Below are 57,486 nucleotides of genomic sequence, written 5' to 3'. Positions count from 1 at the left end.
GTCGCTCTGGGGGACGCCGGGCAGTATCTGATGTCCCTGTGCTTCTGCCCGGACTGCCGGGCCGGGTACGGCGAGCGGGGCCTGGACGCCGACGAGCTGGCCGTCGCCGTACGGGCCGCCCTGGAACCGCTGTGGCAGGGGGCGGCCGACGACGAGGGCTGGGCGGGTGTGGAGAAGCTCCTCGGGGAGGGTACGGCGGCGGCCACGCGCGCGTGGCGCGACGACACCGCCCGCACCCTCCAGGAGCAGGCCGTCGCCGCCGTCCGCGCGGCCGCCCCCGGCGACTTCCGGATCCTGCTGCACGCCGACCCGGTGACCTACCACTGCGGTGCCGACGCCGGGGTCGATCCGGCGCACATCCTGTCCGTCGCGGACGGTGTGGTCGTGCCGTGCGCGGACGGCCCCGGCCTGCTGACGCCGTTCACGGAGACCGGGAAGGACGCGGTGATCGCCGCCAACTTCACCATCGTCTCCGGCATGGGCGGGCGCCCCGGCACGCTCGCGGCGGACGCGGCACGCGCGCGTGAGTGCGGGGCCACGGAGATACGGCTGTATCACGCCGGGTTGGCGTCGGACGCGGACCTGGAGGCCGTACGGGAGGCCCTGAGCGGCAGCAGGGCCAGCAGCTGACCCAGGCCGAGGACCACCAGCAGCGCCCGCAGATCCACCAGCTCGACCAGACCCGCCCCCACGGCAAGCCCCACCGCGTTCGGCGCGAAGACCAGGGTGCCGGCCGTGGCGGCGACCCGCCCCCGCAGCCGGTCCGGCGTCTCACGCTGTACGGCGGTCAGCGCGGCGATCAGCACACAGGGCAGCCCCGCCCCGGTCGCCGCGCCGCACACCACGGCGACCGCGTCCGACGGAACGGCCCGCAGGGCCACCGCGGCGGCGCTCAGCGCGATGCCGTACCCGGCGAACCGGCGCTCGCCCAGCCGCCGCAACGCAGGCCCGGAGACCAGCCCGACCGCGACCGACCCGGCGCCCTGCGCGGCATAGAGCACACCGCTGAAGGCGGGGGAGTGGCCGAGCCCCTCGACGACGGCGTAGACCATCGCCCCGTTGAGGCCGGCGAACAGCATCGTCGTACCGCCGGCCAGGACCAGGGGACGCAGGCGGGGGTGCCCCCACAGGAACCGGGCACCTTCGACGCCTTCCCTCCGCCACGCGCGCGTGGCGCGCGAGCGCGGCTTCTCCCGAACGCGCACGCGCGCGTAGAGCACGGCCGCGCCGAGGAAGCTGACCGCGTCCACCAGCGCGACCGCCTGCCCGCCGTATGCCGCGTACACGCCGGCGCCGGCCAGCGGGGCCACCAGCTTCATGCCCTCCACGGCCGACATGCGCAGGCCGTTGAAGTCACCGAGCAGCTCCGGGCTCACGGAGGCCGCGACGAGCGCCGACTTGGCGGCCTCGTGCACCACGGAGGCAGTGCCGTACGCGGCCAGCACGGTGAACAGCAGCCACAGGTCGGCGGGCGAGTCCACCGTGAGGAGGGTCAGCAACAGGCCCGCCAGGACCAGGTTCAGGGCGACCAGCAGCGGCTTGCGGCGGGTCCGGTCGGCGAACGTGCCCAGCGCGGGTCCGGCCACCGTCGGCGCCCACAGCGCGAGCATGCACAGCGCCGCGAGCCCGTCCGAACCGGTGAGGTCCTTCACCCACACCCCGGAGGCCAGCCACAGCGCCGACGTGCCGAACCCCGACACCGCCACGGCACCCAGATACAGCCGCGCAGCACGGTCGCGCAGCACAGTCATGGTCGTCGTCATGCCTGCTCATCGTGGGTCTAAGGAGGGGCGGCGGGGATCGGGCAGATGCCCTACATCGGCGGCCCTGGAGCGGTGATCAGAACGTGCTCATGGTGTGGGAACGCCGTGGCCTGGAAGTCCCGGTGGGAGGTCACGCGCGCGCAGGATGTCTTCGGCGGCTGAGATCACGACATTCGCGGAGTTGCAGCGGCATACGCGGTGACCTGCGCCTCGCCGCCCGGCCGTCCGTCACGACACCGGGACCTACGGGCTGCGGGCCGAGTGCCAGAGCCGCGTCCTCGCCTGCTCCGGCGACACCGGACCCTGCGCCGCGCTCACCGAACTCGCCACGGGAGCCGACCTGTTCCTGTGCGGGCCGGACAACGACCGGCATCGCGAAGGCGAACAGGGGCGTCTGACGCCGGAGGACGCCGGACGGACGGCCCGTGCGGCGGGGTGCGGGAGCTGCTCGTCACCCATTGCCGTCTGATGGGCAGCCTCAACTTCCTTTGCCGGAAGCATTGACGAAACACAGCGCCCCTCCTACCTTCAACGCGTCGTACTTCGTACGTCATATATGAGACGCGATACGCGAGATCGCATATCCGAGAGGCGCGCATGACCTCTGTGCCCACGCCGATCCCCTCCCGCACGCAATATGTGCTGGAGGAGATCAAACGCCGCATCCTCACCGGGCAGTTGACGCCCGGTCAGGCCCTGGTCGAGACAGAGCTGGCCGCGCAGTTCGGGGTGTCGAAGACCCCGGTGCGGGAGGCGCTGAAGACCCTGGCCGGGACCGGGCTCGTGGTGATGAGCCAGTACAAGGGCGTCACGGTGCGCATGGTGGACGCGGACATGGCGCGTGAGGTCTACGACGTGCGGCTGCTGCTGGAGCCCGAGGCGTTGAAGCGGGCGGTCCGGCGCGGCGCCTCCCTCGATGCCGCGCGTGCCGCGCTGACCCGCGCCGACGCGGCCGGCGACACCGCCGAACGCTCCCTCGCCAATCGGGAGTTCCACCGCGCCCTGTACCTGCCGTGCGGCAATCCGCTGCTCGGCCGGATGCTCGACGAGGTCCGCGACCAGGCCGCCCTGGTCTCCGCCGTCGCCTGGGCGGCCTCGCCCTCCTGGGAGCGGGAGGCCGGTGAGCACCGGGAGATCCTGCGGCTGGCCCTTGAGGGCGACGCGGACGGTGCGGCGAGCGCCCTCCACGCGCATATCGCGTCGTTCGTGCGGCGGGCCTTCCCCGGGGCCCATGAAGAGATCCAGGCAGCGCACCAGGACGAGGAAGGCGAGTAATGAGCAGCGTGACGTTCGAGGCCCAGCGGGCGGCCCTGGCAGACGTGGTGGCGATCCCGGTGACCCCGTTCGCCGAGGACGGCAGCGTCGACCAGGACACCCACCGGGCCCTGCTGCGCCGGCTGCTCGACGGCGGTATCGGTATCGTCACGCCCAACGGGAACACCGGGGAGTTCTACGCCCTCACGCCCCAAGAGCGGCAGCTCGTCACCGAGTTGACCCTCGACGAGGCCGGCGAGCGGGCCACCGTCCTGGTCGGCGTCGGGCACGACGTCCCCACCGCGGCCGCCTCCGCCCGGCACGCCCGCGAACTCGGCGCCCAGATGGTGATGGTCCACCAGCCCGTCCACCCGTACGTCTCCCAGGGCGGCTGGGTCGACTACCACCGTGCCGTCGCCGAGTCCGTGCCCGAGCTGGGCGTCGTCCCGTACATCCGCAACGCCCAGCTCAGCGGCTTCCGCCTCGCCGAACTCGCCGACGCCTGCCCGAACGTCATCGGTGTGAAGTACGCCGTCCCGGACGCCGCGAAGTTCGCCGCCTTCGCCCGCGACGCCGGCCTGGAACGCTTCGTCTGGGTCGCCGGTCTCGCCGAGCCGTACGCGCCCTCCTACTTCTCCGCGGGCGCCACCGGCTTCACCTCAGGACTCGTGAACGTCGCCCCCGCCGTTTCGCTGAACATGATCGAAGCGCTTCGATCCGGCGACTACCCGGCCGCCATGAAGGTCTGGGAGCAGATCCGCCGCTTCGAGGAACTCCGCGCCGCGAACGGCTCCGCGAACAACGTCACCATCGTCAAGGAGGCCCTCGCCTCCCTCGGCCTGTGCCGCCGCGAGGTCCGCCCGCCGAGCAAACCGCTGCCCGAGGACGAACGCGCCGAGGTCGCCGCGATAGCCGCGGGGTGGTCCATATGACCGCCAGGAAACGCCCGGAGGAACTCCGAAGCCACCAGTGGTTCGGCGCCGAGGGCCAGTTGCGCACCTGGTCGCACAACGCCCGCATGCGCCAGCTGGGATACGAGGCCGAGGAGTACCGGGGCCGTCCGGTCATCGCGGTCCTCAACACCTGGTCCGACATCAACCCCTGCCACGTCCATCTGCGCGAGCGCGCCGAGGCGGTCAAGCGGGGGGTGTGGCAGGCCGGTGGCTTCCCGCTGGAGTTCCCGGTCTCCACGCTCTCGGAGACCTATCAGAAGCCGACTCCGATGCTCTACCGCAACCTGCTCGCGATGGAGACGGAGGAGTTGCTGCGGTCGTATCCGATCGACGCGGCGGTGCTGCTCGGGGGCTGCGACAAGTCGACGCCGGCGCTGCTCATGGGCGCGGTCACGGCCGATGTGCCGTCGATCTTCGTTCCCGCGGGTCCCATGCTGCCGGGGCACTGGCGCGGGGAGACCCTGGGGTCCGGCACCGACATGTGGAAGTACTGGGACGAGCACCGCGCGGGCAACCTGACGGACTGCGAACTGCGGGAACTCCAGGGCGGACTGGCCCGGTCACCGGGTCACTGCATGACCATGGGGACCGCCTCCACGATGACCGCGGCGGCGGAAGCTCTCGGCATGACGCTGCCGGGCGCCTCATCGATCCCGGCCGTCGACTCCGGGCACGAGCGGATGGCCGCCGCCTCCGGGCGCCGCGCCGTGGAGCTCGCCTGGACGGGGCGGGGGCCGTCGGCCATCCTCACCCGCGAGGCCTTCGAGGACGCGGTGACGACCGTCCTGGGTCTCGGCGGCTCCACCAACGCCGTGATCCATCTGATCGCCATGGCGGGACGGGCGGGCGTCAAGCTCACCCTCGACGACTTCGACCGGGTCGCGCGTACCGTGCCGGTACTGGCCAACGTACGGCCCGGCGGACGGACGTACCTCATGGAGGACTTCCACTTCGCCGGCGGCCTGCCCGGATTCCTCTCCCGGATCCCGGACCTGCTCCACCTCGACCGGCCGACGGTCTCGTACGACACCCTGCGGGAACAACTGGAAGGCGCCCAGGTACACAACGACGACGTCATCCGCCCGCGCGGCAACCCGGTCGCGAGCGAGGGCGGGGTGGCCGTACTGCGCGGCAACCTCTGCCCGGACGGCGCCGTCATCAAGCACATCTCCGCCGAGCCGCACCTGCTCAAGCACACCGGCCCCGCGGTCGTCTTCGACGACTACCGGACGATGCAGCGGACCATCAACGACCCGGCCCTGAACATCACCGCCGACAGCGTGCTGGTGCTGCGGGGCGCCGGGCCCAAGGGCGGTCCGGGCATGCCGGAGTACGGGATGCTGCCCCTGCCCGACCATCTGCTCAAGCAGGGCGTACGGGACATGGTGCGGATCTCCGACGCCCGGATGAGCGGCACGAGTTACGGCGCGTGCGTGCTGCACGTGGCGCCGGAGTCGTACATCGGGGGACCGCTGGCGCTGGTGCGCACGGGCGACTCGATCACCCTGGACGTCGAGGCAAGAAGGCTCCAACTCAACGTGGACGACGAGGAGTTGGCGCGGCGCAAAGCGGAGTGGACGCCGCCGCCGGTGCGATACGAGCGCGGATACGGCGCGCTCTACAACGAACAGATCACCCAGGCGGACACCGGCTGCGACTTCGAGTTCCTCGCCCGGCCGGGCAAGGTGCAGGACCCGTACGCGGGCTGAACCACCCTCGACCGGGCTCCACTTGGTCGAGATCCCGAACGTTGATCGGCAAGCGCTTCACCCGCACGAGAAGCAAGCGCTCCACTCGCAGAGAAGCAAGGGCTCCACCCGCACGAGAAATACGTAACCGAACGGAGAACAGTCATGGCCCAAGCCGCAGCCGTGGCGAAACCGCCCGCGCCACCGAGGCGGCGCCGTGCCTCCGCCACCCCGCGCAAGCTGCCGTACCTGCTGATCGCCCCGGCCGCCCTGCTGATGCTGGGCTTCATCGCCTACCCGGTGCTCAGTGTCTTCTACTACAGCCTGCAGGACTACAACCCCACCAAACCCTGGCGGAACGGCTACGCGGGCTTCGACAACTTCGTCCACGCCTTCACCGAGGACCCGCTGTTCTGGGACACCCTGGTCTTCAGCGCGCAGTGGGTGGTCGTCGAGGTCGGACTGCAGCTGCTGTTCGGGCTGGCACTGGCGCTGATCGTCAACCAGACCTTTGTCGGGCGGGGGCTGGGCCGCGCGCTGGTGTTCTCGCCGTGGGCCGTCTCCGGCGTACTGACCTCCGCGATCTGGGTGCTGCTCTACAACTCCCAGACGGGCATCACCCGTTACCTCGCCGACATGGGCATCGGCTCCTACGGCACCAGCTGGCTGTCGGACCCCTCCACCGTGTTCCCGGCCGCGATCGTCGCCGACCTGTGGCGCGGCGTGCCCTTCTTCGCGATCCTCATCCTCGCCGACCTCCAGTCCGTCTCGAAGGACCTGTACGAGGCGGCCGAGGTCGACGGGGCGAGCCGGCTGAAGCAGTTCTGGCACATCACGCTGCCCCATCTGAAGGACGCGATCATCCTGTCCACACTGCTGCGCGCGGTGTGGGAGTTCAACAACGTCGACCTGCTCTACACGCTGACCGGCGGCGGACCGGCCGGGGAGACGACGACACTCCCGCTCTACATCGCCAACACCAGCGTCGACGCCCACAACTTCGGCTACGCGTCGGCCCTGACCACGGTCGCGTTCGTGATCCTGCTCTTCTGCTCGACGGTCTATCTGCGGCTGAGCAAGTTCGGAGGTGAGGACAAGTGAGCACCCTCAAGGAGGTCGGCGCGGTCGCCCCGGCCGCCCGCCGCCCGGCCCCCGAGCCGCAGCGTCCGGCGAAGAAGGGCCGCGCCTGGGACGAGGCCCCACGCTGGCAGATCTACCTCCCGCTGGGGATCTATCTGCTCTTCACGCTGATCCCCTTCTACTGGATCCTGCTCTTCGCGCTCCGCCCGGCCGGTTCCACCTCGCTGGTGCCCTGGCCGATGACCTTCGACCACTTCGAGAAGGTGTGGACGGACCGGTCGTTCGGCACCTACTTCCAGAACAGCGTCCTCGTGGGCGTCGCGACGCTGGTGATGACGACGCTCATCGCGCTGGCCGGCGGCTACGCCCTCGCCCGGTTCAACTTCAAGATCAAGCGGGCCTTCATGCTGGGGCTGCTGTGCTCCCAGTTCGTGCCGGGCGCGCTGCTGCTGGTGCCGCTGTTCGAGATCTTCGCCGAGCTGCAGCTGATCAACTCGCTGGGCAGCGTCATCCTCGCGGAGACGGTCTTCCAGCTACCGCTGTCGATGATCCTGATCAGCAACTTCATCAAGAACGTGCCGTACTCCCTGGAGGAGGCCGCCTGGGTCGACGGCTGCAACAGGATGACCGCCTTCCGGATCGTCGTCCTGCCGCTGCTGCGCCCCGGTCTGATCGCCGTCGGCTCCTTCGCCTTCGTGCACTCCTGGAACCACTTCCTGTTCGCCCTGATGTTCCTCAACAACCAGGACAGGCAGACCATCCCCGTCGGCCTCAACACCCTGATGAGCGCGGACAGCGTCGATCTGGGCGCGCTCGCCGCGGGCGGCATCATCGCCGCCGTACCCGTGATCGTGGTCTTCGCCTTCATCCAGAAGTGGCTGATCACCGGCTTCAGCGCGGGGGCGGTGAAGGGATGAGGCTCCGTCAGATCGCCGCTGCGGCAAGCGTGTTGGGAGTACTCTGCGTCCCCGCGCACGCGGAGGCCCGTGACATCAGCCGCGACACCCTGGCCCCGAACGACGGCTGGGCGGCCCATGGCACCGGCACCACCGGAGGCTCGGCCGCCGACGACGCCCATGTCTTCACCGTCACCGACCGCGCCGAACTGGTCCGCGCCCTCGACGGCGGCAGCGACACCCCGAAGATCATCCAGATCGCCGGGACGATCGACGCCAACACCGACGACGACGGCGACCACCTGGACTGCTCGGACTACGCCACGGACGGCTACGACCTGAGGAAGTACCTCGCCGCCTACGACCCCCGCACCTGGGGCGCCGCGAAGCCGTCGGGCCCGCAGGAGGAGGCCCGCCAGGCATCCGCCGCCCAGCAGGCCGAACGGGTCGTCCTGAACGTCGGCTCCAACACCACCATCGTCGGCCTCGGCGACGACGCCGTCCTCAAGGGCGCCAGCCTCCAGATCAAGAACGAGCGCAACGTCATCGTCCGCAACCTCGAACTCCGTGACGCCTACGACTGCTTCCCCGTCTGGCAGCCCAACACCGGCGGCCTCGGCGACTGGAAGACGGCGTACGACAACCTGTGGCTGTCCGGCGCCACCCACGTCTGGATCGACCACATCACCGCGAGCGACAAGGGCCACGCCGACGCGCAGGAGCCCACCTACTTCGCCCGCAACTACCTCCGCCACGACGGCCTGCTGGACATCACAGGCGGTTCCGACCTGGTCACCGTCTCCTGGAGCCGGTTCGCCGACCACGACAAGGCGATGCTGATCGGCAGCGGCGACTCGGCGACGGGCGATCGCGGCAAGCTCCGGGTGACCCTGCACCACAACGAGTTCGAGTCCGTCGTGCAACGCGCCCCGCGCGCCCGCTTCGGGCAGGTGCACGTCTACAACAACCGGTACCTCGTGGAGGACGACTACCGCTACTCGCTCGGCATCTCCACCGAGTCGGCCGTCTACGCCGAGAACAACGCCTTCCACACCCCCGGCCATATCGAGGTCGCCGACCTCGTCAAGAGCTGGAACGGCTCGGCCCTGCACCAGACCGGCACCCTCTTCAACGGCTATCCGGTCGATCTGCTGGCGATCTACAACGCCTACAACTCCGGCAGCGAGCGCGATCTCACGGCCGACGTCGGCTGGACACCTACCCTGCACACAAAGATCGACAGCGCCGAGCGGGCCGACCGAGAGGTGGCGCGCGGCGCGGGCGCAGGGAGGCTGCCATGAGCACAGACATCGTCCTGGCGGGAGCGCGGGGCCACGGCCGCTGGCACCTCGACAACATCCGCCGCCTTCAGGACAAGGGCATCGTCCGCCTGGCGGGCATCTGCGAGCTGACCCCGCTGGCCGCCGCCGAGCTCCCCGACGGCCTCGGCACGCCCGAGCAGTCCGCTGACTTCGGCGCCCTCCTCGACTCCACCGGCGCGCGGATCGCGGTGATCTGCACACCGATCCCGACCCACACCGACCTCGCCCTGGCGGCCGCCGAGCGGGGAGTGCACCTGCTGCTGGAGAAGCCGCCGGCGCCGTCGTACGCCGAGTTCCGGCGGATGGCCGACGGGGTCGCCCGCGCGGGCGTCGCCTGCCAGATCGGGTTCCAGTCGCTGGGCTCGCACGCCGTGCCGGTGATCCGCGAGCTGATCGCCGAGGGGGCGATCGGGGAGCCGGCCGGCATCGGCGGGGCGGGCGCCTGGGCGCGCGCCGAGGCGTACTACCGGCGTGCGCCGTGGGCGGGCAAGCGGCGGCTGAACGGTGTCGATGTGATCGACGGTGCGCTGACCAACCCGCTCGCGCACGCCGTCGCCACCGCCCTCGCGCTGAACGGCACGACCCGCGCCGAGGACGTCACCGGCATCGAGACCGAGCTGCTGCGCGCCAACGACATCGAGTCCGACGACACCTCCTGCGTCCGCGTCACCAGCACAGCGGGCCGCCCGGTCACCGTCGCCGCGACGCTGTGCGCCGAGGATCCCGACGAGCCGTACGTCCTCGTGCACGGCAGCCGGGGCCGGATCACCTTCTGGTACAAGCAGGACCGCGTGCTGCTCCAGCGCGCCGACCACGGTCCCGAGGAGACCGAGTACGGCCGTACGGACCTGCTGGAGAACCTCGTCGACCACGTCACCACCGGGGCCGGGCTGCTGGTCACGCCGGACTCGACGGGCGCCTTCATGAAGGTCGTTGAAGCGATTCGACTGGCCCCCGACCCGGCCCCGCTGCCGGAGGAGGCCTGGCACTTCCTGCCCGACGAGGGCCGACGGGTGGTCCCCGGCGTCGACGGACTCGTCGCAGCCGCCGCCGACACCCTCTCCCTCTACTCCGAGCTGGGCGCCCCCTGGGCGTTCCCGCAAGCGCGCCCGAAAGAGGTGAGCACCTGATGACGACCACCGACTCCGCGGTCCTGCGCGTCGCGGGCCGCCCGGTCGCCCGCTACACGACGCGGCCAGAGCTGGCCCCCCGGCTCTCCCCACGCCCCTATCTGCACCCCGTCACCACCCTGGCCGGCACGGCGGTCACCGAGCTGAGCCCCGCCGACCACACACACCACCTCGGCGTCGGTGTCGCCGTTCCCGACGTCGAGGGGCACAACTTCTGGGGCGGGCGCACCTACGTCCGCGACCGGGGCCCCACCGAGCTGGACAACCACGGAGCCCAGCGGCACACCGCGTTCCAGCTCCGCGACCCCGACGGCTTCGTGGAGGAACTGCGCTGGGTGGCCGCGGGCACCGAGCTGCTGCGCGAGCGCCGTACCGTGGCGGCCACCGAACTCACCGACGCCGCCTGGGCGTTGGACCTCACTTTCTCGCTCACCAACATCACGTCCGCCCCGCTGTCGATCGGCAGCCCGGCCACCAACGGCCGCCCCGGCGCGGCCTACGGCGGCTTCTTCTGGCGGGCGCGCAAGGAGTCCGCGGCGCCGGACGTGTTCACCATCGACCGCGAGGGCGAGCAGGAGGTCCACGGCACCCGCGCCCCCTGGGTCGCTCTCGCGGGTTCGACCTGGACCCTGGTCTTCGCCGGGGCCACCGAACAGACCCGCCGGGACCAGTGGTTCGTGCGCGCCACGGAGTACCCCGGCGTCGGCTCCTCCCTGGCCGCCGAGGAGCGGCTGCCGATCCCGCCCGGCGAGACCGCCGTCCGCCGGATCGTCACCGTCGTCGCCGACGGCCGGATCAGCCGGCTCGAAGCGGCGTCCCTGGTCCGCAAGGCGGTGAGCCCATGACGACCGACACCTACCGCAACCCGGTCCTGAACGCCGACTGGTCCGACCCGGACGTGGTCCGCGTGGGCGACGACTTCTACCTCACCGCCTCCAGCTTCGGCCGCGCACCCGGACTGCCCCTGCTCCACTCCCGCGACCTGGTCAACTGGACCCTGGTCGGCCACGCGCTCGGCAGCCTGGAGCCGGCGGCCGAGTTCACGTCCCCGCGCCATGACTGCGGGGTCTGGGCACCCGCCCTCCGCCACCACGACGACCGCTTCTGGATCTTCTGGGGCGACCCCGACCAGGGCATCCACCAGATCAACGCCCCCGAGATCCGCGGCCCCTGGACCCAGCCCCACCTCCTCAAGGCGGGCAAGGGCCTGATCGACCCCTGCCCCCTCTGGGACGACGAGACCGGCGAGGCCTACCTGGTCCACGCCTGGGCAAAGTCCCGCTCCGGCATCAAGAACCGCCTTACCGGCCATCGAATGCACCCTGACGGGACGTCACTCCTCGACGAGGGCAAGGTGATCGTCGACGGAGACCGCATCCCCGGCTGGTTCACCCTGGAAGGCCCCAAGCTCTACCGGCACGACGGCTGGTTCTGGATCCTCGCCCCCGCCGGGGGAGTGGAGACCGGCTGGCAGGGCGCCTTCCGCTCCCAGGGCTTCTTCGGGCCGTACGAGGAGCGGATCGTCCTGGAGCAGAAGGACACCGACGTCAACGGGCCGCACCAGGGCGGCTGGGTGCGCACCCCCTCCGGCGAGGACTGGTTCCTGCACTTCCAGCAGCGCGGTGCGTACGGCCGGGTCGTCCACCTCCAGCCGATGCGGTGGGGCACGGACGGCTGGCCGGTGCTCGGCGACGAGGGCGCCCCCGTCGCCGTACACGCCAGACCGGACCTGCCACCCCAGCCGCCGACCGCGCCCGCCACCGACGACGACTTCCCCGGCGGACGCTTCGGCCGCCAGTGGAGCTGGACCGCCAACCCCGGGGAGGGCTGGGCCACGCAGCACTCCGGCGACGGCCTCCGGCTGGCCTGTGTCCGTTCGGCGGACGCGCACGACCTGCGGAAACTGCCGAACATCCTCACCCAGCGGCTGCCCGGTACTCCCTCGGCGGCCGAGGTGGAACTGCACTTGGACGGTGCGGAGCCGGGGGCGCGGGCCGGGCTCGCCGTCCTCGGTGACGCGTTCGGCTGGATCGGGCTCCAGCGGGCGGCCGACGGGACGGTCCACCTCGTGCACCGGTTCGCCGAGGCCGTCGCGGAGGCGGAGCGGGACGCCGGCCACCCGCGCCTCGCCCCGGATGGCCGGGCCCTTCTGCGCGTCGAGATCGGTGCGGGCGCCCGCTGCCGCTTCCACTACGACACCGGCGACGGCTGGGAGCCCTCCGGCCAGGTCTTCGCCGCCACCCCATGGCGCTGGGTCGGCGCGCTGCTCGGTCTGTTCGCATCCGCGCCCGCCGGTCAGGGACACGCCGGCGCCGCCACCTTCACGCACTTCCAGATCAGCCCTCTGTAAAACCCGCCTGCCAGATCAGCCCTCTGTAAGCCGCTTGAGCCGTATGCCAGTTGGGAGCCGCAAGAAGATGCACTTCCGTAGCAAGCGCTTGCCCGATGCGGGCAGAGCCCTCGCCGCCGTCGCGGGCCTGGTGGCCGCGCTGGGACTGGGCACGGTCGGGGACGCGGATGCCGCCGCGCCCGCCGCACCCCGGTTCTCCGACACCCCCCATGGCTTCGCCTCCCTCGCCGGCGGCACCACCGGAGGCGCGGGCGGCAAGGTCGTCACCGTCACCGACCAGGCCTCGCTGGCCAGGTACGCGGCGGCGCCCGAGCCGTACATCATCCGGGTATCGGGGTCGATCGACGTCGCGCCCTTCGGTTCGGACATCGTGGTCGGCTCCAACAAGACGATCACCGGCGTCGGCGACACCGGCGAGATCGTCCACGGGGAGCTGCACCTCGCCCCGGGCACGAGCAACGTCATCATCCGCAATCTGACGATCCGCGACTCGTACGTCGAGGGTGACTGGGACGGCAAGACCACCGACTTCGACGCCATCCAGATGGACACCGCCGACCATGTGTGGATCGATCACAACCGCTTCGAGCACATGGGCGACGGGCTGCTCGACATCCGCAAGGACAGTCAGTACATCACCGTCTCCTACAACCAGTTCGCGAACCACAACAAGGCGGTCGGGATCGGCTGGACGGACAACGTCCAGACCCAGATCACCATGGACCACAACTGGTTCTCCGGGACGAAGCAGCGCAATCCGTCGGCCGACAACTGCGCTTACGCCCACCTGTACAACAACTACTTCTCGGACCAGGTCGACGACGGCGACCCGGTGTGGACGTACGGCAGTTGGTCGCGCGGCCGGACCAGGATGGTCATCGAGAACAGCTACTACGACGGTGTCCAGCACCCCTACCAGGCCGACGCCACCGCGGAACTGGTGCAGCGCGGGTCGATCCTGAAGAACACGACCGGGCGGACCGACGCATGGGGCACGGCCTTCGATCCGCGGGAGTTCTACGACTACCGGCCGGACCCGGCCGCCGCCGTGCCCGCGCTGGTGAAGCAGTTCTCCGGGCCGCAGCAGCGCGTCGGCACGACCCTGCACGTTCCGGCCGACTACCCGACCGTGCAGGCCGCGGTGGACGCCGTGCCGGACGGCAACGCCAGTACGGTGACGATCTCGGTCGCGCCGGGGACGTACCGCGAGAAGGTGGTCATCCCCGCGACCAAGCCGAACATCGTGCTGGAGGGGACCGGACAGGACCGGTCGGACACCGTCATCGTCTACGACACCCCGGCGGCGTACGGGGGTTCCACGGGCAGCGCCACGGTACGGATCGCCGCGAACGACGTCACCGCCCGCAATCTCACCTTCAGCAACGACTTCGACGAGGCCGCGCACGAGCTGAACGGTGAGCAGGCCCTCGCCATGAAGACGACCGGCGACCGGATCGTCTTCGAGGACACCGCCTTCCTGGGGAACCAGGACACGCTGATGACCGACAGTCCCAGGCTGGACGTGATCAGCCGGGTCTATGTCCGCGACTCGTACATCGAGGGCGATGTCGACTTCATCTACGGGCGGGCCACGACGGTCGTCGAGCGGTCGGTCATCAGGGCGCTGAGCCGGGGCTCCGACACCAACAACGGCTACATCACGGCCGCTTCGACCTGGACGGGCAACCCGTACGGGTTCTTGATCACCGACTCGAAGGTGGTCAGCGACGCGCCGGACGGGACGTTCCATCTGGGGCGGCCCTGGCATCCGGGCGGGGAACCCGCCGCGGTCGCCCAGGTGCTGATCCGGAACACCGAGCTGCCCGCCGCGATCAAGTCCTCGCCGTGGACCGACATGAGCGGGTTCTCGTGGAAGGACGCGCGGTTCGCCGAGTACCGGAACTCCGGGCCCGGGGCCGCCGTGAGCGCGGACCGGCCGCAGATGGGTGACGCGGAGGCGGGCTCGTACACCGTCGCCGACTACCTCAAGGGCACCGACGACTGGGCGCCGTACGCCCGTCGCTGACCCCCGCACAACTTCATATCTCCGCTGGAACCAGACGAAGAGAGCCGACCAATGAAGATCAGCATCCGCAGAAGCAGGCGCGCTGCCACCGCCGTCGCCCTGGGGTCCGTACTCGCGCTGACCGCCACCGCCTGCGGTGACGACGGCAGCGGGTCCAGTGGCGAAGAGGGCAGCGGCACGGGAAAGATCGTCTTCTGGGACAACAACGGCGGTGTGCGCACCGACATCTGGAAGGAGATCATCGCCGACTTCGAGAAGGCCAACCCCGACATCGACGTCGAGTACGTCGGCATCGCCTCCACCGAGTACCAGTCGAAGGTCGACACCGCCATCCAGGCCGGCGGCCTGCCCGACGTCGGAGGTGTCGGCGCCTCCATGCTCGCCGGCTTCTCCGCGCAGGACGCGCTGGAGCCGCTGGACGACCGGCTCTCCGGGTCCTCCCTGAACGGCAAGCTCAACGACGACATGGTCGAGTCCCTGAAGGCCGCCGGGGGCGGGGACGGCACGCTGTACTCGGTCCCGACCTCCGCGAACAACGGGGTGCTGTACTACCGGACCGACCTGTTCGAGCAGGCGGGGCTCGACGAGCCGGCCACCTGGGACCAGTTCTACGAGGCCGCGGACAAGCTGACCGACGCCGAGAACAACGAGTTCGGATACACCATCCGCGGCGGCGCCGGGTCCATCGCGCAGGCGCTGGACGCGATGTACGGACAGAGCGGGATCACCTCGTTCTGGAACGGCGACGAGACCACCGTCAACGACCCGAAGAACGTCGAGGCGCTGGAGAAGTACGCGGCGCTCTACAAGAAGGACACCCCGTCCGCCGACCTGAACAACGACTTCACCAAGATGGTCGCGCAGTGGGACTCCGGCACGATCGGGATGCTCAACCACAACCTCGGGTCGTACCAGGACCATGTGAAGGCGCTCGGGACCGACAAGTTCCGCGGCATTCCGCAGCCGACCGGGGCGGACGGCAAGCGGGTCCAGGTGTCCAACCCGGTGGACGGGCTCGGGATGTTCAAGAGCTCGGAGAACAAGGAAGCCGCCTGGAAGTTCATCGAGTTCGCCTCCTCGCACGAGTCGAACTCGAAGTTCAACGAGTCCGCCGGGCAGGTGCCCGCGAACACCGAGGCCGCGCAGGACCCGTGGGTCGCGCAGGCCGAGCCCACGAAGCTGGCCTCGGACGCGCTGTCCGACGGCTCCACCACCATCGTCCAGCTGCCGTACTACCTGCCCGACTGGAACACGATCTCCAAGGCCGACAACGAGCCGAACTTCCAGAAGGTGCTGCTGGGCGACATGAGTGCCAAGGACTTCCTGGACACGATGGCCGACCAGCTCAACGAGGCCCAGGCCGAATGGACGGAACAGAACGGCTGAGGCTCGCTTCGGCTGCCGCGCGGCCGGCCGCGGGTTCGCCGTGGTCGGCCGCGCCCCACGCGGCTCAGCCGCACATCGATACAGTCCCGCACTTCTGAGGGCAGAAAGGCCGACCTGAATTGCCACTCACTCGGAGACAAGCCACCGCAGCGGCCCTTGCCGCCGTTCCGCTCGCTTTCGGCGCGGCCGGCCACGCGCGGGCCGCGGAGCGCCGTAGCCGCACTCTCTACATCGCCGGTGATTCCACCGCCGCCCAGAAGTCCGCCCGCCTCGCTCCCGAGACCGGGTGGGGCATGGCACTCCCCTTCTTCCTGCACAAGGACCGGCCCGTCGCCAATCACGCGGTGAACGGGCGGAGTTCGAAGTCCTTCGTCGACGAAGGGCGGCTCGATGCCATTCTCGGCGTCATTCAGCCGGGTGACTTCCTGCTGGTCCAGTTCGCGCACAACGACGAGAAGGCCGAGGACCCGACCCGGTACACCGAGCCCTGGACGACCTTCCAGGACTATCTGCGGCTGTACATCGACGGTGCCCGCGCCCGCGGTGCGCGGCCCGTGCTGGCCACGCCCGTCGAGCGGCGGCGGTTCGACGCCGAGGGCAACGCCGTGACCAGTCACGGCGAGTATCCGGCGGCCATGCGGGCGCTCGCCGTCGAGGAGGACGTGGCGCTGCTGGACATCGAGGCGCTGTCGCTCGCGCTGTGGCAGCGGCTCGGGGTCGAGGAGACCAAGAAGTACTTCAACTGGACCGCGACCGAGCAGGACAATACGCACTTCAATCCGCCGGGTGCCATCGAGGTGGCACGTCTGGTCGCCGGCGAGCTGCTGCACCGGCGGGTACTGGCACGCCGGGACGTGTGCCGGCTCGACGCCGAGATCCCGGAGTCGTGGATCACCTGGCCGTAGGCGGCCACCGCCTGACAACCCCCTCCCCGCAGTCGAACTCCACTCAGTCGAACTCCACTCAGTCGAACTCCACTCAGTCGAAAGAGAGCCGCACAGTGAACACACAGGATTGGCATGATCATGTCATAGGAAAGGGTCTGGCCGTAGCCGGCTGCACCGCCCTCGTCCTGACGCTGACCAGTGCGGTCGCCCAGGCCCAGCCCCGGGACGCGGCCCGGCAGACCCTCGCGGCCGGCGACGGCTGGGGCTCCCACGGCACCGGCACCACCGGAGGCGCGACCGCCGACGCCGAGCATGTCTACACGGTCACCACCTGGGCGGAGTTCAAGCAGGCGCTCGCCGACGGCGGCGACGCGCCCAAGATCATCAAGGTCAAGGGCACGATCGACGCCGTCTCCGAGGGCTGCGAGGCCTTCGTCACCGGGGGCTACGACCTCCAGCAGTACCTCAAGGACTACGACCCGGCCGTCTACGGCAACGACAAGGTCGCCATGGGCCCGCAGGAGGACGCGCGGGTCGCTTCCATGGCCAACCAGGACTCGGCCATCAAGGCCTACGTCCCCAGCAACACCACCATCATCGGCGTCGGCGAGGACGCCGCCATCCTCGGCGGCAGCCTCCAGATCAAGGACGTCTCCAACGTCATCCTGCGCAACCTCACCATCGAGGCCCCGCTCGACTGCTTCCCCAAGTGGGACCCGACCGACGACGACAACACCGGCAACTGGAACTCCGAGTACGACACCGTGGTCGTCTACGGCAGCGATCACGTGTGGATCGACCACAACACCCTCACCGACGGGCGCTACCCCGACAGCGAGCGGCCGGTCTACTTCGGCAAGGTCTTCCAGCAGCACGACGGGCTGACGGACATCGTGCGCGGCTCGAACTACGTGACCGTGTCCTGGAACTCCTACGAGGACCACGACAAGAACATGCTGATCGGAAACGGCGACGGCCTCGCCACCACCGACGGCGGCAAGCTCAAGGTCACCCTGCACCACAACCGCTTCGACGGCATCCTGCAGCGCTCCCCGCGCGTGCGGTTCGGACAGGTCGACGTCTACAACAACCACTACGTGGTGAGCGCGGACCAGAAGTTCGACTACGTCTGGGGCGTCGGCATCTCCTCGCAGCTGTACGCCACCGACAACGCGTTCTCCCTCGCCGAAGGCGTCAGCGTCGGCAAGGTGCTGAAGAAGTGGAACGAGTCGCCGCTGACCGCCGAGAACAACTACGTCAACGGCCGGCTGACCGACCTCATCGCCGTGCACAACGCGGAGATCCCCGGCGAGACCCTCCAGTCCGGCGCCGGCTGGACCCCGGCCCTGCGCACCAAGGTCGACCCGGCACGCGCCGTTCCCGCGATCGTCGATCACCGCGCGGGCGCCGGCCGGCTGCGCTGACCCCGGGCGAACGGGCCGGGGCGGGGCCGCACCCGCTCCGGCCCCGCCCCTCCACTCACCCGAGCACTCACCCGAGCCGTACCGCGAAGGAGCACCCGCATGCCCTCGCACTTCCCCATGTCCCGCCGCGGATTCCTCACGGCATCCGCCGCGGCGGGCGCCGCCCTCGGTCTCGCCTCCGCCCCCGCGCGGGCAGCCGGCGGACCGCGACCGTTCGGCCGATACGGTTCGCCGGCCGCGCGCCTCACCCCGCAGACCCTGTACGTCGACCCGCACGGCCGCGGCGATGTCACCTCCGTCCGCGACGCCGTGACCGCGGCGAGCGGCAGCGGCCGGACGCTGGTCCTCGCATCCGGCACCTACCGGGAGACGGTCGCCGTCGACGTCACCCGGACGGAAGCGACCTGGATCGGCGCCTCGGAGAACCCCCGCGATGTCGTGATCGTGTACGACAACTCGGCCGGCACCCCCAAGCCCGGCGGTGGCACCTACGGCACCAGTGGATCCGCCACCACGACCGTGCAGGCCGACGGCTTCACCGCCCGCTGGATCACCTTCGCCAACGACTGGCTGCGCGCAGACCACCCCGGCGTCTCGGGCACCCAGGCCGTCGCCATCAAGGTCCAGGGCGACCGCTCCGCCTTCCACCACTGCCGCTTCCTCGGCCATCAGGACACCCTGTACGCCGACTCCTCGGCCCTCGGCGTCTTCGCCCGGCAGTACTACTCCCACTGCTATGCCGAGGGCGACGTCGACTTCGTCTTCGGCCGGGCCACCGCCGTCTACGCGCACTGCCACTTCCGGACGCTCACCAGGACCGACCTGGCCGCCGCCCCGTACGGGTTCGTCTTCGCGCCCTCGACGGCGGTGGCCAACCCGCTCGGCTACCTGGTGACGAGCAGCCGTATCAGCAGCGAGGCCCCCGACGGCTACTACAAGCTGGCCCGCCCCTGGGTGCCCAGCTCCGACACCACCGCCCGGCCGTCGCTCGTCGTGCGGGACACCTGGCTCGGCCGCGGCATCGACGCGGCCGAGCCCTACACCAACATGTCGAACGGCTATCCCTGGCAGAACCAGCGGTTCGCCGAGTACCGCAACACCGGCCCCGGCGCCGCGATCACCGTCCCCGAGAACCGGCCCCAACTCACCGACGAACAGGCCGAGTCGGCGACACGCGAGGCATACCTCGGCGACTGGACGCCGTGGAAGGGGCGGTGACATGCGCCGACGTACTCTGCTCGGCGGCATCGCGGGCGGCCTGGCGGCTGTCGGCACCTCCCCCGCCTTCGCCCGGGACCGCGGGGTCCTCCATGTCCGGGCCGGGGGCTCGGTCCAGGCCGCCGTGGACGCGGTGGACGGGCCCGGGTGGACGATCGTCGTGCATCCGGGGACGTACCGCGAGGTCGTCGACATCCCTGCCGGACTCACCGGGTTGACGGTGCGCGGCGCCACCCGCGACCCCCGCGACGCCGTCATCGTCTTCGACAACGCCAATGGGACGCCCAAGCCGGACGGTTCGGGGACGTACGGCACCGCGGGTTCCGCCACCTTCACCTCCGCCGCCCCCGGCCTGACCGTCCGTGACCTCACGCTCGCCAACGACTGGCTGCGTGCCGACCACCCCGACATCACCGGGACCCAGGCCGTCGCGGCCTATGTGACGGGCGACCGTTCACGGTTCGAGAACGTCCGCCTCCTCGCCCACCAGGACACCCTCTTCGCCGACACGAGCGCGCTCACCGCCTTCGACCGGCAGTACTTCCGCCGCTGCTACATCGAGGGCGACGTCGACTTCGTCTTCGGCCGGGCCACCGCCGTCTTCGAGGAGTGCCACTTCCGCACCCTCCAGCGGGACGTCGGCTTCACCCCCAAGGGCATGGTCTTCGCGCCCTCCACCGCCCGCGCCAACCCCTACGGCATCCTCGCCGTCCGCTCCCGCATCACGTCCGGCGCCGAGGACGCGGCGTACAAGCTGGCGCGGCCGTGGGTGCCGACGTACGAGACGACCGCCCGGCCCTCGCTGGTGGTCCGGAACACCTGGATCGGACCGGGGATCGACCCGGTCACGCCCTACACCGACATGCGAGAGGCCTACCCCTGGCAGACCATGCGCTTCAGGGAGTACGCCAACTCCGGCCCCGGCGCGGTGGTTTCCGTCCCGGAGAACCGGCCTCTGCTGACCGCGCAGGAGGCCGCCACGCACACCCGGCGGACCTATCTGCGGGACTGGGCGCCGTACGAGCGCCCATGAATCCGGTGGGGGCACCGGGTTCGACCCCGTTCGCTGAATGCCCCCGCGTGAATCCCCCCATAGCACGACGAAAGGACCCGCACTCCATGTCTCGTCGTATCGCCCTCCTCGCCGCGGCGGCCCTCGCCGCCGGCTCCGGCCTCGCCGTCCTGCCCACCCAGGCCCAGGCCGCGACCGTGGTCGTCAGCAACTCCACCGACCTGTCCAACGCCCTCAGGAACGCCACCCCCGGCACGGTCATCCAGGTCCGCGGGGGCACCTACTACCCGACGGCCACCCTTGAGTCCACGGCCAACGGCACCTCGGCCTCGCGGATCACGCTCACCGCGTACGGCTCGGAGACCGTCAGGATCGACGGGTCGAACCTGCCCGACGGCGACTGGATCTTCAAGCTCACCGCGGACTACTGGAGCGTCTCCGACATCACCTTTCAGAACTCCCCGGACAGCGCGGTCGTCTGCCAGTCCTGCACCGGCAGCGACTGGAACAACATCAAGACCATCAACGGCGGCGACTCCGGCTTCACGCTCACCGGCGACGGGACGGTGAACAACACCGTCAGGAACATCGACTCCTACGGCCACTACGACGCCGCCAGTCACGGCGAGAACGCCGACGGGATCGCCGTGAAGTACGGCTCCGGCACCGGCAACCTGATCACCGGCGCCCGCCTGTACAACAACTCGGATGACGGTATCGACTTCTGGTCCTTCTCCTCGCCGGTCACCGTCGAGCACACCTGGGCCTTCGGCAACGGCGAGAACCGGTGGAGCGACTCGTCGTTCGCCGGGGACGGAAACGGTTACAAGCTGGGTGGTGACGGCGAGGTCGTCGCGCACGTCGTGAACAACTCGGCCGCCTGGGACAACGCCGGAAACGGTTTCACCGAGAACTCCAACACCGGCGCGATCGTCATCAACCGGACGACGGCGTACTCCAACGGCAAGTGGGGTTACTACTTCGCCACGGGCGCGGGGAGGCTGGGCCGGAACCTGGCCGTGAGCAATGGCAGCGGACTGGTGAGCAGGGGATCGTCCGTGGTGTCCTCCGGCAACAACTGGGACTCCGGGATCTCGACGCCCGCCTTCCGTTCCACGAACGCGTCGACGACGTACAACGCCCGCCAGTCCGACGGCTCGCTGCCCGTGACCACGTTCCTGACCACGGGCAGCACCACCATCGGCGCGACGATGGACTGAACCGGCTGCTACCGGCGTACCGGCCTGATCGACTCCAGGGTCGGCACCACGGGCTTGATCGTGCCGTCGGCCGCGAACTCCAGGCGGTCGACGGTCGTCTCGCGGTGGGTACCGTCGCCGCCCGCCTTGCCCGGGCCGTTGAGTGCGAACCGGTGGTAGACGATGTACCACTCGTCGGTGCCGGGCGTGTTCACCACCGAGTGGTGGCCGGTGCCGAGGATGCCGTACTCCGGCCGCTTCTGCAGGATCGTCCCCTTCTTGGTCCACGGGCCGAGCGGGGACGGTCCGGTCGCGTAGGCGACGTGGTAGTTCTCGCTGCGGGTGTCGTCCTCGGACCACATGAAGTAGTACGTGCCGTTCCGCTTGATCACGAAGGAGCCCTCGCGGAAGTTCGGCTGGGTGATGTCCTTCACCTGCGAGGCGTCGAACGACACCATGTCGTCGTTCAGCGGGGCGACGTAGGCGCGGCCGTTGCCCCAGTAGAGGTACGACGTGCCGTCGTCGTCCGTGTAGACGGAGGGGTCGATCATCTGGCCCCGGTACGAACCGCCCTTGGCCACCAGCGGCTTGCCCAGCGCGTCCTTGAACGGGCCGGCGGGGGAGTCCGCCACCGCCACGCCGATCTGCTGCTCGGCGCAGAAGTAGAAGTAGTACGTGCCGTCCTTCTCGGCGATCGCGGGCGCCCAGGCGTTCCGGTCGGCCCAGGAGACATCAGGGCCCAGATCGAGGATGACGCCGTGGTCCTTCCAGTGGACCAGGTCCTTCGACGAGTAGGCCTTGAACTGCGTACCGCTCCAGCCCGGGAAGCCGTCCGTCGTCGGGTAGATCCAGTAACGGCCGTTCATATAGCGGATGTCGGGGTCCGCGTACAGCCCCGGCAGGACCGGACTGCGGGTCGGTACCGCCTCCACGGTCCAGGTTCTCGTCGTTCCGTCCGCCGCCGTCACCGTGTAGGTCTGCGGCTTGCGGAAGTCGCGGCGGGTGCCGGACCGGGGGGTGATCGTCGCGCCCGCGCCGATGGCGAACCGGGGCGCCAAGTGCCGTAGATCCGCGGCGGGTTCCATGGGCAGCACGACCTTGCCCGTCGCCTCGGTGACGACCGCGTAGCCCTTCTGGCCCTTCGCCGTCGCGTCCACGACCGACGTCGGGGTGACCGGGTAGGCGGACAGCAGGCGGTCGTACTCGGCCTGCGTCACCGGGATGACCGTGCCGTGGCGGGGGCTCGCGGGGAGCTGGTAGTTCGTCGACATCGTCCACTCGCCCGAGTCGAGGTCGGTGGTCTCGAAGGGGACGTAGCCCCGGCCGCCGTACTCGTCGATGAACAGGTACCACTTGTCCTCGGTGTTCGACTTGAACACCGTCGGGCCCTCACCGCGGTCGATCGAGCCGCTGCCGATGCAGTCCGACACGAAGTCGTACGAGGTGTCCGTCAGCGTGGTCGACTTCTCGGCGGTGATGAACTTCGAGCAGGGGCTGGAGGAGGTGGGGTCCCGCTCGTCCTTGGTGTAGCGGTAGTAGGTGTCCTCGTGCTGCACGACGGTCGAGTCGATGACCGAGTAGCCGGGGTCGTCCCAGACCTTCGGCTCGCTGAAGGTGCGGAAGTCCTTCGTGGTCGCGTACATCATCTTGTTGTACGTCGAGCCCGTGTGGTCGGGGTCGTCGTCGGCGTACAGCTTGGACGCCCAGAAGACGACGTACGCGTCCAGCGTCTCGTCCCAGTAGGCCTCCGGCGCCCAGGTGTTGCCCGCGTTGTCGGGGGACACCTCCACCAGGCGCTGGTCGGTCCAGTTCACCAGGTCGGTGGACTCCCAGACCATGATGGACCGGCTGCCGTGCCGCTGGACGTGATCCCAACTGCCGCTGGAGTTCTGGTACATGCGCAGGTCGGTGGCGATCAGATAGAACTTGTCACCCTCGGGGGAGCGGATCACGAACGGGTCGCGCAACCCCTTCTCGCCGATGGTGGAGGTGAGGACCGGCTTGCCCGCGTTCAGCTCCCGCCAGTGCAGCGCGTCGTTGCCGCGGCTGAGGGCGTAGCGGATCTGCTCGCCGTCGGCGGTGCCCTCGCCGGTGAAGTAGGCGAAGAGATAGCCGGCGTACTTGGACTGGTTCACGGGCGGTGCTCCTGATTGCGCGGTGCCGGGTGGTGCGGCGACTAAGGCGAGGAGGAAGGCGAGACAGGCGACGAGCACGGCTCTGGGGCGCATGGGCAGTCCTGTAGGAGTGTGGGCGATTCTGTTGGGTGATGCGGCGCCTTGGGAGTTTTACCAGTGGGAAACAACACGTCAATCGGTAGGCGTGAGATGGCGGGCGCCGAAAGTTTCGGTCGCTTTCGGCCGGGACCCGGCAACCTGCTCCGGCCGCGGCGGCGACTGCATCGCGTCCCCCACCCCCTAGGAAAGGAACGCCCAGTGCGGCACAGCACCGGACGCCACCGCAGGACGCGCACCCTCTCGATCGCGGCGGCGGTGGCCGTCTCCGCCGGCGCCGGCGGCGTCTACCTCGGACTGTCGGACGGCGGCGCCCAGGCGGCCACGACGACCGTCACCGTGTCCACCACCGCCCAGTTGGAGTCGGCCGTGGCCCGCGCCGCCGCCGGCACCGTCATCGAGGTGCGCGCCGGCACGTACTATCCGACGGCCACCCTCAAGTCCACGGCCAACGGCACCGGTTCCGACCGCATCACGCTGCGGGCGTACGGCAGCGAGAAGGTGAAGATCGACGGCTCCAGGCTGCCCGACGGCTCCTGGCTGGCCGGGATCTACGGCGACCACTGGACCGTGCAGAACCTCACCTTCCAGAACTCCCCGGCGCAGGGTCTCGTCGTCACGTCGTCCGTGGGCGGCGTCTTCAAGAACCTGGTCACCGCGGACAACGGCGACTCCGGGTTCACCCTGCGCGGTGACGGCACGACCGGCAACCTCGTGCAGAACCTGGACAGTCACGGCAACTACGACCCCGCCGGGCACGGCCAGAACGCCGACGGCATCGCGGTGAAGTTCGGCTCGGGCACGGGCAACAAGATCACGGGCGCCCGCCTCTACAACAACTCCGATGACGGCCTCGACCTGTGGCAGTTCTCCTCGCCGGTCACCATCGAGCACACCTGGGCCTTCGGCAACGGCAAGAACCGGTGGGGCGACTCGGCGTTCGAGGGCAACGGCAACGGGTTCAAGCTGGGCGGCGGCGGTGCCGTGGTCGCGCATGCCGTCAACAACAACGCGGCCTGGGACAACACGCTGCACGGGTTCACCGAGAACTCCAACACCGGTGCGATCACGCTGAACCGCAACACCGCCAACGCCAACGCCCGGGCCGGGTTCTACTTCGCCACCGGCAAGGCGCGGCTCGCGCGGAATCTGGCGGTGGGCAACAAGGGCGGGCTGTCGAAGGTGGGGACCAGGACGGTGAACGCCGCGAACAACTGGGACAGCGGGGTGAGTACGCCGGGCTTCAGGTCGACGGACGCGGCCACGGCCTACGGGGCGCGTAAGGCGGATGGCTCGCTGCCTGCGACGACTTTCCTGACGACGGGTTCCACGACTATCGGGGCGACCATGAACTGAGCGCCTGGACTGAGCGCCCCTGAAGGGCGCGAAACGCCCCCGCCGGTCGTCACCGGCGGGGGCGTTCCTGTTGCCGGCCGAGGGGGGCTCGGGCCGGCGCTGCTGACCGAGGGGGGCTCAGATCAGCAGGTCCATGAGAACACTGGTACGTGATGTCAGACGCGCAGAATCGGTAATGCGTTGCCCCCGGACACATACCCAGTCGCCACGGGTGCGTAAAGGGTTGCCGCGTCATCGAAAGTTTTCTACGAATCGCCCTCGGACGCCGGCTCGTCGCCCTCGTGCGGTGCGAAGTCGCCTGCCACGGACAGCAGTCGGCCCCCCGCGGTGCCCGTCACCGCGTAGCTGTCGTCGCCCGCGTCGCGTCCGCCGCGCTCATGGTCGTACTGCCCGGCGAACACCCACTCGCCCTTCGGGACCGTACGGCCCTCCTTGAGGACCCAGGTGTAGACGAGGAAGCCGTCCTGCTCGCCGACGGTGAAGGTGAAGTCCTGCTCGGGCAGCGAACGCCAGGCACCGGTGGAACTCACCCCACCGGTCTGCTTGACCTTCAACCGCACCGTCAGCGCGGTGAGTTGCCGGTCGGCCTTGAAGGTCACATTGCTCTGCGCCCAGAAGTCGTTGCTGTGCGGGTCGACCGAGCCGTCCGACCAGAGCGGGCCGTCCTCCTCGCCGTTCGCGGGCGCGAGGGTGGACGCGGATGCGGATGCGGATGCGGACGGTGACGCGGGGGCGCTCGGTGTCCTGGACTTCGGCGGCGCGCTGGGCGTCGGGTCGACCGGCGGGAGGGGAACGCGGCTCGTCGCGTCCGGCGACGGTGTGGGTGTCGGAGAGACGGCGACCGTCTGCTGCGGGGAGGACTGCTCCTTCACGGCGGACGCGACCGCGTAACCGCCGATGGCCAGCACGCTGGCGACCGCGGCGGTGGCGCTGACGACCCGCACCCAGCCGAACACCGGCGGGCGGGTGGCCCGGTGGTCGGGCCGGGTCTGCTCGGTCATGCCGCGCTCGACGCGGGCCAGGATGCGCGCGCGGTCGGGCTCGTGCTGTCCGGCCGCCTCGTGCAGCCGGGCGCGCAACTCGTCGTGCACGTCCCGCCGCATGCTCATCGGTTCCTCCCTCCGGCGTCACCGGTGCGTGCCATCGCCACGTGCACCCTCTGCGGAGCCCCCTGCGTGCCGAGCAGTCTTTGCAGCTCGGCCATGCCCTTCGAGGTCTGGCTCTTCACCGTACCCACCGAGACGCCCAGGGCGAGCGCCGTGTCCTTCTCCGAGAGGTCGAACGCATGCCGCAGCACCACACAGGCCCGTTTGCGGAACGGGAGCCGGCGCAGCGCCTCCTGGACATCGACCACGCCCGCGATGTCCGGGTTCTCGGTGTTCTCCTCGCGCTGTGACCAGAACAGGGCGATCCGCCGCCGCTCGCGCACCGCGCTGCGGATCCGGGTACGGGCGAGATTGGTGACGACCCCGCGGGCGTAGGCCACCGGATGGTCGGCGGCGCGCACCCGGTCCCAGCGGTGCCACAGCGCCAGCAGCGCATCCGCCGCCAGATCGTCGGCGGCGTCCGGCTCACCGGTCAGCAGATGGGCCAGACGCGACAGTTCGGCGTAATGACGCTCGAAGAAGGCATGGAACTCCACGGAGGCGGCGTCGTCGACGACTGTGCCCACGGGTGACCTCTCCTGGCTCTGCGCGGCATGTGTATGACGTGTGATCGTCCGGAGATCGTCCGGTCGAGATCCGGAAGCGTAGCAGTGATCGAACATATGAGTCGTACGAGACTTCGAACGCGGTGTGGCGGGTCGCACATGAGCGGCCTGATTCCGTAACACGGAGAAAACCTGAAACAGGTTCATCGAGGGAACAATCCAGCCAGCACCCGCATCGATCATTCAGGCAACAAGGAGACCGTGCCCATGTCCGATCCACAGAAGGTGGCCGACCGGCCAAGTCCCGCGCCGTCCGCGGCGAGCAACGTCGACCGGTTCTTCAAGATCTCCGAACGGGGCTCCACCTTCGGCCGTGAGATACGCGGCGGCTTCGCCACGTTCTTCACCATGGCCTACATCCTTGTCCTGAACCCCATCATCCTCGGCAGCGCCAAGGACAAGTTCGGCGACCAGCTCGACCCCGTCCAACTCACCACCGCCACCGCCCTGGTGGCCGCGGTGATGACGATCATCATGGGCATCGGCGGCAACCTTCCGCTCGCCCTCGCCGCCGGCCTCGGCCTCAACGCCGTCGTCGCCTTCCAGATCGCCCCGCTGATGAGCTGGGACGACGCGATGGGCCTGATCGTCCTGGAGGGCCTGCTGATCTGCGTGCTGGTGGTGACCGGCCTGCGCGAGGCCGTGATGCACGCCATCCCGCAGCCGCTGAAGCAGGCGATCAGCGTCGGTATCGGCCTGTTCATCGCGTTCATCGGCTTTGTCGACGCCGGCTTCGTCAGCCGTATCCCCGACGCCGCGGGCACCACCGTGCCGGTTCAGCTCGGCGGCACCGGCACACTCACCGGCTGGCCGATCCTCGTCTTCTGCCTCGGGGTGCTGCTCACCATCGCGCTGCTGGCCCGGAAGGTGAAGGGCGCGATCCTGATCAGCATCGTCGCCATGACGATCGTCGCGCTCATCATCAACTCGATCGCCGACGTCGCGTCCTGGGGGCTGACCACGCCCGAGTGGCCCGACGAGATCGTCGACACCCCCGACTTCGGACTCATCGGCCACTTCAGCCTGTTCGGCGCGTTCGGTGAGACCACGGCCATCACGGTCGTCCTGCTGATCTTCACGCTGATCCTGTCGGACTTCTTCGACACCATGGGCACGGTCGTCGGCGTCAGCGCGGAGGCGGGCCTCCTCGACGAGCAGGGCAAGGTGCCGAACCTCGGCCGGGTCCTGCTCATCGACGGAGCGGCGGCGGTCGCGGGCGGTGCGGCGTCCTCGTCCTCCGCGACCTCGTACATCGAGTCGGCGGCCGGCGTCGGCGAGGGGTCGCGCACGGGCTTCTCGAACCTGGTGACGGGTGGCCTCTTCGCCCTGGCGCTGTTCCTCACCCCGTTGCTGACCATCGTCCCGCTCCAGGCCGCCGCGCCGGCCCTCGTCGCCGTGGGCTTCCTGATGATGACCCAGGTCAAGCACATCGACTGGGACAAGTACGAGATCGCGATCCCGGCGTTTCTCACCATCGCCGTGATGCCCTTCACCTACTCGATCACCAACGGCATCGGGGCGGGGTTCCTGGCGTATGTGGTGCTCAAGTCGGTGCTGGGGAAGGCGAAGGACGTCCACTGGCTGCTGTGGGGGGCGTCGGCGTTGTTCCTGGTGTACTTCGCCATCGACCCCATCGAGCAGGTTCTCGGCGTGTAGTGAGGCAGGTTCTCGGCGTGTAGTGAGGTAGTGGCGCGTGACCGGCCACGGGTCTGCCGTGGCCGGTCACGCCCCTACGTCGGTCACTTGGTCGCTGCTTCCATCATCGCCTTGGCCACCGGGGCCGCCAGGCCGTTGCCGCTCACTTCGGACCGTGCCGCGTTCGACTGCTCGACGATCACCGCGACGGCGACCTCCTTGCCGGTCGAGTCGGACTTCGCGTACGACGTGAACCATGCGTACGGCGTCTGGCTGTTGTTCTCGCCGTGCTGGGCCGTACCGGTCTTGCCGCCCACCGTCGCGCCCGGTATCTGGGCGTTCGTGCCGGTGCCCTCGGAGACGACGGTCTCCATCGCGGACTGCAACTGCTCGGCCGTGTCGGAGCTGACGATCCGGGTGGTGTCCGTCTCCGCGTCGTAGTTCTCCAGCGCGTCGCCGCCACTGTCGGTGGTCTGGGAGACCATATGCGGGGTGACCATCTCACCGCCGTTGGCTATGGCGGCGGACACCATGGCCATCTGCAACGGCGTGGCCGTGACGTCGAACTGGCCGATGCCCGTCAGGCCGGTCTGCGCGTCGTCCATCCCGGACGGGTAGACGCTCGGATAGGCCCGCACCGGCACGTCCTGCGTCTCGTCGTTGAAGCCGAACTTCTCGGCCATCGCCTTCACCCGGTCCTGGCCGAGGTCGACGGCCATCTTCGCGAAGACGTTGTTGCAGGAGTACTGCAGCGCGGTACGGATGGTGGCGTTCTCGCAGGGCGCGGACGCGTTCTCGTTGTCCAGGGCACTCGTCGAGCCCGGCAGCGTGTACGGGTCGGGGCTGTCCGTCCTGTCGTCGACCGACGCGTACAGCCCGTCCTCCAGCGCGGCAGCCGCGACGACCAGCTTGAAGGTGGAGCCCGGCGGCAGCGGCTGGCGCAGCGCACGGTTGGTGAGCGGCTTGTCGGGGTCGTCGTTGAGCTGCTTCCAGGCATCCCCGGCGGTGTCCGCGTCGGTCAGCGCTGTCGGGTCGTACGACGGGGTCGACACGACCGCGAGGATCTGGCCGGTCGTCGGATCGATCGCGACGGCCCCGCCCTTCTTGTCGCCGAGCGCCTCGTACGCCGCCCGCTGCACGTCCGGGTCGATCGTCGTGACCACGTTGCCCGGTTCGGCGCGGGTGCCGGTGACCGTGTCCATCATGGTCTTCAGCTGGGTGTCCGTGCCGTTGAGCAGGTCCTGGTAGATGCCCTCCAGCTGCGTGGGCGCGTAACTCTGCGAGGCGTAGCCCGTCACCGCGGCGTACAACTCGCCCTCGGTGTACGTGCGCTTGTACGCGAGGTCGCTGCCCTCTGTCCGTGCGGAGCCGGTGATCGACTCACCGGCCACGATGATGTTCCCGAGCGGCGACGAGTACGTCTCGATCGCATTCCGCCGGTTCTTGCTGTCGTCCGCGAGTGCCTGGCCGTCGTAGAACTGCACCCAGGTCGCCCTGACCAGCAGAGCGAGCACCAGGAGCAGCGCGAAGACCGAGGCACGCCTGATCGTCTTGTTCATCCCGCCAAGAAGACGATCGAGGGGTTGCGGAACGTTCCACTCCGCAGGCTTTTCTCATCGAGTGTTCATAAATCGAGTGTTCATAAAGCCGGGCCTGGCGTGGTGTCGGCACGCTCAGCCCTCCAGCGTCAGCACGACCTCGTCGATCTCCTCGCCCCGCGCCTGAGCGAACCCCCGCTCCTCGGCCGTCACCCGGAAGCCGCACTTCTCCAGCACCCGCCGTGACCCCTCGTTGTCCGCCGCCGCCCGTGCGTACAGCGGGCGTTCGGGCACCTCGGTCAGCAGCCTCCGCAGCGCCGCCGTGGCGATGCCCTGCCCCCAGTAGGCCCGGTCCACCCAGTACGTCACCTCGCGCTCGCCCGGCTCGCCGTAGACCGCCGAATGCCCGACCACGTCACCGTCCGCCAGGATCGTCCGCAGGACGACGTCCGGCGAGGACCGTGTCCGCTTCCAGTGCGCGTCGAAGGCGTCCCGGTCGGCCGGGTCCTTCGGGGTGAAGGCCGCCATGTGCAGGGCCTCCGGGTCGTTCAGCTGCCGGTAGAAGACCGGCAGGTCGCTGTCGTGCACCTCGCGGAGTTCCACGTCCATGTCCATGCCGTCAGAGCCTACGAGTGGCCAGCGTCAGCCGGTCCCGCGCGTCGAACAGCGCGTCCTTCACCATCTGCTCGTGGGCGGGCGTCAGCCGCGCCACCGGTACCGAGCAGCTGATCGCGTCCCGGGCCGGGGTGCGGTACGGGATCGCGACGCCGAAGCAGCGCAGCCCCAGCGTGTTCTCCTCGCGGTCGACGGCGAAGCCCTGCTCGCGGACCTGGTGCAGCTCCTCGATGAGCTTCTCGCGGTCGGTGATCGTGTTCTCGGTGAGGGCGGGCAGCGTCTCCGGGAGCATCTTGCGGACCTGCTCGTCCGTGAAGGTGCTCAGCAGCGCCTTGCCGAGGGAGGTCGAGTGGGCCGGGAGGCGGCGGCCGACGCGGGTGAAGGGGCGCAGGTAGTGCTGGGACTGCCGGGTGGCCAGGTAGACGACGTTCGTGCCGTCCAGACGGGCCAGGTGGATCGTCTCCGTCGTGTCGTCCGAGAGACGGTCCAGCGTCGGCCGGGCCGCCGCGACCACCTCGTCCCCGTCGATGTACGACGTGCCGACGAGCAGCGCCCGTACGCCGATCCCGTACCGCGTGCCTGTCGCGTCCGTCTCCACCCAGCCCAGCTCGACCAGCGTGCGCAACAACATGTAGAGGCTGGACTTGGGGTATCCGACGGCCTCCTGGACCGCCGCGAGGGAGTGCATTCCGGGGCGTCCGGCGAAGTATTCGAGCAGTTCAACCGTCCTCACCGCGGACTTGACCTGCGCTCCGCCCCCCGTCTCGCCTGCCGACATCGCCCTTGACCCCTTCGTTCGACGGGAAATAGTCTCCGACAGCATATTCATCATCAGAGACGGCGTTCAGTATATCGAACGGGCCTGGTGAATGACCCCGTACTGCGGCATTACATGTGTGGAGGGACCCGCGGTGGCAGCAGCACCAGTCTGGAGTGTCGACCCCCGAACCGGGAAGCAGCGGGAACAGGTTGCGGTGGAGGCCACAGCCCAGGAGGTGGACGCCGCCGTCCGCGCCGCGCACGACGCGCGCGGCGCCCTGGCCGACCGCACGGTCCGCTCGGCCTTCCTGCGGACCGCCGCCGACCGGCTGGAGGCGGCCAAGGACCAGCTCGTCGAGGCCGCCGACGCCGAGACCGCGCTCGGCCCGGTCCGGCTGACCGGTGAACTCGCCCGCACCTGCTACCAGTTGCGTGCGTTCGCCGGCATCGTCGACGAGGGCGCCTTCCTCGACGTCGTCATCAACCACCCCGACGCCACCGCGACCCCGCCGATCCCGGACCTGCGCCGCTACAAGGTGCCCCTCGGTGTCGTCGCCGTCTACTCGGCGTCCAACTTCCCCTTCGCCTTCTCGGTCGCCGGCGGAGACACCGCCAGCGCGCTGGCCGCGGGCTGCCCGGTGGTCGTCAAGGCCCACCCCGACCACCCGGCCCTGTCCGAGCTGGTCGCGGCCGTGCTGCGGGCCGCCGCCGCGGCGCACGGCATCCCCGCGGGCGTCGTCGGCCTCGTCCACGGCTTCGAGGCGGGCATCGAGCTGATCAGGCACCCGCAGGTCGCCGCGGCCGGATTCACCGGCTCGGTACGAGGCGGGCGGGCCCTCTTCGACGCGGCAGCCGCACGGCCCGTCCCGATCCCCTTCCACGGCGAGCTGGGTTCGCTGAACCCCGTGCTCATCACCGAGGCCGCCGCCGCCGAGCGCGCGGAGGCCATCGGCGCCGGGCTGGCCGGTTCGATGACGATGGGCGTCGGACAGTTCTGTGTGAAGCCCGGACTCGTGCTGGCACCGCAGGGCGCTGCGGGCGACCAGTTGCTCAAGTCGCTGACGGACGCGGTCAGCGACACCGAGGCCGGGGTGCTGCTCGACCACCGGATGCGTGACAACTTCGTCGCCGGGGTCGCCGAGCGGGCCGGACTGCCCGATGTCGACTCGCCGGTGACGCCGGGTGCGGGCGGTGAGCACACCGTCAGCGCGGGGTTCCTCACGGTGCCTGCTGAGAAGCTGACCAGCGAGGGGGCGTACGACCTGCTGCTGGAGGAGTGCTTCGGGCCGGTCACGGTGGTGGCCCGCTATGCGGACGAGGCCGAGGCGAAGAACGTGCTGTCCCGGCTGCCGGGGAACCTGACGGCGACGGTTCATCTGTCGTCTCAGGAGGCGGCGGGGGAGGGGCGTGGCCCCGAGCTGCTGGCCGATCTGACGCCGCTGGCCGGCCGGGTCCTGGTCAACGGGTGGCCCACGGGGGTTGCGGTGGCGCCCGCGCAGCATCACGGCGGGCCGTACCCGGCGACCACGTCGACGTCGACCTCCGTGGGCGGTACGGCGATCGAGCGGTGGTTGCGGCCGGTTGTCTATCAGGGGGCGCCCGAGGCGCTGCTTCCCGCGGAGCTTCGGGACGGGAACCCGCTGGGGTTGCCGCGGCGGTTCAACGGCAGCTTGGAGCGGTAGCGCTCTGCGGGATTCGCCGTAGGGGTGCGGGTTGTCCGCGCAGTGCCGGTTGTGTCGGGCTGGTCGCGCAGTTCCCCGCGCCCCTTAAAGTTGGTCCGGTCACCCTGAGAGACTTCGGCAATGGACGTGGAACTTCCCGAACTTCCTTTCCCCCTCCGTACCTACGGACCCGACGGGCACTGGGCCTACGAGGACGGGTTTCTCAGCGGGTGGGCCGGGCCCCGGCAGGATCGGTTCGTACCGCCCACCGGGGAAGCGCTCGACCCCGCCTCCGACGCGCCTCGCCTGCTGGGTGCGCCCGTCGGGGACTTCCAGCTCATCGCCAGGGTCACCGTCGGGTTCGCCGCCGCCTTCGACGCGGGGGTGCTGTACGTCCATGTCGGGGAGCGGGCCTGGGCGAAGCTGTGTCTGGAGTACTCGCCGGATGTGGCCACTGTGTGCACGGTGGTCACGCGGGGGCACTCCGATGACGCCAACTCCTTCACCGTGGAGGGCAGTTCGGTCTGGCTGCGGCTGAGCCGGACCGGCCGTTCCTTCGCCTTCCACGCCTCCCGTGACGGCGAGCACTGGACCTTCGTGCGCCTGTTCACGCTGGGCGCCGCGGAGGAGACGGGCTCCGCCCTGGTCGGCTTCATGACGCAGTCGCCGATGGGGGAGGGGTGTGTGGTCACCTTCGACCACATCGAGTTCAGGCCGGACTGGCCGAAGGACCTGAGGGACGGCAGCTGAGTCAGCCGTCCCGGAACCGCGGCGGTGGCAAGCGCGTCCTCGGTGGCATGATCAGGGAGCGGCTGACCGGAAACCGAGTGATCCGTACCGTCCTGCCCACCGAGGCGGACACCGTCGCCGCGCTGCACGCGCGGGCCCGGGCGACGTACTACCCGGACGGTGTCCCGGACGACGGCACCGACTGGGCCGCCGCCTGGCGGGGCGTGATCGTGCGGCCGGACGCCCATGTGCTGTGCGCCGTCGAGGACGGCCGTATCGCAGGTGTCGCGTCGTTCCGCACCGCCGAGGGCGACCCCGTGGAATCGGTCAGGCTGTTCCAGTTCCATGTCGACCCCGAGCGCTGGGGCACCGGCGTCGGTACGGCCCTGCACACGGCCTGCGTCGAGCAGTGGCGGGTCGACGGCAAGAGCACCGCGGTGCTTGACGTGCATGCCGACAACCAGCGGGCCCGGGTCTTCTACGGCCGCCGGGGCTGGGTCGCGGAGCCGTTCGACGGGAGCAGTCACCTGCGGCTGCGGCTCATGATCTGCGGGGAATGAAAACGGCGGGGAATGAAAACGGCCGCTTGAACGTTCACGCACCCCGGCGGAGGCAGTCTCCGTTCCCGTACGACCTGGAGAGAGCCGAGACATGCGCGTCGAGATCTGGAGCGACATCGCCTGCCCCTGGTGCTACGTCGGCAAGGCCCGTTTCGAGAAGGCGCTCGCGGCCTTCCCGCACCGGGACGAGGTCGAGGTGGTGCACCGGTCCTTCGAACTGGACCCCGGCCGGGCGAAGGGCGACACCCAGCCCGTGATCACGATGCTGACCAGGAAGTACGGCATGAGCGAGGCCCAGGTGCAGGCCGGTGAGGACAACCTCGGTGCGCAGGCCGCCGCCGAGGGACTCGACTACCGCACCCGCGACCGTGACCACGGCAACACCTTCGACCTGCACCGGCTGCTCCACTTCGCCAAGGAGCAGGGCCGGCAGGACGAGCTGATCCAGATCTTCTACCGGGCGAACTTCGCCGAGGAGCGCTCCCTCTTCGCCGAGGGCGACGAACGGCTGGTGGAGCTGGCCGTGGAGGCCGGACTCGACGCGGGCGACGTCCGCAAGATCCTCAGCGACCCGGACGCCTACGCCGACGACGTCCGCGCCGACGAGCGCGAGGCGGCCGAGCTGGGTGCGAACGGCGTGCCCTTCTTCGTCCTCGACCGCACGTACGGCGTCTCCGGCGCCCAGCCCGCCGAGGTCTTCGCCCAGGCGCTGACCCAGGCGTGGGGCGAGCGGCCGTCGCTCAAGCTCGTCGCTGACGGCGACGTCTGCGGTCCCGACGGATGCGCGGTGCCCCAGCCCTGACATCGGCACTGAACTCGCAGGCCGGGGGCGATATATAAGCGTTCCTTCGGGGAACCACGAAAAACGCACAATGGACTACCACTTCATCAGGGCCCAGAGTGGACCCATGGAGATCTTCGAGAGCCTGGTCCGTTCTGAGTTCGCCCCGACGACCACCTACCTCAACACCGCGAGTACCGGGCTGATGCCGGCCCGGACGGTGGCCGCCATGCGGACCGCCGTGGAGGCCTCGGCGGCCGGGCGGCCGACCGACATGTTCGCCGACGTGGAGGCCGCCCGCGCCTCCTTCGCGCGCCTGACCCGGGTACCGGGCAGCCGGGTCGCGGCGGGGGCCTCGGTCGCCGTCTACACGGGCCTGGTCGCCGCCTCCCTGCCCGAGGGCGCCGAAGTCCTCACCGCCGAGGCCGAGTTCAGCTCCACCGTGACCCCGTTCCACATCCGCGGCGACCTCAAGGTGCGTACGGTGCCGCTGGAGCGGATCGCCGACTCCGTGCGGCCCGGTACGGCGCTGGTGGCCGTCAGCGCCGCCCAGTCGGCCGACGGCCGGATCGCCGACCTGCCCGCGATCCGCGCGGCCGCGCACGAGCACGGGGCGCGTACGTACATCGACGCGTCCCAGGCCGCCGGCTGGCTGGACTTCGACGCGGGCGCCTACGACTACGTCTCCACCGTCGCCTTCAAGTGGCTCTTCTGCCCGCGCGGCGTCTCCTTCCTGGTCGTCCCGGAGGACCTCGGCGCGCTCACCCCGGTCTTCGCCGGCTGGATCGCGGGCGAGGAGCCCTGGGACAGCTGCTACGGCCCGGTCGAGGAACTCGCCCACTCCGCACGGCGGTTCGACGAGAGCCCGGCACTGTTCTCCTACGCCGGCGCCCGCCACTCCCTCGCCCTGCTGGAGGAGATCGGCCTGGATGCCGTACGCGCCCACGACCTGGCCCTCGCCGACCGATTCCGCACCGGTCTCGCCACCCTCGGGCACGAACCCGTCCCGGCCCCCGGGTCACCGATCGTGTCCGTGCCCGGCCTCGGCCACCGCCAGCCCGAGCTGGGCAGCGCCGGAATCGAGGTCTCCAACCGCGCGGGCAACCTCCGCGCGGCCTTCCATCTGTACAACACGACCACCGACGTGGACCGCCTGCTGGACGCCCTGTCTTCGTGAACCACTGGCGCGGGCCCGCCGAGGACGCTAGGAAAGGCACCAGGGGTGGTGGTGCCGTGAAGTCCACGGGCAATACGTCCGTCGAGCTGCCCGCAGACGCGGAGCTGCACCGGCGGCTGGTCTACGGGGACGAGTCAGCGCTGGCCGAGGCGTACACGGCGTACGGCGGGCTGGTGCGGCGCGTCGCCCTGCGGGTCACCCGCAGTCCGGCCGCCGCCGAGGACGTGGCGCAGGAGGTCTTCGCCCAGCTGTGGAGCAGGCCGTACGCCTTCGACGCGCGCCGCGGCACCTTGCGCACCTGGCTGTCCATGCTGTCCCACCGGCGGGCCGTGGACTGGGTGCGCAGCGAGGCCCGGCACCGCAGGGACGCCCGCGCCGACGACTCCGCGCTGCACGCCATCCCCGACGCCGGGCCCGGCCCCGATGAGACGGTCGTCGACCGGGAACGCTCCCTGCTGCTGCACTCCGCGCTCGCCGAACTCCCGCAGCAGCAACGCGAGGTCGTGCATCTCGCCTACTTCGCCGGCCGCACCTACCGACAGGCCGCGGTGGAGCTGGGGATACCCGAGGGCACGGCCAAGACCCGGCTGCGCACCGCCCTGCGCACCTTGGCGGAAACTTTGGCCGACCCGCCGGATCCGGCGCTCGAAAGGGGCGCATGATGGCGAGAGAGGTAAACGCAAACGAGCAGGCACGGGGAGGAGGCGCGCGATGACCGACGATCACGAGGCGGTACGCGACCTGCTTGTCGCCCGGAGCTTCGGCGCGCTCGACCCGGCCGACGAGCAGACGGTCCGGACGCACCTGGCCGGGTGCGCGGGCTGCGCGGCTCAGGCGGCACGGCTGCGGGAGGCGGTACGACTCCTGGACGGGCCGCCGCTGAACGCTCCCGCGCAGCCGGCCGACAGTGCGCTCTCCCTCGCCCTGCGTACCCGCCCGGCCGCCGCCCGGGCCGCCGGGCACGCCGCCCCCTACGCTGCCGCCGTCGCCGGACTGAAGGCTCTGCTGCCCGAGCTGGAGGGCCGGTGGTCCACACCGGTGGTGCACGACTGGGACGCCCATGCCACCGTCGCCCACCTCCTCGCCGCCGACGAGCACCTGGCAGGCCGGCTGGGCATCGCGCCACGCGTGCCGCCCTCGCGGATCGAGGAGGGCACGCCCTGGGAGGAGGCCTGGAACCGCCGTACCGCCGATGTCATCGCCCACGAGCACGGCCGTACGCCCCAGGAGACCGCGGCCGACTGGGCCGCGCAGGCGGACGCGCTGCTCGCTACGGACGAGGCCCGCGACGCCGAACTCGCCGCACGGGCCGTGACGTTGATGGGGATGCGGCTGCCTGTCGCCGATCACTTCCTGGTGCGCGCCTTCGAGGCGTGGGTCCACACCGACGACATCGGCCGCGCCATCGGCCTGGCGGTCCCGCCGCCGCCCCAGGAGCACTTGGGGCAACTGGTCCGCCTCGCCGTCCGTGTCCTCAGCCTGTCCCTCGGACCCGCCGCGCCCCCGGTGCTGTTCTCGGTCACCGGGGGCGCGGAGTGGGTGCTGGGCTCCGATGCCGAGCCCGTACGGGCCGAACTCATCCTCGATCCCGTCGACTTCTGCCTGCTCGTCGGCGGGCGGTACGCCCCGGAGGCGGTGCCGAGGCGGACGACGGGCGACGCGGCCGCCGTACGGAACGTACTGGAGCGGGCCGCGTCGCTGTCGTGGCTGTGAGGGGTCGTGACTGTGAGGGTCACTTCACCGGAGTGAAGTCCCGCGCACCAATGCTGCATTCCCCGGGGGACAACCCCCGGACCCCCGGCCGGGCTCGACTTAGCGGACGGGAGCGAAATCCCTTGCTCCGATGAACGTCGGCCGCCGGATCGGCGCCGCGAACGGCTCGACCGCCGTGTTCTCCACGCTGTTGAACACGATGAACACGTTGCTGCGCGGGAACGGCGTGATGTTGTCGCCCGACCCGTGCATGCAGTTGCAGTCGAACCAGGTCGCCGAACCCGCCCGGCCGGTGAACAGCTTGATGCCGTACTGGCCGGCCAGCGAGGTCAGCGCCTCGTCGGACGGCGTGCCCGCGTCCTGCATCTGGAGGGACTGCTTGTAGTTGTCCTTCGGGGTGGCCCCCGCACACCCGAGGAACGTGCGGTGCGACCCCGGCATGATCATGAGGCCGCCGTTGGTGTCGTAGTTCTCGGTCAGCGCGATCGAGACGGACACCGTACGCATGTTCGGCAGACCGTCCTCGGCGTGCCAGGTCTCGAAGTCGGAGTGCCAGTAGAAGCCGCTGGCCCCGAAGCCCGGCTTGACGTTGATCCGCGACTGATGGACGTACACGTCCGAGCCCAGGATCTGCCGCGCCCGTCCGACGACCCGCTCGTCCCGCACCAGCGCGGCGAACACCTCGCTGATCCGGTGCACTTCGAAGACCGACCGGATCTCCTGCGACTTGGCCTCGACGATGGACCGCTCGTCGGCACGGATCGCCGGGTCGGTGACGAGCCGTTCCAGCTCCTCCCGGTAGACGGGGACTTCGTCCTCGGCGATGATCTGGTCGAGGGCGAAGAAGCCGTCCCGGTCGAACGCCTGGAGGTCGGCCGCCGAGAAGGGGCCCGGCGTGCCGGGCGCGGACCAGACGACCGGGTCCTGGCGGGGTACGGCCACTTCGGCGGTGCCCCGGGTGGGGTACAGGTCCGTGATCGTGGTCATGGTCATGGGATGTCAGCCCTCCTCGGTGAGAAGCGGGTACACGCCGTTCTCGTCGTGGTCCTCCCGGCCGGTCACGGGCGGGTTGAAGACGCAGATGCAGCGGAAGTCCTCCTTGATCCGCATCGTGTGCCGCTCGTGGCCGTCGAGGAGGTACATGGTCCCGGGCGTGATGGTGTACTTCCGCCCGGTCTCGTCGTCGGTCAGCTCGGCCTCGCCCTGCACGCAGACGACGGCCTCGATGTGGTTCGCGTACCACATCGACGTCTCCGTACCCGCGTACAGGATCGTCTCGTGCAGGGAGAATCCGACCTTCTCCCTGGCGAGGACGATGCGCTTGCTCTCCCAGGTGCCGGACGCGGATTTCACATGCCGGTCGGTGCCTTCGATGTCCTTGAACGAACGGACGATCACGGTGCTGAACAGCTCCTTGACTTGGATGGTTCGGTTCACGCGGTTTCGCGTACGGCACGAGCGACGACGCGCAGGCCCTCGTCGAGCTCCTCGGGGGTGATGGTGAGGGCGGGCAGCAGCTTGACGACCTCGCTCTCGGGGCCGGACGTCTCGATGAGCAGCCCGAGTTCGAAGGCGCGCTTCGCGACCCGGTCGGCACGGTCCTTGTCGTGGAACTCCATGCCCCACACCAGTCCGCGGCCCCGGTACTCCTTCATGTCGGCCAGGTTCTCCTCGGTGACGGAGATCAGCGCCTGCTCGATCTGCTCACCGCGGGCCCGGGTCTGCTTCTCCATCACGGATCCGTCGGCCCAGTACGCCTCCAGGGCCGAGGTGGCCGTGACGAAGGCGGGATTGTTGCCGCGGAAGGTGCCGTTGTGCTCGCCCGGCTCCCAGATGTCCAGCTCGGGCTTGAACAGGCACAGCGACATCGGCAGGCCGTAGCCGCTGATGGACTTGGACACGGTCACGATGTCGGGCGTGATGCCCGCCTCCTCGAAGGAGAAGAACGCGCCGGTCCGTCCGCAGCCCATCTGGATGTCGTCGACGATGAGCAGCATGTCCTGGCGCTCGCACAGGTCGGCCAGCGCCCGCAGCCACTCCGGGCGGGCCACATTGATGCCGCCCTCCCCCTGCACGGTCTCCACGATCACGGCGGCGGGCTTGTTGAGCCCGGAGCCCTGGTCCTCCAGGAGCCGCTCGAACCACAGGAAGTCCTCGACCGTGCCGTCGAAGTAGTTGTCGAACGGCATCGGCGTCCCGTGCACCAGCGGGATGCCCGCGCCGGCCCGCTTGAAGGCGTTGCCGGTGACGGCGAGCGACCCCAGCGACATGCCGTGGAAGGCGTTGGTGAACGACACGATCGCCTCGCGCCCCTTCACCTTCCGCGCCAGCTTCAGCGCGGACTCGACGGCGTTGGTGCCGGTCGGGCCCGGGAACATGACCTTGTACGGCAGGTCACGCGGGCGCAGGACGAGGTCCTGGAAGGTCTGCAGGAAGGTGCGCTTGGCGGTGGTCGACATGTCGAGCCCGTGCGTGACGCCGTCCCGCTCCAGGTAGTCGATCAAGGCCCGTTTCAGCACGGGGTTGTTGTGTCCGTAGTTCAGTGATCCGGCGCCGGCGAAGAAGTCCAGGTACTCGTGGCCGTCCTCGTCGTACATACGGCTGCCCTGCGCGCGGTCGAAGACGGTGGGCCAGCCGCGGCAGTAGCTGCGTACCTCGGACTCCAGGGTTTCGAAGACACTGAGGTCGGGCTGGGTGATGGTCACGACGAATCGCTCCTCGAAGCGTAAGTGTGTGCGGGTGGGTCAGAGAGACAGGGGGCCGATGCGGTACAGGACTTCGGGATCGTGCGGACCGTCGGGGAACTGCCCTGCCTCGAACAGGACTTCACGCTCGACGCGCGCACCGTGGCGTTCGGCGTACGAGGTGAAGAGCCGCTCGGACGCGGTGTTTCCCGGCGTGATGGTGGTCTCGACGTCGGTCAGCGGGCGCTCGGCCGCGACGCGCGCGGTGAGCCCGTCCAGCAGCCGGGCGGCCAGCCCCTGTCCCCGGTGCGCGGAGTCGACGGCCACCTGCCACACCAGCAGGGTCCGCGGACGCTCGGGCCGCACATACCCGGTGACGAAGCCGACGGGCCTTCCGCCGGCGGCGCGCGCCACGGCCGACGTGGCGGCGAAGTCACGGCACCACAGCAGATAGCTGTACGAGGAGTTGAGGTCGAGCTTCCCCGAGTCTCTGGCGATTCGCCAGAGCGCGGCGCCGTCCGACACCGCCGGACGGTCGATGTGCAGGTCTGCGTGCAAGTCTGCTTGTGCGGCAGTCATGCGAATTAAATTTACCGAGGGAAAATCCGAATTGCATGGTCGGGCAGGGTTACGCGTCGGCCGCCCGTGTGTTATCGCGCGGGCGTGAGCGGGCACATTTGGGCGAGAAGTATGTGGCGATTTGCACTGAACATAAAGGACAAATCTTCGGCGATGTGTAACGCGTCACAATCGTGCAACCTTCGCGAGATCTGCCCGAAACGCACCGGTTGGCGTTCGCGAAATCTTTGCGTTTAGGTCGAAGGAAAGCGGGCAGAAGGATACGGGAAGCTGCGCTCGATTGAATTCCCGAATTGCAGTCCGATAATCCCGGAATTCAATGCCGAATTCAGACTCCGGTCACTCCGTCGATCCGCTCCCGCAGCAGGTCCGCATGGCCGTTGTGCCGGGCGTACTCCTCGATCATGTGGATGAGCACCCACCGCAGACTGACTTCGAGCCCGGCCATCGGCTCGTCGACCACCCGCCCGGTGTCGTCGAGCGACCGCCCGGCGGTCAGCTCCTCACTCCGGGCGACCTCCCGCCGCCACACCGTGAGGGCCTCGTCCAGCCCGCGACCGGGGTCCAGGACGTACCCGGTCTCCTCCCCGAACACCGGCGGCACGTCCAGCCCGGCGAACACCCGCTGGAACCAGTTCCGTTCGACCTCGGCGAGATGCTGCACGAGCCCGAGGAGCGTGAGCGAGGACGGCTCGACGGACGCCAGCCGCACCTGAGTGTCGTCCAGTCCCGCGCACTTCAGCTGGAGAGTGGCCCGGTGAAACGCCAACCAGCTCTGCAGCATGGGGAGTTCGTCGCCGGTCAAGAGGGGGATGGGGCGACCGTCGGGAAGGGTGAGGGGTGTGTTGGAGGTCATGGGGCGAGCATGGCACGGGACACGGGCACGGGGCACGGCGCCGGTGATGGGCTAAGTCCGGGCAGCGGCTTGATTAGGGTTCCGTACATGAGTGATGAGGGTGCGGTGCTGCACGTGAAGGGGCGGGTCCTCGTCGGGCCCGACGACGTCCGCGACGAACTCTGGGTGATCGGCGGGCGGATCTCGTACGACCGTCCCGCCGGCGCCCGTGACCTCCGTACCGTCGAGGGCTGGGCCCTGCCCGGCCTGGTCGACGCCCACTGCCATGTCGGCCTCGGCCCGCACGGCCCGGTCGACGCGGACGTGACCGAGAAGCAGGCGCTGACCGACCGGGAGGCGGGCACCCTGCTCCTGCGCGACGCGGGCTCGCCCTCGGACACCCGCTGGATCGACGACCGCGAGGACCTGCCGAAGATCATCCGGGCGGGCCGGCACATCGCCCGCACCCGCCGCTACATCCGCAACTTCGCCTACGAGATCGAACCGGACGACCTGGTCGGGTACGTCGCCCAGGAGGCGCGGCGCGGTGACGGCTGGGTCAAGCTGGTCGGCGACTGGATCGACCGCGACCTCGGCGATCTGTCGGCCTGCTGGCCACGCGAGGCCGTCGAGGCGGCGATCGCTCAGGCCCACCGGCTCGGCGCCCGCGTGACGGCCCACTGCTTCGCCGAGGACTCCCTCCGCGACCTGGTCGAGTCCGGCATCGACTGCATCGAGCACGCCACGGGCCTCACGGACGACCTGATCCCCCTCTTCGCCGAACGGGCCGTCGCCGTCGTCCCCACTCTCGTCAACATCGCCACCTTCCCCCAACTCGCCGCCGGCGGCGAGGCCCGCTACCCCCGCTGGTCCGCCCACATGCACCGCCTCTACGAACGCCGCTACGACACGGTCCGCTCCGCCTACGACGCCGGTATCCCGGTGTACGTCGGCACGGACGCGGGCGGCTCCCTGGCGCACGGGCTGGTGGCGGGGGAGGTGGCGGAACTGGTCACCGCCGGGATCCCGCCCGTCGAGGCCGTGTCGGCGACGGCGTGGGGCGCGCGGCGCTGGCTGGGCCGTCCCGGCCTGGACGAGGGGGCTCCGGCGGACCTCGTGGTGTACGAGTCCGACCCGCGGGCCGACGTACGGGTGCTGGCGGCGCCTCGACGGGTGGTGCTGAACGGGCGGATCGTCGGCTAGAAGACCGCTGAAATGCTCAGGGACCGGCCACTGCCCGGCGCAGGGCGTGGAGGAAGGAGTCGGCCGTGCCCCGGTCCCGTACCGCCAGCCGCAGCCACTCCTCGTCCAGGCCCGGGAAGGTGTCCCCGCGGCGGACCGCGAAGCCCAGTTCGCGCAGGCGTCGTCTGGCCTCGGCCGCGTGCGGGAGGCGGACGAGGACGAAGGGTCCCTCGGCGGGGGCCACGACCCGCAGTCCGTCGAACTCGGCGAGCCCCGCGACGAGATGGGCCCGGTCGGCGGCGATGCGGTGCGCGGCGTGGCCCGCCTCCGCGAGGGCCCGTGGCTGCACGCAGGCCTCGGCGGCGGCCAGCGCGGGCGTGGACACCGGCCACAGCGGCTGGGTGCGTTCCAGGTCGGCGACGGTCTCCGGGGCGGCGAGCACGTAGCCGATGCGCAGGCCCGCCAGGCCCCAGGTCTTGGTCAGGCTGCGCAGGACGACCAGGCCCGATACGTCCGTCCGCCCGGCCAGCGCCTCCCGCTCACCCGGCACGGCGTCCATGAACGCCTCATCCACGACCAGCGTCCGTCCGGGGCGGGCCAGTTCGGCGACCGTGCGGGCCGGATGCAGCACCGAGGTGGGGTTGGTCGGGTTGCCCAGCACTACCAGGTCGGCCTCCTCCGGTACGGCGGCCGGGTCCAGCCGGAAGCCGTCCTCCGGCCGGAGCAGCACCCGGTCGACGGTATGTCCCGCGTCCCGCAGCGCGGCCTCGGGCTCCGTGAACTGCGGGTGCACGACGACCGGTTGACGTACCTTGAGCGCCCGCGCCAGCAGCACGAACGCTTCGGCGGCTCCCGCGGTCAGCAGCACGCGCTCAGGGGCGACCCCGTGCCGCGCCGCCACCGCGGCCCGCGCGCAGCGCCCGTCCGGATAGGCGGCGAGCCCGCCCAGCGAGGCGGCGATCCGGTCACGCAGCCAGGCCGGAGGCGTGTCGGCGCGGACGTTGACGGCGAGGTCGACGAGGGCCGAGCCGTCGTCGCGTACCTCGGCGTCACCGTGGTGCCGCAGGTCGTGCCCGCCGTCAGTGCGCATGGGCGTGTCCGCCGTGCTGGTGGTGACCGTGCTGGTGGTGGCCGTCGTCGTCCGGGTGGAAGTGCGGCTGCTGCGGCAGGCCCACCTTGTCCTCGAAGCCGGGCAGCGCGATGCGGTAGACGCAGGAGTCGCAGTTCATGCGCAGGTCGCCCTTGACGGCCTCCTCGTACCGCTCCATCACCAGATCGAGCAGCTCCGGCTCCGGGCCGATCACCTCGGCCGACCGCACCTCGACCCCGGGGTGCGCGGCGGCCCAGCCCTCGGTCTGCTGCCTGACCCGCTCCGGCAGGATGCCGGTGAACAGGAAGTAGGGGAGGACGACGATCCGCCGCGCACCCAGCTTCGCGCACCGCTCAAGGCCGCTCGGCACGTCGGGCGCGGCGAGCGACACGAACGCCGTCTCCACGCCCGCGTATCCGCGTCCCTCCCACAGCAGCCGGGCCGCCTTGTGCACCTCGGCGTTGGCGTCGGGATCCGTGGACCCCCGTCCGACCAGCAGCACGGTGATGTCCGCCCGGTCCTGCGGGCGGCGCCCGCCCAGAGCCTCGTCCAGCCGCCGCTCCAGCACGTTCAGCAGTGCCGGGTGCGGGCCCAGCGGACGGCCGTAGGTGTACGAGATCCCGGAGTGCCGCTCCTTCTCGCGGGCCAGCGCCGCCGGGATGTCCCCTTTGGCGTGCCCGGCGGACACCAGCATCAGCGGGACGGCGGCGAACCGTCGCACCCCCCGCTCCACCAGCTCGGTCACCGCGTCGCCCAGCGGTGGCGGGGACAGCTCGATGAAGCCGCCCGCGACCGGCAGTCCGGGGTTGCGGAGCCCCAACTCCCGTACGAAGTCACGGAACGCCTCGGCTCCGGCGTCGTCCCGGGTGCCGTGGCCGGCGATGAGCAGGGCGGGCGGCGCGGTGGTCACTGTTTCTCCTCGGATGCGGAAGCGGGGTGGTACAGCAGGGCGTTGAGCGCGGCGGCGGCGACCGCCGAACCGCCCTTCTCGGACACGTTGCTCACGGCGGGCAGCCCGCTCTCGCGCAACGCGGCCTTGGATTCGGTGGCGCCGACGAAGCCGACGGGCAGACCGATGACGAGCGCGGGGGAGGCGTCCAGGGTCAGCAACTCCTCCAGCGCGGTGGGCGCGTTGCCTATCACCCAGAGGGCGCCCGGACCGACCTGCTGGTAGGCGAGCCGGATCGCCCGCGCCGAACGGGTCAGCCCCGGCCCGGCCTCGGCGTCCCTGAGCCGGCAGACGGTCTCGCGCCGGGTGATCCCCGCCGCGACCATCTCCACGTCCACCACGACCGGCGCCCCGGCGTGCAGCGCGGCATGCGCCCGCACCAGGTCGTCCTCGTCCATGAGGAGATCGGCCGCGTAGTCGAGATCGGCCGCGGAGTGGACGACCCGCTCCACGACGGCCCGGGTCAGCGGCGGGAAGCGCGAGGTGTCGAGGCGGGCACGCAGCCGCCGGAAGGACTCCTGCTCGATCGGGTGGACCACACGGTTCACTTGGCGCCCTCCTGCGCTTCCTGCCAGCGGTAGCCGCGCGGCGTCACCATGCGGCCCGCGATCTCACGGGTCGCCGTGTTGCCGACGGTCACGACCGTCATCATGTCGACCGTCGCCGGATCCAGGGCGGCCAGGGTCGTCAGCCGACCGGACTCGTCCGGTCGTGAGGCGTTTCGTACGACTCCGACCGGTGTCGTTCCCGCCCGGTGTCCGGCGAGGATCGCGAGCGCCTTCGGCAGCTGCCAGTCGCGGCCCCGGCTGCGCGGGTTGTAGAACGTCACGACGATGTCCGCCTCCGCCGCCGCCCGCACCCGCCGCTCGATGACCGCCCAGGGCGTGTGCAGGTCGGACAGGCTGATCGACACATGGTCGTGGCCGAGCGGCGCCCCGAGGATCGCGGCGGCGGCGAGCGCGGCCGTCACGCCGGGCACCCCGACGACGTCGATGTCGTCGCAGGCCTCGGCGAGCGCGGGAGAGGCCATCGCGTACACGCCCGCGTCCCCGCTGCCGATCAGCGCGACGGCCTGCCCGCGCCGGGCTTCGGCGACCGCGGACCGCGCCCGCTCCTCCTCCGCCCCGAGCCCCGACTCCAGGATCCGGGTGCCGGGCCGCAGCAGGTCGCGGATCTGGTCGACGTACTGGTCCAGGCCGACGAGCACGCGGGCGCGCTGGAGTTCGGCCTTGGCACGCGGGGTGAGCAGGTCCCGGGCACCGGGTCCGAGGCCGACCACCGCGAGGCGCCCGCGCGCGGGACGCCGTACGACAGCACACGTGGCCATCGCCGACTTCCGCTTCGGCACGAGCAGTTCACCGCCGCCGATGAGCGCCGACGCCTCCGCCACCGAGGGGGTGCCGACGGCGGCGAGCGGCGCGTCGGAGGGGTTGGGCACCGCCACCGCGGCCAGCTCCACGGCGGAGTACGTCACCAGCGGCACCCCGAGCCGCCCGGCCGCCGCGACGATGCCGGGCTCCTCGGCCTTGGCGTCGACGGTGGCGAGTTCGGCGATGCTGCGGCCGGACAGGCCCGCCTCCCGCAACGTGCCCTCGACGAGCCCGAGGACCTCCTCGACCGGGGCGTTCCTGGAGGCGCCGACGCCGACCACGAGGGACGGCGGGCGCAGTACGGCCTCGTGCCCGGCGGGCTCGACCGCGCGATCGGTGACGCGGATCGTGTACGCCCCCCGCGGCGCCACGGGGAGGGGAGGCAGCGGCCACGGCACCTCGGACACGAGGGCGACGGGCTCACCGTCCAGCAGCGCACGGGACACCGCGGGTACGGCACCCTCCACCGGGAACCCGAGCGTGTCAAGGCCCGGCAGCCCGACGGCATCGGTCGCCGTGGTCACCACCGGCTGCGCACCGAGCAACTCACCCACTTCCACGGCGAGTTCGTTCGCCCCGCCGTCATGCCCGCCGACCAGCGACACGGCGAACCGCCCGCCCTCGTCGACGCACACCACGCCGGGATCGGCCCGCTTGTCCGACAGCAGCGGAGCGACCAGCCGCACCACCGCCCCCGTGGCCAGAAAACACACCAGCTGCTCGCACTGAGCGAACGCGGCCCGTACGGCGTCCCCGACCGGGCCGTCGTACACCCGGGTCCGCTCCGGCCACGCCGCGGCCAGCCGGTCCCGGGCAGCCGTGCCCGCCGCGGTGGCGGAAATGAGGCCGATCACTGGGCAACTCCCTTGATGTCGTCGGGTTCGTGAGGTCTGACGCCCCACAGCAGAAAGACCGGATTGGCCGCCGCGAGCCGGGTCACGTCCCCCGGGAGCGGCGCGAGCCGCGACGACTGGAGCAGCACTCCGTCACAGGAGAACCCGGCGCCGGTGAGCGCCTCGCGTGCCGCCGGTACCCGGTCGAGCGCGGCCAGGGCGACGACGACCGTCCGCCGGGCACGTCGCGCGCTCGCCGCAACGACGGCTGCCAGGTCACCCCCGCCCCCACCGACGAACACCGCGTCGGGATCGTCGAGTCCGGACAGCGCGCCCGGCGCGCTCCCCTGGACCACCTGAACGTCCACCCCGTGGGCGGCGGCGTTCGCGCGGATCCGTTCGACGCCGTCCCCGGTCTTCTCGACGGCCACGACGGCGGCACCGAGCCGCGCGCACTCGACGGCCACCGACCCGGAGCCCGCGCCGACGTCCCAGACCAGGTCGCCGAGGCGCGGTCCGAGCCGGGCCAGGGCCAGCGCGCGCACCTCGAACTTGGTGATCATCGAGTCCCGGTGCGCGAACTCGCCCTCGTCGAGCGCCCATCCGGCAGGCCCGGCCCCGGGCCCGGCGACCGTGCGCACACCGGCCGGGAACCGCGTCTCGTCCAGGCACAGCACCACACTCACCGCCGCACCCCAGTCACGCGCGGCGGCCTCGCGCGGCGTCACCCGTTCCACGCGCTCCCGCTCGGGGTCGCCCAGCGCGGACGCCACGACGAGGACGCGCTCACCGTGCAGCAGCGCGGCCCCCAGCTCGGCCGGACCGGCGCCGGGCCCGGTCAGCACCGCGACCTTCGCCCGCGCCCGGCAGACATTGACCGCCGTCCGCAACTCGCGCCCGTGCGCGCTGACCACCACCGCGTCGTCCCACGTCAGCCCGGCCCGCGCGAAGGCGGCGGCCACGGAGGACACGCCCGGCCGGATGTCGAGCAGTCCGGCACCGAAGCGCTCGGCCAGCACCCGCACGATCCCGAAGAACCCGGGGTCGCCGGAGGCCAGCACGACGACCGGCGCCCGCTGGGCGACGTACGCCTCGATCCGGTCGAGCGCGGGCGCCAGCGGCCCGAGCACGACCCGCTCGGCCCCCGACGGCAGTTGTGCGGCGTCGAGATGCCGACGCCCGCCGACGACCAGCTCCGCGACGCCGAGGACGTCCTCGGGCGGCGGCGCCCCCGTCCCCGTACCGACGACCGTGATCATGTACTCGCCCCTCGCTCGCGCAGTGCCTTGCGGGCCTCGGGGTCGGCCTTGCGGTAGCCGTGGAAATGGCCGGGGTGGTACAGGTGCGAGCGGGTGCCCCGCGCGTCGAGGGCGGGGCCGACCAGGAAGAGGGTGTGCTTCCAGAGCTTGTGCTCCTTGACCGTCTCCTCCAGGGTCGCGATCGTGCACCGCACGACCAGCTCCTCGGGCCAGGTCGCCTGGTAGGCGACGACGACCGGAGTGGAGGTCGGGTAACCGCCTTCCAGCAGTTCCCGTACGAGCTGTCCGCTGCGGGCGGCGGACAGGAAGACCGCCATGGTCGTGCCGTGCCTGGCGAACTCGCGCACTTCTTCCCCGGGCGGCATCGGCGTCTTGCCGCCGCCGAGCCGGGTCAGCACGACGGACTGCGCCACCTCGGGGATCGTCAGCTCCCGCTGGGCGAGCGCGGCGACCGCGGAGAAGGCGGAGACGCCGGGCACGACCTCGGTCGCGATGCCGAGCGAGGCACACCGGTCGAGCTGCTCCTGCGTGCCGCCCCAGAGCGCGGGGTCCCCGGAGTGGATACGCGCGACCCGCAGGCCATCGGTCCGGGCCCGTTCATAGACGGCGACCACGTCCTCCAGGGACATCGTCGCCGAGTCGAGGATCTCCGCGTCCTCACGCGCGTGCTTCAGGACCTCCGCCTGGACCAGGCTGGCCGCCCAGATCACGACGTCGGCCTCGGCGATGGCGCGCGCGGCACGGAACGTCAGCAGATCGGCGGCGCCGGGACCGGCACCGACGAAGGTCACCTTGCCGGCGGTGGCATCGGCCATGGGGAATCGGTCCTCTCGTACAAGCTGCAAAGCGGTCTTACGACGTCGGGAAGTCGGGCGAAAAGTCAGTGCGTACGGGAGTGCCGGACATGCGCGCACGCGGGGTGATCCGATAGCAAAGCCCTATGGCGGTCTTCGTCGCGCTCGGCGCGTTCCTGATGACGCTGGCCGGCGGCTGGACGGCACAGCGCGTGACCGACCGCCGTCATCTGGTCCTGGGCCTGGCCGGCGGCCTGATGCTGGGCGTGGTCGGCCTGGACCTGCTGCCGGAGGCGCTGGACGCGGCGGACACGGACGTCTTCGGCGTACCGGCGGCCCTGGTGCTCTTCGTGGCGGGTTTCCTCCTCGCCCACCTGGTGCAACGACTGCTGGCCGCACGCGCGGGCCTGGAGGGGCACGGCCGGACGCCCGAAGTGGGCATGTCGGCGGGGGCCGCGATGGTCGGGCACAGCGCCATGGACGGCATCGCGATCGGCGCCGCGTTCCAGGTGGGCGGCGACATGGGCGTGGCGGTCGCGCTCGCCGTCATCGCGCACGACTTCGCCGACGGCTTCAACACGTACACGATCACCCGTCTGTACGGGAACGCCCGCCGCCGGGCGGTCGCCATGCTGGTGGCGGACGCGGCGGCGCCCGTCGCCGGCGCGGCCTCCACGCTCCTGTTCACCATCCCGGAGGAACTGCTCGGCTACTACCTCGGCCTGTTCGGCGGCGCACTGCTCTACCTCGCCGCGTCCGAGATCCTCCCCGAGGCCCACCACCAGGCCCACCACCTGCGCCCCGCCCGCTCGACCCTGCTCTGCACGGTCGCCGGAGCGGCGTTCATCTGGCTGGTGGTGGGCATCTCCGGCTGAGCCGGAGAGACCGCGGCCGGTCACAGCTTGCCGCCCCGCCCGCCGTCGCGCCGCGCGGGCGCGATCAGCGTCGACAGATAGGGGAGAGGCTCACCGTCGAGCTCGGCGGCGGGCCGCACGGACTCCTCCGGCAGCCCGAGCGCCGACCCCCATACGGCGTCGTCGAGCCGCCCGGTCTCCCTGAGCGCCTCGGCGACCTCCCCGGCCTGCCGCCCGAACTTGTACGCGACGACGGTCCCCGGCCCGGCCAGCGCGTCCTTGAGCACGGCGGCCCCCGCGGTCACCGGCACCAGCGTGAGCGGCTCGGTCCCCTCGGTGAGCACGGCCCCCGACCGGGAGGCGAGATCCTGCATGGCGGTGATCCCGGGCACGGTCTCCACGACGGCTTCGGGCACCAGCTCGCCGATCGTCTGCGCGAGATAGGTGAACGTCGAGTAGACGTTGGGATCGCCGATGGTGGCGAAGGCAACGGACCCGTACTGCTTGAGGAGTTGGGCGACCCGCTCCCCGGCAGCATCCCAGGCGGCCTCGCGCCGCCCCCGGTCGCTCCGCTCGTTCAGCGCGAAGACGACGCGTACGACCTTCTCCACCGGCACGTAATGCAGGACGGTGGCCTCGGCCCGCCCCCGCTCACCGGTGTCCATGACCGGCACCACGACGACATCGGCCGCACGCAGCGCATTGACGCCCTTGACGGTCACCAGCTCCGGATCGCCGGGACCCACCCCGACTCCGATCAGCCTGCTGCTGCTCATGACGTCCGGCACCTCTCCACGAACCGACGGGCCACACCGGGCTCGGACGCCCAGTGCGTGTGCAGATAACTCGCGTGCACACCCTGTTGTACGAAACCTTCGACGCGCCGCTGAGCAGCGCGCACGCCCCAAGCGGGCGCCGCCCCCGCGCCCGGCTCGACGACCGTCCGATGAAATTCATGCGCCCGCATGCGCGTCCCGGCGCCCGCGAGCACACTGTCGCTCACCGCGACGGCATTCCGGTACCCGAGGGTCAGCCGCTCGCTCATCCGGCCCGTCGCGTCAAGCACCCCGCACATCGGCTGCCCGTCCAGTTCCCGGCACAGATACAGCAGCCCGGCACATTCCGCCGCGACAGGAGCACCGCTCTCCGCGAGCGCGGCGACGGCCTTGCGCAGGGGCTCGTTGGCCGACAACTCAGCGGCATACACCTCAGGAAACCCACCCCCGATCACCAACCCGCGCGTCCCCTCCGGCAGCCGCTCATCACGCAGCGGATCAAAGGTGACGACTTCGGCCCCAGCGGCAGCGAGCAGCTCAGCATGCTCGGCATAGGAGAAGCTGAACGCGGCTCCACCGGCAACGGCGACAACCACCCCCTCCCCCCCACCCCCCAGCCGACCCGTGGGACCGGGCCCCGCCTCCGCCCCGCCCAGCGTTCGAGAACGGAGCATGCCGTCCCGATCCCCCGCCCGCCCGAGGGGCCGCGCCTCCGTCTCGCCCGGGGTTTGAGGACGGAGCGTGCCGTCCCGATCCCCCGCCCACCCCAGGGGTCGCGGTGTCTGATGCCGGTCCGCATCATTCAGCCCGTCCGGCGTTCGAGAACGGAGCATGCCGTCCCGATCCCCCGCCCACCCCAGGGGTCGCGGTGTCTGATGCCGGTCCGCATCATTCAGCCCGTCCGGCGTTTGAGGACGAGGCCTTTCGGGCCGATCGGGGTCCAGGGGCAAAGCCCCTGGCGGGGTCGCAGGGGCGGAGCCCCTGGAGGATGGGACGGGTAGGGGCGGCGGGGGCGAAGAAGCCAGGACCTCAGCCGCATCCCACCCCGCACACGACAACGCCCCCGCACTCCGCGCCACCGCCATCACCGCCCCCAGATCGCACCCCTCAAAGACCCGCGCGGCCATCGCCGCAACCGCGTCCACCGCCTCCGCCCGCCGCTCAGCCACCGGAACCAGCCCCAGATGCCGAGACGGCGTATCCACCTGCGCAACCCTCCGCAGCACCCCCAGCACCGGCACCCCCACCGACTCCAACGCCTCCCGCAACAACCCCTCATGCCGATCCGACGCGACCTTGTTCAGGATCACGCCCCCGACCCGCACCTCCGGATCCCACGACACGAACCCATGCACCAGCGCCGCCACGGACCGCGCCTGCGACGACGCATCGACCACCAGCACGACCGGCGCCCGCAGCACCTTCGCCACCTGCGCGGTCGACGCCAGCTCACCCTCCCCCGCGGCCCCGTCGTACAGCCCCATCACGCCCTCGACGACGGCGATGTCACACCCCCGCGCCCCATGCGCGAACAACGGCCCGATCAACTCCGGCCCGCACAGATAAGCGTCGAGATTCCGTCCCACCCGCCCCGTGGCAAGCGCGTGATACCCGGGATCGATGTAGTCGGGCCCCACCTTGTGTCCGGACACCACAAGCCCCCGCGCGGCGAACGCGGCCATCAGCCCCGTGGCAACGGTGGTCTTGCCGCTGCCGGACGCCGGCGCGGCGATGACCAACCGGGGAACGGACGTCACCACTCGATGCCTCTCTGCCCCTTCTGCCCGACGTCCATCGGATGCTTGACCTTGGACATGTCGGTCACGAGATCGGCGAAGTCGACCAGCTTCCCGGGCGCGTTCCGCCCGGTGATGACAACATGCTGGGCACCTGGCCGGTCCCGCAGCACAGCCACCACCTCATCGACGTCGACCCACCCCCAGTGCATCGGATAGGCGAACTCATCCAGGACGTACAGCCGGTACGTCTCGGCGGCCAGATCCCGCTTGACCTGCTCCCAGCCCTCGCGCGCCTTCTCCTCGTTGTCCATCTGGGAGTCCCGCTGCACCCAGGACCACCCCTCGCCCATCTTGTGCCAGGCGACGGACCCGCCCTCACCACTGTCCCCGAGCACCCGCAGCGCCCGTTCCTCCCCGACCTTCCACTTGGCCGACTTGACGAACTGGAACACCCCGATGGGCCAGCCCTGATTCCAGGCGCGCAACGCAAGCCCGAATGCGGCAGTCGACTTGCCCTTGCCGACGCCCGTGTGCACGACCACCAAGGGACGATTACGCCGCTGACGAGTCGTCAGCCCGTCGTCCGGCACGACACTCGGCTGCCCCTGAGGCATCACGCGGCCCTCCTCTGCACGTCCTTCACCAGCCCGGCGATGGAGTCCGCCCGCAACTCGTCCAGCGTCACGGCGGTGCCGCCGAGTTCACCGGCAATCTGTCCGGCGAGCCCGAGCCGCACGGGCCCGGACTCACAGTCGACGACCACCGAAGCGATCCCGTCGGAGGCGAACAACCGGGCCGCACGCCCCGCGAGCGCGACGGGCTCGGGCCCGCCGGTGGCCCGCCCGTCCGTCACCAGGACGACCAGCGCCCGCCGCGCCGGATCCCGCAGCCGCTCGATCCGCAGCACGTCATGGGCCTTCAACAGACCGGCGGCAAGCGGTGTACGCCCACCCGTGGGCAACGACTCCAGCCGGGCCGCGGCGGCGTCCACCGACGACGTGGGCGGCAGCGCGACATCCGCAGCGGCCCCCCGGAAAGTCACCAGCCCCACCTTGTCCCGCCGCTGATACGCGTCGAGGAGCAGCGACAGCACGGCTCCCTTCACGGCACTCATCCGCTGCCGAGCAGCCATCGACCCGGAGGCGTCGACGACGAAGAGCACGAGATTGGATTCGTGGCCTTCTCGCACCGCTTGCCTGAGATCGTCACGACGCAGGAGAAGTCCCGATCCAGTGCGGCCCCGCGCCCGCTGGTGTGGCGCGGCAGCCTGCACGGTGGCCGCCACATGCAGCTTGGTCAGCGTCCCACGGGGGCGCCGCGCCCCGGTCGTCCGCCCGTGCTCGGTCCGCGCCCGCGAACGCCGCCCGGCGACCCCGTCACCGAGGCCGGGCACACTGAGCACCTTGGTACGGAACGGCTCGGAAGCCCGTACGGCGGACTGCTCGGCACCCCCCGCAGCCTGCGGCTCGCCACCCTTCCCGGCCTCGGGCCGCCCCCCGGTGTCCCCGTCTTGCGGGCCTTCGTCAGGCGCGGGCTCCCCGCCACCCCCACCGGGACCGTCCGGCTCAGGATCGGGATCGTCGTCCCCGGAGAACTCCTCCAGGGTCTGGTCCAGCTTGTCTTCGTCCAGTCCCGGAGCGTCGAAAGGATTGCGCCGCCTGCGATGCGGCAACGCGAGCAACGCGGCCTGTCGCACGTCCTCCGCCGCCACCTCGGTCCGCCCGGCCCACGCGGCCAGCGCTGTGGCGGTGCGCGCCATCACGATGTCGGCCCGCATGCCGTCCACGTCGAAGGCCCCGCACAGCGCCGCGATTTGCCGCAGTGCGCCATCACCCAGCCGCACTGACGGCAACAACTCTCGTGCGGCGACGATCCGTTGCCGTACAGCGGCCTCTTCGCCCGCCCAACGCGCCGCGAATCCGGATGGATCGTCGTCGTAGGCCAATCGACGCCGCACGACCTCCACCCGCTGCTCGGGCTCCCGCGAGGCGGCGACCTCGACGGTCAGCCCGAAACGATCGAGGAGTTGGGGTCTGAGTTCTCCCTCCTCCGGGTTCATGGTTCCGACCAGCAGGAATCGAGCCTGATGCCGTACGGAGACGCCTTCGCGCTCCACGTACGAGGCACCCATGGCCGCAGCGTCGAGCAAGAGGTCGACCAAGTGGTCGTGCAAGAGATTGACTTCGTCGACGTACAGGATTCCTCGGTGAGCCGAGGCGAGCAGCCCCGGCTCGAATGCCTTCACGCCCTCCGCGAGCGCCCGCTCGATGTCGAGGGCGCCGACGAGCCGGTCCTCGGAGGCGCCGACGGGGAGCTCGACCATACGGGCGGGACGCCGCACACCCGGCCCCGGCTCGTGCGGCCCGTCCGGGCACGACGGGTCGAGAGCGGCCGGGTCGCACGAGAACCGGCACCCGCAGACCACGGACACCTCGGGCAGCAGCGCCGACAGCGCGCGTACGGCGGTGCTCTTGGCGGTGCCCTTCTCCCCACGAACCAGCACACCACCGACCGCCGGCGACACGGCGTTCAGCAGCAGCGCGAGCCGCAGATCGTCCTGGCCGACAAGGGCCGTGAAGGGATAGGGCGCGCTCACGCGGCGATCACCCCTTCGGGTGACTCATGGCAGAGCGGTACGAGCTCCGCATGTCGACCTGTCAAGATCAAGGCCTGCTCCCCGCTCACGCGGGGGTGATCCGGCGCCGTTGTATCCGTGGCGCCTGATGGCACCTTGCTCCCCGCCGGCGCGGGGGTTCCGGAAAAGTTCACGCGTCTCCCTCCAGGTCTCCCTCAAGTTCGAGGTAGGTCGCCCGGAGCCGGTCCAGGGTCTCCTGGTCCGGCTCCGCCCACAGGCCCCGGTCCGCCGCCTCAAGCAGCCGCTCGGTAATGCCCCGCAAGGCCCACGGGTTGGACTTCCGCATGAAGTCCCGGTTCTCCGGGTCGAAGACGTACTCGGCGCTGAGCTTCTCGTACATCCAATCGTCGACGACCCCGGCCGTGGCGTCGTACCCGAAGAGGTAGTCGACGGTCGCAGCCATCTCGAACGCACCCTTGTAGCCATGCCTGCGCATTGCAGTCATCCAACGCGGGTTGACCACACGAGCCCGGAAGACCCTGTGTGTCTCCTCGCCCAGCGTCCGCGTCTTCACCTGGTCCGGCACAGCAGAATCCCCCACGTACGCCTCGGGGTTGCCCCCCGTCAGATGCCGCACCACGGCGACCATGCCGCCGTGGTACTGGAAGTAGTCGTCGGCATCCGCGATGTCGTGTTCACGCGTGTCGACGTTCTTCGCCGCCACCGCGATCCGCCGGAACGCCGTCTCCATGTCCCCCCGAGCCGCTCGCCCGTCGAGCCCGCGCCCGTATGCGTAACCACCCCAGACGGCATACACCTCGGCCAAGTCCGCGTCGCTCCTCCAGTTTCGGGCGTCGATGAGGGGCAGCAGTCCTGCCCCGTAGGCACCCGGCTTCGAGCCGAAGACACGAGCCGTCGCGCGTCGACGGTCGCCGTGCTCGGCGGTGTCCTCGTCGGCGTGCGCCTTCACGAAGTTCCGGTCGGTCGGCTCGTCCAGCTCCGCGACCGCCCGCACCGCGTCGTCGATCAGTCCGACCACATGCGGGAACGCGTCCCGGAAGAACCCGGAGATCCGGACCGTGACGTCGATGCGGGGACGCCCGAGTTCCGCCAGGCCGACCACCTCGAACCCGGTCACGCGCCTCGACGCGTCGTCCCACACCGGACGGCAGCCCAGCAGCGCCAGGATCTCGGCGATGTCGTCGCCCTGGGTGCGCATCGCGGACGTGCCCCAGACCGTCAGACCCACGGACTTCGGGTACTCGCCGGTGTCGGCGAGGTACCGCTGCACCAGCGAGTCCGCCAGCGACTGCCCGACCTCCCAACTCAGCCTGGACGGAATGGCCTTGGGGTCGACGGAGTAGAAGTTCCGGCCGGTCGGCAGGACGTTCACCAGGCCACGTGTCGGGGAACCCGACGGGCCCGCCGGGACGTAACCGCCGTCCAGCGCCCGCAGGATGTGCCCGATCTCGTCGGTGGTCTTCGCGAGCCGGGGGACGACCTCACGGCACGCGAACTCCAACACGGCCACGGCGTCCGGGAGTTCGGTGCCGAGGACATCGCGGACCAGGGAACGGCTGTCTGTGACCGCCCAGCCGCGCTCCTCCATCCCCTCCGCGATCCGCCTGCACAACTGCTCCAGCAGATCGATCGCGTCGGCGCCCGTACGCGACGGTCCCTCGACGAGGTCCGTCAGCTCCACCGGCACCTTCACCGGCGCCCCCGGTTCGGCCAGCAACTCCTTCTCGGCCAGCCCGAAGTGGGCCGCCAGCGATGCCCTCAGCCCCGGCAGCGCGTTCGCCTGCCCGCCCCAGACCTGCGAGGCGCGCAGCACGGCGAGTACGAGGTTCACGCGCGGCTCGCCGACCGGGCCGCCGCCCAGGATGTGCAGCCCGTCCCGGATCTGCACATCC

General features: G+C 70.6%; 50 protein-coding genes and 3 pseudogenes (2 of these 53 cut by a window edge). 29 read left to right on the top strand and 24 right to left on the bottom strand.

Translation table 11 applies throughout. The annotated features are described in order from the left end of the window. On the top strand, positions 1-630 hold the 3' portion of the coding sequence (locus tag GFH49_RS07285; RefSeq protein WP_155054946.1) for a hypothetical protein. It extends 543 nt beyond the left edge of the window; the window shows 630 of its 1,173 coding nt (coding positions 544-1,173); its start codon lies off the left edge, out of view; its stop codon occupies positions 628-630. Here GFH49_RS07285 and GFH49_RS07280 read toward each other — a convergent pair. Continuing rightward, positions 555-1,763 carry an MFS transporter gene (locus GFH49_RS07280; RefSeq protein ID WP_155054945.1) on the bottom strand — a complete coding sequence of 403 codons (1,209 nt, stop codon included), beginning with the start codon at positions 1,761-1,763 and terminating at the stop codon, positions 555-557. The genes GFH49_RS07285 and GFH49_RS07280 overlap by 76 nt on opposite strands. Positions 1,764-1,983: 220 nt before the next feature. Between GFH49_RS07280 and GFH49_RS41410 the strand changes: the two are divergent. The 17 genes and pseudogenes from GFH49_RS41410 to GFH49_RS07200 form a co-directional block, all read left to right on the top strand. Next, a pseudogene (locus tag GFH49_RS41410) lies at positions 1,984-2,222 on the top strand (MBL fold metallo-hydrolase); the annotation flags it as partial. Between the two features lie 138 nt (positions 2,223-2,360). Beyond that, on the top strand, positions 2,361-3,038 hold the full coding sequence (locus GFH49_RS07275) for a GntR family transcriptional regulator (protein ID WP_155054944.1): 678 nt from the start codon (positions 2,361-2,363) through the stop codon (positions 3,036-3,038). Then, entirely contained in the window at positions 3,038-3,949 is a 912-nt protein-coding gene (locus GFH49_RS07270) for a dihydrodipicolinate synthase family protein (protein WP_155054943.1), read from the top strand. Before GFH49_RS07275 ends, GFH49_RS07270 begins: the two co-directional genes overlap by 1 nt. Continuing rightward, positions 3,946-5,679 carry an L-arabinonate dehydratase gene (gene araD, locus GFH49_RS07265; RefSeq protein WP_155054942.1) on the top strand — a complete coding sequence of 578 codons (1,734 nt, stop codon included), beginning with the start codon at positions 3,946-3,948 and terminating at the stop codon, positions 5,677-5,679. Before GFH49_RS07270 ends, araD begins: the two co-directional genes overlap by 4 nt. A gap of 144 nt (positions 5,680-5,823) precedes the next feature. Further along, a complete protein-coding gene (locus GFH49_RS07260) occupies positions 5,824-6,759 on the top strand; it encodes a carbohydrate ABC transporter permease (protein ID WP_155054941.1) in 936 nt (311 codons plus the stop codon). Further along, entirely contained in the window at positions 6,756-7,655 is a 900-nt protein-coding gene (locus GFH49_RS07255; RefSeq protein WP_155054940.1) for a carbohydrate ABC transporter permease, read from the top strand. Before GFH49_RS07260 ends, GFH49_RS07255 begins: the two co-directional genes overlap by 4 nt. Then, positions 7,652-8,935 carry a pectate lyase family protein gene (locus tag GFH49_RS07250; RefSeq protein WP_155054939.1) on the top strand — a complete coding sequence of 428 codons (1,284 nt, stop codon included), beginning with the start codon at positions 7,652-7,654 and terminating at the stop codon, positions 8,933-8,935. The genes GFH49_RS07255 and GFH49_RS07250 overlap by 4 nt, the downstream gene beginning before the upstream one ends. Continuing rightward, entirely contained in the window at positions 8,932-10,086 is a 1,155-nt protein-coding gene (locus GFH49_RS07245; protein ID WP_155054938.1) for a Gfo/Idh/MocA family protein, read from the top strand. The genes GFH49_RS07250 and GFH49_RS07245 overlap by 4 nt, the downstream gene beginning before the upstream one ends. Continuing rightward, entirely contained in the window at positions 10,086-10,931 is an 846-nt protein-coding gene (locus GFH49_RS07240) for a DUF6807 domain-containing protein (RefSeq protein WP_155054937.1), read from the top strand. Before GFH49_RS07245 ends, GFH49_RS07240 begins: the two co-directional genes overlap by 1 nt. Then, on the top strand, positions 10,928-12,436 hold the full coding sequence (locus tag GFH49_RS07235; protein WP_155054936.1) for a glycoside hydrolase family 43 protein: 1,509 nt from the start codon (positions 10,928-10,930) through the stop codon (positions 12,434-12,436). Before GFH49_RS07240 ends, GFH49_RS07235 begins: the two co-directional genes overlap by 4 nt. Positions 12,437-12,503: 67 nt before the next feature. After that, positions 12,504-14,462, top strand: coding sequence for a pectinesterase family protein (locus GFH49_RS07230; protein ID WP_155054935.1), 1,959 nt, complete (start codon positions 12,504-12,506; stop codon positions 14,460-14,462). Between the two features lie 51 nt (positions 14,463-14,513). Next, complete coding sequence (locus GFH49_RS07225; protein WP_155054934.1) at positions 14,514-15,848, top strand: ABC transporter substrate-binding protein; 1,335 nt, start codon at positions 14,514-14,516, stop codon at positions 15,846-15,848. 119 nt (positions 15,849-15,967) lie between these two features. Continuing rightward, a complete protein-coding gene (locus GFH49_RS07220; protein ID WP_155054933.1) occupies positions 15,968-16,753 on the top strand; it encodes a rhamnogalacturonan acetylesterase in 786 nt (261 codons plus the stop codon). Positions 16,754-16,848: 95 nt separating this feature from the next. Next, the gene (locus GFH49_RS07215) at positions 16,849-18,159 is read left to right on the top strand and encodes a pectate lyase family protein (protein WP_155054932.1); all 1,311 of its coding nucleotides are present in this window, start codon (positions 16,849-16,851) and stop codon (positions 18,157-18,159) included. Positions 18,160-18,258: 99 nt separating this feature from the next. Next, complete coding sequence (locus GFH49_RS07210) at positions 18,259-19,377, top strand: pectinesterase family protein (protein ID WP_155054931.1); 1,119 nt, start codon at positions 18,259-18,261, stop codon at positions 19,375-19,377. Position 19,378: 1 nt separating this feature from the next. Then, positions 19,379-20,410, top strand: coding sequence for a pectinesterase family protein (locus GFH49_RS07205; RefSeq protein ID WP_155054930.1), 1,032 nt, complete (start codon positions 19,379-19,381; stop codon positions 20,408-20,410). Positions 20,411-20,496: 86 nt separating this feature from the next. Then, a complete protein-coding gene (locus tag GFH49_RS07200; RefSeq protein WP_155054929.1) occupies positions 20,497-21,609 on the top strand; it encodes a right-handed parallel beta-helix repeat-containing protein in 1,113 nt (370 codons plus the stop codon). 8 nt (positions 21,610-21,617) lie between these two features. Here GFH49_RS07200 and GFH49_RS07195 read toward each other — a convergent pair whose 3' ends face one another. Beyond that, the gene (locus GFH49_RS07195; protein WP_155054928.1) at positions 21,618-23,816 is read right to left on the bottom strand and encodes a glycoside hydrolase family 43 protein; all 2,199 of its coding nucleotides are present in this window, start codon (positions 23,814-23,816) and stop codon (positions 21,618-21,620) included. A gap of 204 nt (positions 23,817-24,020) precedes the next feature. Here GFH49_RS07195 and GFH49_RS07190 point away from each other — a divergent pair, with 204 nt between their 5' ends. Then, positions 24,021-25,175: a right-handed parallel beta-helix repeat-containing protein gene (locus tag GFH49_RS07190; protein WP_155054927.1), complete on the top strand. Its 1,155-nt coding sequence runs from the start codon at positions 24,021-24,023 to the stop codon at positions 25,173-25,175. 245 nt (positions 25,176-25,420) lie between these two features. On the opposite strand, the gene GFH49_RS07185 is transcribed toward GFH49_RS07190, so the two are convergent. Further along, a complete protein-coding gene (locus GFH49_RS07185; protein ID WP_155054926.1) occupies positions 25,421-26,284 on the bottom strand; it encodes a hypothetical protein in 864 nt (287 codons plus the stop codon). Then, entirely contained in the window at positions 26,281-26,847 is a 567-nt protein-coding gene (locus GFH49_RS07180; protein ID WP_155054925.1) for a SigE family RNA polymerase sigma factor, read from the bottom strand. Before GFH49_RS07180 ends, GFH49_RS07185 begins: the two co-directional genes overlap by 4 nt. 246 nt (positions 26,848-27,093) lie before the next feature. Between GFH49_RS07180 and GFH49_RS07175 the strand changes: the two genes are divergently transcribed. Then, complete coding sequence (locus GFH49_RS07175; RefSeq protein ID WP_155054924.1) at positions 27,094-28,542, top strand: NCS2 family permease; 1,449 nt, start codon at positions 27,094-27,096, stop codon at positions 28,540-28,542. 83 nt (positions 28,543-28,625) lie between these two features. On the opposite strand, the gene GFH49_RS07170 is transcribed toward GFH49_RS07175, so the two are convergent. The 3 genes from GFH49_RS07170 to GFH49_RS07160 form a co-directional block, all read right to left on the bottom strand. Beyond that, a complete protein-coding gene (locus tag GFH49_RS07170; RefSeq protein WP_155054923.1) occupies positions 28,626-30,080 on the bottom strand; it encodes a peptidoglycan D,D-transpeptidase FtsI family protein in 1,455 nt (484 codons plus the stop codon). 114 nt (positions 30,081-30,194) lie between these two features. Next, a complete protein-coding gene (locus GFH49_RS07165; protein WP_155054973.1) occupies positions 30,195-30,668 on the bottom strand; it encodes a GNAT family N-acetyltransferase in 474 nt (157 codons plus the stop codon). A gap of 10 nt (positions 30,669-30,678) precedes the next feature. Continuing rightward, the gene (locus tag GFH49_RS07160; RefSeq protein ID WP_155054922.1) at positions 30,679-31,452 is read right to left on the bottom strand and encodes an IclR family transcriptional regulator; all 774 of its coding nucleotides are present in this window, start codon (positions 31,450-31,452) and stop codon (positions 30,679-30,681) included. Positions 31,453-31,585: 133 nt separating this feature from the next. Here GFH49_RS07160 and GFH49_RS07155 point away from each other — a divergent pair, with 133 nt between their 5' ends. The 7 genes from GFH49_RS07155 (at position 31,586) to GFH49_RS07125 (ending at position 38,054) form a co-directional block, all read left to right on the top strand. Beyond that, the gene (locus GFH49_RS07155; RefSeq protein ID WP_155054921.1) at positions 31,586-33,115 is read left to right on the top strand and encodes an aldehyde dehydrogenase (NADP(+)); all 1,530 of its coding nucleotides are present in this window, start codon (positions 31,586-31,588) and stop codon (positions 33,113-33,115) included. A 120-nt stretch (positions 33,116-33,235) separates the two neighbouring features. Next, entirely contained in the window at positions 33,236-33,844 is a 609-nt protein-coding gene (locus GFH49_RS07150) for a DUF1349 domain-containing protein (protein WP_155054920.1), read from the top strand. A gap of 47 nt (positions 33,845-33,891) precedes the next feature. After that, positions 33,892-34,383, top strand: coding sequence for a GNAT family N-acetyltransferase (locus GFH49_RS07145; protein WP_196217884.1), 492 nt, complete (start codon positions 33,892-33,894; stop codon positions 34,381-34,383). Positions 34,384-34,474: 91 nt separating this feature from the next. Continuing rightward, the gene (locus GFH49_RS07140; protein ID WP_155054919.1) at positions 34,475-35,185 is read left to right on the top strand and encodes a DsbA family oxidoreductase; all 711 of its coding nucleotides are present in this window, start codon (positions 34,475-34,477) and stop codon (positions 35,183-35,185) included. A gap of 106 nt (positions 35,186-35,291) precedes the next feature. Beyond that, a complete protein-coding gene (locus GFH49_RS07135; RefSeq protein WP_155054918.1) occupies positions 35,292-36,341 on the top strand; it encodes an aminotransferase class V-fold PLP-dependent enzyme in 1,050 nt (349 codons plus the stop codon). A 56-nt stretch (positions 36,342-36,397) separates the two neighbouring features. Continuing rightward, positions 36,398-37,003: an RNA polymerase sigma factor gene (locus tag GFH49_RS07130; protein ID WP_155054917.1), complete on the top strand. Its 606-nt coding sequence runs from the start codon at positions 36,398-36,400 to the stop codon at positions 37,001-37,003. A 49-nt stretch (positions 37,004-37,052) separates the two neighbouring features. Then, positions 37,053-38,054: a maleylpyruvate isomerase family mycothiol-dependent enzyme gene (locus GFH49_RS07125; protein ID WP_155054916.1), complete on the top strand. Its 1,002-nt coding sequence runs from the start codon at positions 37,053-37,055 to the stop codon at positions 38,052-38,054. A gap of 99 nt (positions 38,055-38,153) precedes the next feature. On the opposite strand, the gene thpD is transcribed toward GFH49_RS07125, so the two are convergent. The 5 genes from thpD to GFH49_RS07100 form a co-directional block, all read right to left on the bottom strand. Next, entirely contained in the window at positions 38,154-39,047 is an 894-nt protein-coding gene (gene thpD / locus GFH49_RS07120; RefSeq protein ID WP_155054915.1) for an ectoine hydroxylase, read from the bottom strand. A gap of 6 nt (positions 39,048-39,053) precedes the next feature. Next, positions 39,054-39,452 (bottom strand): ectoine synthase, encoded by a 399-nt coding sequence (locus tag GFH49_RS07115; protein WP_155054971.1) that lies wholly within the window; start codon positions 39,450-39,452, stop codon positions 39,054-39,056. 35 nt (positions 39,453-39,487) lie between these two features. Next, complete coding sequence (gene ectB / locus GFH49_RS07110) at positions 39,488-40,759, bottom strand: diaminobutyrate--2-oxoglutarate transaminase (protein ID WP_155054914.1); 1,272 nt, start codon at positions 40,757-40,759, stop codon at positions 39,488-39,490. A 39-nt stretch (positions 40,760-40,798) separates the two neighbouring features. Further along, positions 40,799-41,317 carry a diaminobutyrate acetyltransferase gene (gene ectA, locus GFH49_RS07105; RefSeq protein WP_155054913.1) on the bottom strand — a complete coding sequence of 173 codons (519 nt, stop codon included), beginning with the start codon at positions 41,315-41,317 and terminating at the stop codon, positions 40,799-40,801. Positions 41,318-41,645: 328 nt separating this feature from the next. Then, a complete protein-coding gene (locus GFH49_RS07100; RefSeq protein ID WP_155054912.1) occupies positions 41,646-42,173 on the bottom strand; it encodes a DinB family protein in 528 nt (175 codons plus the stop codon). Positions 42,174-42,260: 87 nt separating this feature from the next. Here GFH49_RS07100 and GFH49_RS07095 point away from each other — a divergent pair, with 87 nt between their 5' ends. After that, a complete protein-coding gene (locus tag GFH49_RS07095; protein WP_155054911.1) occupies positions 42,261-43,355 on the top strand; it encodes an amidohydrolase family protein in 1,095 nt (364 codons plus the stop codon). A 16-nt stretch (positions 43,356-43,371) separates the two neighbouring features. Here the strand turns inward: GFH49_RS07095 and cobC are convergent, their stop codons facing one another. Genes cobC through cobM form a run of 6 tightly spaced genes read right to left on the bottom strand, consistent with a single transcriptional unit; the run spans position 43,372 to position 49,650 of the window. After that, positions 43,372-44,424 carry an Rv2231c family histidinol phosphate aminotransferase CobC gene (cobC, locus tag GFH49_RS07090; protein WP_155054910.1) on the bottom strand — a complete coding sequence of 351 codons (1,053 nt, stop codon included), beginning with the start codon at positions 44,422-44,424 and terminating at the stop codon, positions 43,372-43,374. Continuing rightward, positions 44,414-45,334: a sirohydrochlorin chelatase gene (locus GFH49_RS07085; RefSeq protein ID WP_155054909.1), complete on the bottom strand. Its 921-nt coding sequence runs from the start codon at positions 45,332-45,334 to the stop codon at positions 44,414-44,416. Before GFH49_RS07085 ends, cobC begins: the two co-directional genes overlap by 11 nt. Continuing rightward, positions 45,331-45,921 carry a precorrin-8X methylmutase gene (locus GFH49_RS07080; protein WP_155054908.1) on the bottom strand — a complete coding sequence of 197 codons (591 nt, stop codon included), beginning with the start codon at positions 45,919-45,921 and terminating at the stop codon, positions 45,331-45,333. The genes GFH49_RS07085 and GFH49_RS07080 overlap by 4 nt, the downstream gene beginning before the upstream one ends. Continuing rightward, positions 45,918-47,597, bottom strand: coding sequence for a precorrin-3B C(17)-methyltransferase (cobJ, locus tag GFH49_RS07075; protein ID WP_155054907.1), 1,680 nt, complete (start codon positions 47,595-47,597; stop codon positions 45,918-45,920). The genes GFH49_RS07080 and cobJ overlap by 4 nt, the downstream gene beginning before the upstream one ends. Continuing rightward, on the bottom strand, positions 47,594-48,835 hold the full coding sequence (gene cbiE, locus GFH49_RS07070; RefSeq protein ID WP_155054906.1) for a precorrin-6y C5,15-methyltransferase (decarboxylating) subunit CbiE: 1,242 nt from the start codon (positions 48,833-48,835) through the stop codon (positions 47,594-47,596). Before cbiE ends, cobJ begins: the two co-directional genes overlap by 4 nt. After that, the gene (gene cobM, locus GFH49_RS07065) at positions 48,832-49,650 is read right to left on the bottom strand and encodes a precorrin-4 C(11)-methyltransferase (protein ID WP_155054905.1); all 819 of its coding nucleotides are present in this window, start codon (positions 49,648-49,650) and stop codon (positions 48,832-48,834) included. Before cobM ends, cbiE begins: the two co-directional genes overlap by 4 nt. 125 nt (positions 49,651-49,775) lie before the next feature. On the opposite strand from cobM, the gene GFH49_RS07060 reads away from it, so the two are divergent. Then, the gene (locus tag GFH49_RS07060; RefSeq protein ID WP_155054904.1) at positions 49,776-50,504 is read left to right on the top strand and encodes a ZIP family metal transporter; all 729 of its coding nucleotides are present in this window, start codon (positions 49,776-49,778) and stop codon (positions 50,502-50,504) included. Between the two features lie 20 nt (positions 50,505-50,524). On the opposite strand, the gene cobI is transcribed toward GFH49_RS07060, so the two are convergent. The 6 genes and pseudogenes from cobI to cobN form a co-directional block, all read right to left on the bottom strand. Next, positions 50,525-51,271: a precorrin-2 C(20)-methyltransferase gene (gene cobI / locus GFH49_RS07055; RefSeq protein WP_155054903.1), complete on the bottom strand. Its 747-nt coding sequence runs from the start codon at positions 51,269-51,271 to the stop codon at positions 50,525-50,527. Next, a pseudogene (locus GFH49_RS41185) lies at positions 51,256-51,849 on the bottom strand (cobyrinate a,c-diamide synthase); the annotation flags it as partial. The pseudogene GFH49_RS41185 and the gene cobI, both read right to left, overlap by 16 nt. Before the next feature lie 306 nt (positions 51,850-52,155). Further along, positions 52,156-53,019, bottom strand: a pseudogene (locus GFH49_RS41180) (cobyrinic acid a,c-diamide synthase CobB); the annotation flags it as partial. Then, complete coding sequence (gene cobO, locus GFH49_RS07045; RefSeq protein ID WP_155054901.1) at positions 53,013-53,612, bottom strand: cob(I)yrinic acid a,c-diamide adenosyltransferase; 600 nt, start codon at positions 53,610-53,612, stop codon at positions 53,013-53,015. The gene cobO and the pseudogene GFH49_RS41180, both read right to left, overlap by 7 nt. Continuing rightward, a complete protein-coding gene (locus GFH49_RS07040; RefSeq protein ID WP_155054900.1) occupies positions 53,612-55,594 on the bottom strand; it encodes a putative cobaltochelatase in 1,983 nt (660 codons plus the stop codon). The genes cobO and GFH49_RS07040 overlap by 1 nt, the downstream gene beginning before the upstream one ends. Before the next feature lie 169 nt (positions 55,595-55,763). Continuing rightward, positions 55,764-57,486: the final stretch of a cobaltochelatase subunit CobN gene (gene cobN, locus GFH49_RS07035; protein ID WP_155054899.1), read on the bottom strand. It continues 1,931 nt past the right edge of the window; the window shows 1,723 of its 3,654 coding nt (coding positions 1,932-3,654); its start codon lies beyond the right edge, outside the window; it ends in the stop codon at positions 55,764-55,766.

The organism is Streptomyces blattellae, from assembly GCF_009709555.1.
Lineage (GTDB): Bacteria > Actinomycetota > Actinomycetes > Streptomycetales > Streptomycetaceae > Streptomyces > Streptomyces blattellae.
Note: the sequence above shows the minus strand (reverse complement) of the source record. Positions and strands in the feature narration are given on the sequence as shown.

What these genes read in the sequence shown, in the direction of transcription:
- ectA (WP_155054913.1), bottom strand. Translation starts at nt 41,317, where the DNA reads ATGACTGCCGCACAAGCAGACTTGCACGCAGACCTGCACATCGACCGT.
- cbiE (WP_155054906.1), bottom strand. Translation starts at nt 48,835, where the DNA reads ATGATCACGGTCGTCGGTACGGGGACGGGGGCGCCGCCGCCCGAGGAC.
- GFH49_RS07175 (WP_155054924.1), top strand. Translation starts at nt 27,094, where the DNA reads ATGTCCGATCCACAGAAGGTGGCCGACCGGCCAAGTCCCGCGCCGTCC.
- GFH49_RS07170 (WP_155054923.1), bottom strand. Translation starts at nt 30,080, where the DNA reads ATGAACAAGACGATCAGGCGTGCCTCGGTCTTCGCGCTGCTCCTGGTG.
- GFH49_RS07280 (WP_155054945.1), bottom strand. Translation starts at nt 1,763, where the DNA reads ATGACGACGACCATGACTGTGCTGCGCGACCGTGCTGCGCGGCTGTAT.
- GFH49_RS07230 (WP_155054935.1), top strand. Translation starts at nt 12,504, where the DNA reads ATGCACTTCCGTAGCAAGCGCTTGCCCGATGCGGGCAGAGCCCTCGCC.
- GFH49_RS07125 (WP_155054916.1), top strand. Translation starts at nt 37,053, where the DNA reads ATGACCGACGATCACGAGGCGGTACGCGACCTGCTTGTCGCCCGGAGC.
- GFH49_RS07165 (WP_155054973.1), bottom strand. Translation starts at nt 30,668, where the DNA reads ATGGACGTGGAACTCCGCGAGGTGCACGACAGCGACCTGCCGGTCTTC.
- GFH49_RS07205 (WP_155054930.1), top strand. Translation starts at nt 19,379, where the DNA reads ATGCGCCGACGTACTCTGCTCGGCGGCATCGCGGGCGGCCTGGCGGCT.
- GFH49_RS07135 (WP_155054918.1), top strand. Translation starts at nt 35,292, where the DNA reads ATGGAGATCTTCGAGAGCCTGGTCCGTTCTGAGTTCGCCCCGACGACC.
- GFH49_RS07095 (WP_155054911.1), top strand. Translation starts at nt 42,261, where the DNA reads ATGAGTGATGAGGGTGCGGTGCTGCACGTGAAGGGGCGGGTCCTCGTC.
- GFH49_RS07160 (WP_155054922.1), bottom strand. Translation starts at nt 31,452, where the DNA reads ATGTCGGCAGGCGAGACGGGGGGCGGAGCGCAGGTCAAGTCCGCGGTG.
- GFH49_RS07260 (WP_155054941.1), top strand. Translation starts at nt 5,824, where the DNA reads ATGGCCCAAGCCGCAGCCGTGGCGAAACCGCCCGCGCCACCGAGGCGG.
- cobO (WP_155054901.1), bottom strand. Translation starts at nt 53,612, where the DNA reads ATGCCTCAGGGGCAGCCGAGTGTCGTGCCGGACGACGGGCTGACGACT.
- GFH49_RS07185 (WP_155054926.1), bottom strand. Translation starts at nt 26,284, where the DNA reads ATGAGCATGCGGCGGGACGTGCACGACGAGTTGCGCGCCCGGCTGCAC.
- GFH49_RS07250 (WP_155054939.1), top strand. Translation starts at nt 7,652, where the DNA reads ATGAGGCTCCGTCAGATCGCCGCTGCGGCAAGCGTGTTGGGAGTACTC.
- araD (WP_155054942.1), top strand. Translation starts at nt 3,946, where the DNA reads ATGACCGCCAGGAAACGCCCGGAGGAACTCCGAAGCCACCAGTGGTTC.
- GFH49_RS07150 (WP_155054920.1), top strand. Translation starts at nt 33,236, where the DNA reads ATGGACGTGGAACTTCCCGAACTTCCTTTCCCCCTCCGTACCTACGGA.
- GFH49_RS07200 (WP_155054929.1), top strand. Translation starts at nt 20,497, where the DNA reads ATGTCTCGTCGTATCGCCCTCCTCGCCGCGGCGGCCCTCGCCGCCGGC.
- GFH49_RS07275 (WP_155054944.1), top strand. Translation starts at nt 2,361, where the DNA reads ATGACCTCTGTGCCCACGCCGATCCCCTCCCGCACGCAATATGTGCTG.
- GFH49_RS07145 (WP_196217884.1), top strand. Translation starts at nt 33,892, where the DNA reads ATGATCAGGGAGCGGCTGACCGGAAACCGAGTGATCCGTACCGTCCTG.
- cobM (WP_155054905.1), bottom strand. Translation starts at nt 49,650, where the DNA reads ATGGCCGATGCCACCGCCGGCAAGGTGACCTTCGTCGGTGCCGGTCCC.
- thpD (WP_155054915.1), bottom strand. Translation starts at nt 39,047, where the DNA reads ATGACCATGACCACGATCACGGACCTGTACCCCACCCGGGGCACCGCC.
- GFH49_RS07245 (WP_155054938.1), top strand. Translation starts at nt 8,932, where the DNA reads ATGAGCACAGACATCGTCCTGGCGGGAGCGCGGGGCCACGGCCGCTGG.
- GFH49_RS07210 (WP_155054931.1), top strand. Translation starts at nt 18,259, where the DNA reads ATGCCCTCGCACTTCCCCATGTCCCGCCGCGGATTCCTCACGGCATCC.
- GFH49_RS07060 (WP_155054904.1), top strand. Translation starts at nt 49,776, where the DNA reads ATGGCGGTCTTCGTCGCGCTCGGCGCGTTCCTGATGACGCTGGCCGGC.
- GFH49_RS07225 (WP_155054934.1), top strand. Translation starts at nt 14,514, where the DNA reads ATGAAGATCAGCATCCGCAGAAGCAGGCGCGCTGCCACCGCCGTCGCC.
- GFH49_RS07235 (WP_155054936.1), top strand. Translation starts at nt 10,928, where the DNA reads ATGACGACCGACACCTACCGCAACCCGGTCCTGAACGCCGACTGGTCC.
- cobC (WP_155054910.1), bottom strand. Translation starts at nt 44,424, where the DNA reads ATGCGCACTGACGGCGGGCACGACCTGCGGCACCACGGTGACGCCGAG.
- GFH49_RS07100 (WP_155054912.1), bottom strand. Translation starts at nt 42,173, where the DNA reads ATGACCTCCAACACACCCCTCACCCTTCCCGACGGTCGCCCCATCCCC.
- GFH49_RS07240 (WP_155054937.1), top strand. Translation starts at nt 10,086, where the DNA reads ATGACGACCACCGACTCCGCGGTCCTGCGCGTCGCGGGCCGCCCGGTC.
- GFH49_RS07195 (WP_155054928.1), bottom strand. Translation starts at nt 23,816, where the DNA reads ATGCGCCCCAGAGCCGTGCTCGTCGCCTGTCTCGCCTTCCTCCTCGCC.
- GFH49_RS07140 (WP_155054919.1), top strand. Translation starts at nt 34,475, where the DNA reads ATGCGCGTCGAGATCTGGAGCGACATCGCCTGCCCCTGGTGCTACGTC.
- GFH49_RS07270 (WP_155054943.1), top strand. Translation starts at nt 3,038, where the DNA reads ATGAGCAGCGTGACGTTCGAGGCCCAGCGGGCGGCCCTGGCAGACGTG.